We start from the raw sequence: 55,212 nt of genomic DNA on the forward strand, positions 1-55,212 counted from the left end.
TTTGCGGGCCACGGCGACGACGTCGCGGCGGAACTCCTCGGGATACGGCTTCGGCATGTCGATCATCCTTCCACCGTGAGGGCAGATCCCTCACAGGTCAGGTGTCAACCAGAGCCGGGGCAGTCCCGACTATGCGGTTGGCCATCGCGACCATTCCCTCGGAAACGCAGCCACCCACCAAGGAACCAATCGTAGGGGCCGGATCGGTCATCTGATGCAGTGGCGCTCAGCCCGCTTCGCCTCCTCGGCCGGGCTGAGTGGGGCGGGCTCGTCTACGCGGGCTCGAGGTCGCGCTCGAACTCGATTTCATCCCGAAGCGGGATCTTGTAGTAGCCCATGTCGGGGATGTCCGGCTTCAGGGTCCGTCTCGCCTCGTCCATTGCGCCGCATCGAACGGCCGACAGGCGGAAGCCGCGCCGCTGGTAGAACTGCATCGAGTCGAGGTTGTCGTTCGTCGTGACCAGCCACAGTCGCGAACAGCCTTGTGCACGGGCGACTTCGGCGATGCGTTCGATGAGTGCCGTGCCGACGCCGCCCCATTGGCCGGATGCGCGCATGTTCACGATTTCGCAGTTCGTGCCGTCGATGTCGTAGATCAGCACCCCGACCGTCTCGTCGTCGGTCGAGGCGATCAGGGCCGGGCGGTCGCGTGCGTCGACCAACTCGCCGCGCCGGGCGATCTGGGTGGTGTGTTGCGCCTGGAGGAATGACGTCAGGCGTGGCTCTCCTGCGGGTACCTCATAGATGTCGACCATCGTCCCTATTTTCCTCTCCTCACCGAGGCTGGACCAGGGTGGATTTGTCGGGTTGGGTCAGGATCACATGTTCATGCCGTCGTTGACGCTCTACACCTGTCCGGTGATGTAGAGGAGTCGTCGGCCGCCAGGAAGTGCCCGACCCGTGCGGCCTCCTCGGGTCGTCCCGCCCGGCCGGCGGGGATCTGTGCGGGGTTCCGGCGAGGACACCTTCTCGGGGATCGCCGCGGTCATCTCGGTGGTGATCAGGCCCGGCGTCACCGCGCTGACGGTGGTGCCGATGCCGTCATCGGTGCGCTTGCCCAACCGGGCGAGCTCGGCCGCCGCTTCACGGGCGAGCGTCTGGGTCATCCCGAACAATCCGGATTCGATGATGTGGCCGGTCTCGCCGCGGCAACGGCTGCACCAACGAGATCATGCTCTTCGGGGTGCGGCCGCAGCGCGGCGCAGATGACCGAACTGGGCGTGCACTCGCTCGGCGTGCTGACACGTCCCACCTCCCGCTCCGAGGTCTTGGGGTAGCGGTGTAAACGACTATCAGTCGGCTATCTCGGTGAAGCCGTGACAAGGCCCTGGTTACGGGCGGTGCCTCAGGTCACTGAGGTCGAAAAATGTAGACCTCTTGGCGTGGCGTCCAGGTACGCATACCGGCATCAACGGCCGCCACGACCCGGTTGTTTCCGTCGCGCCACGTGTCCTTGATCAAGGCACCATGCTTGATGGGAGACGTACGGCTCCCCACCACTAGATCGCCTTGGCGGACTTCTCGCGCCTGGACCTTCACTGGCTTGTCCTGCATGTTGCGGAACCTACCCATCCCTGCGGACTCCGAAAGCGGTCGGGGCCTGAGACGGTTCCTGCCGGTGCCCTCTACCTCGGAACCGACCATCGGCTCTGTCAGCAGGCCGCCCGCCGGCTCGTCCCGCGGGAGAACATCCGCATCCTGTCCGGTTGCACGGGTTGCTGGCCCTCGACACCGTGATCGCCCCGTACGAGATGCGGTTGGGGGAAGCGGGTTCGGTCACCGCCGACACCGTCCACGAGCAGGCCGCCGCACTGGGATTGCTCGATGCCGAGGACGTGGTCGTCCTCGCCGGCCGCGACTACAGCCCCATCGTCACCGCCGTCTTCCGCACGCCCGGACGCCGCTCGCGGGACAAGGGCCGGGGGTGCTGATATCACCCCCGGCCCGAGTTGCATTGTCCCAAACCTCACACCACCGACGAACACAGGAAAGGATTCAGCCCAATGACAGAGTCATACAACGTCGTCGCCGAGCTGGACGCGACGATCGGTGAGGAGAACGTCGACGCACTGCTCGGCCCGATCGCCGAGTACAGCGGCGCGGCGGCGCGCTCGGAACTCGGCCGCGCTGAGGTTGTGTTCACCATCCCGGCGGCATCGGGGCGGCAGGCCGCCTTGACTCGGTATCGCCGCAGCGGACCCACTCGACGATGCGGAGGCGGAGGCCGTGTTTGTTGGTGACTCTGTGCCGCTCCTGCGTGCTGCCGTTGTCGATTGCGACAGTTGGCCGGTGACCGCCCGCCGGGCCGGAGGAGTGCCGATCGGCGGCGTTAGTTCGGTCGCGGCGTGATGGTGAGAATCGACTCGATTGGGCGTCGGGGTGTCTGTCTCGGGGGTTGCTTGTCGTTTGTTGATCCGATTCGAATGAGTGCTTGCGGTAGACCCGCGTCCGGCAACAGGGTTCCGATAAGATTTCGGCTGGGTGCGAACTCGGTCATGTGGGTGAGCGGGCAGGTTGCGTGCCCGGTGGCTGTGGCTTCGAGCAGTACATGAGACAGGGCTTGACCGGCGCGAAGCCACGAACCGCGGTCGTCGCCGTTGGTGCTGAGCAGCAGTATGGTCGCCTGGTCGGGGTGGAGGATGGAACCGCTGTCTGATCCGATGGGGAATCGGCGTCCGATATCGACCTGGGCCTGGTCGTTTGCGGTAGCCAGTGCCTCTAGCGGGATCCCATCATCGGGCTGGGAATGCCCTGCCCACCAGTAGAGTTCGGTTTGATAGGCGACGTCGAACTGGCGGGAGGCGCCGGTGAGTTCCGTGGCGGTCGCGAGCGTGGGTCGGGTGCTGCGCGGCAATACGGTCAGGCGAACACTGTATTGACGAAGCATGTCCTTCAGCGAGACCGGTAGTGGTGAGTTCGGGTCGACCGGATCGAACGGGCGCCGATCCGAGTAGCGGCGGCGAATCGCGGTGAGCAGATCGAGATCGTGTGGCTTCGGGGCGCGGGTTCGGTGGTGGAACCGGATCTGGGCAAGGTGATTTGGGCTTGCCCGATCGGGAAGGCGTCGAATGTCGGTCGACCAACCCAGGGCAGTCGTCGCGGTGCTCAGGTGGTGCAGGGCCGCGCCGCAACTGATCACCAGTTGCCGTCCCGGAAAGTCTGTCGCGGCCAGTCGACGGCCGGGGTCGGCACACAGGTCGAGGACGCCGCCGTCATAGCGCCACCGCCACGGTTGGGTGTTGTGCACCGATGGCGCTCGGCAGGCGAGGTCGACGGCGGTCCGTATGAGATCGTCGTCGGGGACAGTAGGCTGCATTGCTGCCTCCTTCGGCGCCTGCCCGAGTTGCTCTGACGCCGCTGGGGCAGATTCCGTTTCAGTGTTCCCGCTCGGGGTGCTCACGGTTAGGGTCGATGGTCCTCGGGTGGTGACAGAGTTCGACCGGCCGTTGTATACGAGCTGTCGTCGAACATCGGCGACTGGTTGTGACACGACATGGCTGACGACCTCACTGTGTGATTAACGGCCCCTGTCGGAGTCCCGCCGCCGCTTTTGGCGTCGATGTCACCGTGCCCGGTGGTGGGCGGCGAAACCGGGGAGGATGGCATGGTCATTGATTGCGGCGCCCCCCGGGGCACCGACCTCGGGGATGCCGATACCGACGAGTCTGTGGCAGCGTTGACCGGTCGTCGACCCGCACCGGTGCGGGTCATCGACGAGGGCGGCGTCGATGCCGTTGTCGAGGAGGTGTTCGAGCTGCCGGACGCTGACTTGTCGGGAAGTGAGCTGCGGGTTCGGGTTCTGCCGCGACAGGCGGACGGGTTCTGCCGCGACAGGCGGACGGGTTCGTGTGTTCGGGCTGTTTCCTGGCCCATCACCGTTCCCGTCTGGCGGTGTCGACGGGCGGGATGAAGTTCTGCGGGACTGCGCTACCTGAGCCGGCGCGCTGTCGAATCGTTGCCGGTGCGCCGCGCAACGTCTGCACGGTCCGCGGAGCCAGCGGTCGGGGGCTGAGAAGGTGCCCGGCCGCATCACCGGGAGGGCGTTTCGATGTGGACGAGACGGTCGATGTGAACCGACCGCAGCAGGGCAACGCGCTCGGCGGTGGTGAGGGCGCCGTCCGAGCCCGCGGGGCGGGGTGGCGGCGGTGGGTTGTCAATGGCCAGATCCACTCTCATGACACGGACATGGCTCCATGGCGTCCTGCCTCACAGAGCAAGTACGTACTTCTCCAGAGAACGCGCGGCCGGATGCCATCCCAACTCTCCGGCGCGTCACGCAGAAGTGCCTGGCGTGTCGGCGGACATGAAAAGCTGCCCATAGGCGGTCACGAAAGTGCCCGGCAGCGGCCACGAAACTGCCCACCGCGGCCACGAAACTGCCCGGTCGAGCGTCTCAGCTGTACGACACGTTTGATCTTTGCCCCGATCGCCTCCGCGGATAGGGGCCCCTCCTTGGGTTCGCTCGACGGTGCTTCCCCGGGCCAATGATGAAGGGGTCGGTCGAAGCCACCGTATCGGCAGGTCCTCCGGTCTCGGCCGTAGTGACCGTCGTCGAGGGATTCATGAGCGGGTAATGCCTCGCAGCCCCTGGCGCGCATCAGCCGATCGACGGTTGCACCTGGCCACCCGGAATGCCGTCGACTCAGCTCCGCGTACGCCTCGCGGGCAACAAACGCCGTAGTTTCCACATACACCCCGTGGATTCGTTCGACGCCCGTACTCCGACTCGTGTGCGTCGGCGGCCAGCGCGCGACCTTGTGCATGACGAAGAGCAACTGACGGGCTTGTGGCGGCGTTCGTGCGCGCGGCCGTTGCTAGGTGGCTCAGACTGTTCGCCAGGAGGTTTCCCGATGACAACTCCCCGTATCAGTCCGGTACCGCACGACTTCGCGCCGACGACCTCTGGGGGATCGGTGCCGCAAACTCCGAACCGTGTGAGCTCGACCGTGAGGTACGCCCAGGTCGCCGACGCCTTCGGGAGCCCGTGCTCGGGTCGCTGGTGCTGAGCCGGTGGAAGTCGCCCTGCTCTTAGCGATCGCGACGGCGTTCGCGTTCGACCTCACCAACGGTTTCCACGATTCGGCGAACTCGATCGCTGCGCTCGTCGCCACCGGGGCTGCCCGGCCCGGACACGCGCTGATACTTGCAGCGGCCGGGAACTTCGCGGGGCCATTACTTGTCGGCACGGCCGTCGCCGACACCGTCGGCGGGGTCGTGGAGCTGCCCGCGGCGGCGACAGTGCCGGCGGTCGGTGCTGCACTGACCGCGGCGATTGCGTGGAATCTGCTGACGTGGTGGTGGGGGCTGCCGTCGAGTTCGTCGCACGCCCTGGTCGGCGGGTTGGTCGGTGCATGCCTCGTCGCTGCGGGCACCGGCGGGGTGCGCTGGGGTGGGTTCACCGACGGCCGCCCCACAGGTGTGGTGGGAATCCTCACCGGGCTGGCGCTCTCCCCGGTGATGGGGGCACTTGCGTGTGCGCTGCTCGGGGCGCTCGCCTGGCGTCTGATGCGGCGGGCCCGGCGGCGTGCCCTTGCCCCGGTGCGGGGTGCCGAATGGGGCACGGCCGCCATGCTCGCGTTCAGCCATGGAGGTAACGATGCGCAGAAGACGATGGGCGTGATCACCCTGCTGCTGGTCGCGAGTGGGCACCTCTCGGAGTTCACGGTGCCGCTGTGGGTCAAGCTCGCGGCGGCGACGAGCCTGACTGTCGGTACCGCGTTCGGGGGGTGGCGGATCGTGCGGACCGTGGGACACGGCGTGTTCCGGATGACGCCGCTCGACGGTCTGGTGAGTCAATCCGGTGCCGCCGGAGTGATCCTCGGCGCCTCCCTCGTGGGCGCGCCGGTGAGCACGACCCACGTGGTCGCCGCCGGCGTGGTAGGTGTGGGGGCACAGCACCGCACGCGGCGTGTGCACTGGAGGGTGGTCGAGGAGATGGGTTTGGCGTGGGTGGTCACGTTGCCGGTGACCGCTCTGCTCGGGGCGGCGTTGTTCCCGGTGTGGGAGGGGATGTGATGCGCTGGCCGCGCCTGCCTACTTCCTGGTTTCTGCCGCGTACGTTCGACGTGCTCGGCATGCTGCGTGCGCAGCTGGTGCTGGTGGAGCAGGGAATGGGTGTGTTGAACGGGTGGGCGCACGGCGAGGTCGCGATCGACGACGCGGTCGCGGAACTGCGGGGCGTCGCCGAGGCCGAACACGTCGCGCGTCGCGAACTCCATCACGCGGTGCGCGACAGTTTCAGCACGCCGATCGAGGCGGAAGACCTGTTCGAGCTGGGGGAACGCCTCGGCGAGATCACCGAGGCCGGCTATGCGCTGATCCGGGAGTCGGAGCTGTCGCGTTCGGGGGAGACAGGTCTTGCCCCGGATCCATTCCTGGTGGAGTTGCTTGACGCACTCGCCGCTGCGGTTGTTCCCCTCTCCGAGGCACTGCGTGCGCTGCCGGGGGCTGCCGCCGCGACGTACGCGGACCGCGCGATCGAGGCACTGTCGGCGGCCGAGCACGCCTACCGTGCCGCGGTCGCCGACCTCGAGAACGAGCCCGACGTGCGCCGGGAGCTGCGCCGCCGGGAGCTGTATCGCCGAGCAGAGCATCTGCACGCCGCGATTTTGCGGGTCGCGCGGCGCACCGGGTATTCGGTGTACAAGTCGCGCTGACGTCCCGCCGTCAGCGCGGCGGAAGCCTCCGGCCCGGAACCGGGGCTTGCCACCGTTGACGACAGCACCGCTCGGGTTGATCAGGGGCAGCCTACGCCTGAGGGTGGTTCATCGAGCCCGGTTGCGTCCGCGTGCGTGCCGCACCAGTTTCAGCGAAATCGATACTCGCGCAGAGGTCCTCACCGGGCTCGAGGGCGGTGGGTGTCGATCTACTCCGAGAAGGCTTGCTCGACGACCTTTGAGCCGGCCGCTCAGCCTCAGCACCGGCACTGTTGGTTGGCTGCCTATACAGCGGACCGCTGGTGTGCTGATACGGACTCGAGCGAGTTCATACAACGGGTTCCGATCGATGACAGCAAGGAACCGCGGGCCACCGCACTGAAGGCCACGAAATCACATCGAGGGAATTGCGGGTGCAGTACTTTCGTCGCCTCAGGTCCTGCAGGGCGGTCACCGCGACGACAGTCGTACCGTCGGTCCATTGGTTGCGGGATGGGCTCCATCCGATTCGGGTGATCAGATCGATGTCCCCCGCTTCGAAGGCGAGGAACTCCGTCGAAGCGTTCGAACGACTCGTCGTCGGTGGGATGGCGACCTCGCCCCCTAAGGCGGCGAAGGTCACCGGACGCAGCGCCGGCACCGCGTTCTCGGTGAAGACCATTCGGCCGACCGGAACCGACCGCAGCAAGCGAATGCACTCGGTCGCGGAGAGCGCCGAATCCGGGACTGTCGTGGTCATGACGGTCTCCTCAGCTCGAAGTGCCCGACCACCGCAACAATCAACTCACACCGAGGTGGTGAAACAGAGGACAAGGTCACTCCGGCAAGCCAGTTCCCGAACTCACGATGACCACACCCCCATGTGCGGACACCGCCGGGGCCGGTCGGGCCCTATGTCGGGCGTGGCCGGGGATATCTTCAGGCTTGATGGGCCGATCGCCGATCGCGAGGAGGAGTCGCGGCCCTTGACTCGTTTAGGCGCAAAGGATTTCCGCTGATACACCCGACACGGGTTGTTGCACCGCCTCGTTGCGCCGCTTGACGGCCGCTCTCCCGGGGCAGATCGTCGCGACCCGGCGCCCGTGCCGGCGGTCGATCCTGATGCGGTCACACCCACAGCTCGGTTCCGGTGTGTGTTTAGCTGTCCGGATAGCGGCGGTGCCGGTGGCCGGCTCGGCGAACCGCTTTTCGTAAACAGGGCTGGTGTTCACGGCGTTCCGCGGGAGATCCGGCTGGTCGTGGGTGTCGGTTGCTGTTTGTGGGTACACGACCTTCAGCACCATGGGGGATCGAGACCGTGCGCTGATCGAACACAGGAGGTACCCCCCGCCGGTGAGGCGAGCGCGCCGGGCGCCGCGGCGGTGACCATCGGCGCCAGGAGCGGCTGGGCTCCCAAGGCCGCCGGTGGTGAGGAGGAGTAGATGATCAAGAAGAAGCCCCCTGACCGGGAAGGCGTGCGGGACTGGCGGAAACCGGTGCGCGTGGACGGACCCGCGGGCGCGACCGAGCCGGTGTGCCATCTGGTTCGACCGGTATCCCGCCAGCCATCGGGCGCTGTCCTTCGCCATGAGCCTTGCGGTCCCGCTCCACGCGTATCTGCATGTCACCCACGTCGTCGACCTCGACGATTTTCCTATCGAACCGGACCGGGACGATTGGGAAAGGCGCATCGTCGACACGGTCGAGCGGGAACGGACGGAGGCGTGCACCATGCTCGCATCGCTGCCCGGGAACTGGAGCTACTACTGCCATGAGGGCAACCCGGCGCACCTGTTGGCGACGATCGCCGACGTGAATGACGCCCTGATGATCATCATCGGCAGTTCGCGGGGAGGGTTGGTGTCCGTCCTCGAGCGGGTGGTGGGGGAGTCGGTGTCTTCGCACCTGGTCCACCACGGCCTCGGTCCGGTTGTCCTGGTCCCCGAACACGCGTCGGCGCCGCGGGACCGGCGGCCGGGCGCTGAGTGAGCTGCCACAGCGAGTTTCGGTCACCCGCACCGATCACCGACGCCGCGAGTCCGTGATTCACCGGCGGTCGGTGATCGATATCGGAGCTCGCTGTGGGCCGGGATGGCGGGGTTAGCCGCGGGCGAGGCGGCGTACGGCGCCGCGGAGGGTGTGTTCGATCTGGGGCAGGTCGACGTCCTCGGGGGCGGTGGCGGTGTTCTGGGTGGGGTTCCAGCTGATTCGGCGGTCGATCCCGGTGGCCGCGGCGGCGAGTTCGGTGCTCCACTCGCTCAGGGTCGGTTCGGGGTTGTCGACGTCTTCCCACTCGAGGATCCAGAGAGCGAGTGTGTGCCACTGCAGGTCGGTGGCGTGGATGGTGCGGGTTGTCATCGGGTCCTGGCTTCTGTGGGGTTGGTGGCTGGTTTCTGCGGTCGGCGATGTCGGCAGAAATGGGTGGGTTCCGACGTCGACGCGCAGGGAGGACGGGGGTCCTGGCACGGGAATGCGCGGAAGCCATCGGCTCGAGGGCATGTGTGCGGACTTATTCGCGTTCCGGCGCTCCCGCTGTTCGGCGGCTCAACCGTTGCGTGATCTGGTCCGGTTCCACCAGTTCGAAGTAGCGCGGGTCGGGATTGGTTCGGGCCGCGACGATGTCGCCGTAGTTGATCATCCGGGTCGCGGCGCCGAGATGGATTCTTTCGTGGGTGCCGACGTATCGGAAATGTGGCATGACGATCCTTCCTCGCGGGCGTGGCCGGTGATCGGGCACATTGCCGGACGGATGGGGTGCCACCACCGCATGCGCGCCGGCCCAGCCTGGGTGGTTTCGCCGAGCCCCGGTTCCCCTTTGCTCGATCCGGGAGGCGCATGACCCCATCCCAGTTCACCGCCACTTCCATTTTTTCTACTTACGAATATTAGCAATTAATTGGCTGGTAGTGAACGGGGTGCACCCCGGGTTCGGGGCTGCACCGGGGTGTTGCGGGATCAGGGGGCGGATCGGTAGCGGGATTCGTAGGAGGCCTGCTCCTGGTCGAGTCGGCGTTGTTTGGTGGCGTTGAGGAGGCGGGGGTCGATGCCGTGGCTGACCAGGCGGTGGCGGAGGTAGATGTTCTTCAGGGCGAGGAGGAAGTACACGAACGGCAGGAACAGCAGCAGCACCATGCCGGTGCGGATGATCCAGGGGCCGGGGATGAGCAGGAGCCCGGCGAGGATCGGGATCAGCGGGATGAGGCAGCGGGTGGCGTAGCGGCGGGTGGCGCCGGGGCCGGTGGTGTCCGCGATGACCCAGGGGTGCAGCTGGGTGGGCAGGGTTCTGCCCAGGACGTAGCCGACGCGTTGCCGCGCAGTGGGTTCGGGTGTTGTGGCGGTGGGTGTGCGGGTGGTGTTGTCTGCGGTGTTCTCGGTCATGGTCGGTCCTCGTTCGTGGTGGAGGTGTAGTGGTGTTCGGGTAGGACGAGCACGCGGGCGTAGGCGATGGCGCGCGGGGTGGTGTCGAAGAGGTGCCGCTGTTCGCTGTCGGTGGTGGTGAACACCCCAAGGGCCTCGAGCGGCCGGAGATGTTCGGGTTTGGCTCCGGAGATCAGGACGGTGATGTGCCGGTGCTCGAGTTTGGTGATGACGTCCTTGAGGACGATCGCCCCGGTGGCGTCGATCGTGGTGATCCGCGACATCCGCAGGATCACCACCTTCACGTCGGAGACGTCGGCGAGTTCGAGCAGGAACCGGTGCGCGGCGGCGAAGAACAGGGCGCCGTCGATCCGGTATGCGACGATGTGCTCGCGGAGCAGGTCGTGTTCCTCGGCGAGGTGGTCGTCGGTGTCGAGCGGGACCTGTTCGATGCGGGCGGACTTGGCGACCGCGCGGAGCGCGAGGACCGCGGCGAACCCGACCCCGACGGCGACCGCGGTGACCAGGTCGAAGACGACGGTCACCAGGAAGGTGGCGACCATGACGATCGTGTCGGCGCGGGTGGCGCGGGTGATGGCCAGGATCGAGGCGGTCTCGACCATCCGCACCGTGGTCGCCAGCAGCACCCCCGCCAGGGCGGCGAGCGGAATCTGCGCGACGAGCCCCGCCGCCAGATACACGATCGCCGCCAGGATCACCGCGTGAGTGAGGGCGGCGAGCCGGGTGCGGGCACCGGAGCGCACGTTGACCGCGGTGCGGGCGATCGCCCCGGTGGCCGGCACCCCACCGAACAGGGGGGCGGCGATGTTCGCCAGCCCCTGCCCGAACAGTTCCCGGTCCGGGTTGTGGCGGGCTCCCACCGCCATCGAGTCGGCGGCGGTCGCCGACAGCAGCGACTCGAGTGCCGCCAGCGCGGCGACCGCGAGTGCCGGGGCGATCAGCGAGGTCAGCTCACCGACGTGCAGAAAACTCAGGGTCGGCGCGGCGAACCCGGCCGGAATGGCGCCGATCCGGGCGATGTCGAGGTGAAAGAGTTGCGCGATCAGGGTGGCGGCGGCGACCGCGATCAGGGAGAACGGGATCCTCGGGAGGTAGCGGCCGCCGACGAGAATGACCACGGCCACCGCCAGTGCGGTCGCCGGAGTCAGTAGCGAGGGCTTCTGGGCGAACTGGTGGACGGCGTCGGCGGCGCTCTGCCACACCTTCTCCCCGGCGGCGTCGGCGATTCCCAACGCGGCGGGAAACTGTTGCAGGGCGATCACCACGGCGATCCCGGCGGTGAACCCCTCGATCACCGGCGCCGGCATGTAGCGCACGGCCCGGCCCACCCCGGCGAACGCGAGAACGACCAGCACCAGGCCGGCGATCAGCCCGACCGCGAGCACGCCGGTCGGCCCGTACTGGCCGACGATTGGCACCAACACCACGGTCATCGCACCAGTCGGGCCCGACACCTGGAACCGGGACCCGCCGAAGACGGCCGCCACCGCCCCGGCAATGACCGCCGTCGTCAGGCCGGCGGCGGCGCCGAGACCCGAACTGATCCCGAACCCCAACGCCAGCGGCAGCGCCACCAGCGCGACGATCAGCCCGGCGAGCAGGTCCGCGCCCGGGGCACCGGCCGCGGGTGTCCACTCACCCCAGCGCGGCAGCAGCGCGGCCACCGACCGCGCCGCCCGCACGAGGGCGCTCTCGGCCCCGTCGGCCGGGCCGGTGGGGGTTGGTTCGGTCATCGACGTTCCTCGGTAGTGACGGCCAGCGGGCCATCAATTCTATAATTGCTAATGTTAGCAAGTAACCATCATGGAAAGTTGAGTGATGCGGGTAACCCCGATCACCGCCCTGCGGGGGCGGATTCTGCACTGCACCGACCGCGGACGGTGGTGCCGGGTGTCGGCGCTGCGGACCGGCACCGACTGCTGCCCCAGGTGTGGGCACCGGGCGCTGGTCGTGGGCGGGACCGGACGGCCTCACCGCTCGGAACCCGGCACGGTCTCGAACTGATCCGTGCTGCCCGGCCTGCATGGGAGACCAGGCGCCCAGGGGCGTTGCGCGTCCCGGGTCAGAACTGCGGTTGTGACCAGCGCGAATCCTTCTCGGGGGAGGTAGGGTGAGCGCCCCGGCGGTGGAGGACGTCGCCGAGTTCGAGATCGGCCAGGCGGAGCTTGAGGGCCCCGAGCTCTTCGCGCAGGACGTCGGGCAGCTTGTTGCCGCCGATCCTCGCGTACCACTCGTCGATCAACCGGGTCTCGGCCACCCATTCGGTCGTGTCGACCTTCAAGGCGGCGGCGATCTTGGTGTGATCGAACTTCAAGCCCGTCAGGTCGAGGGCGCCCGGGGTGGGCACCAGGCAGATCGGGGTCTCGTCGGCTTCGGCGGTGCCCTCGATCCGCCGCAGCGCCCACTCGAGGATCCGGGAATTCTCCCCGAAGCCCGGCCAGAGAAATTCGTCGTCATCGCCGCGGCGGAACCAGTTGACGTAGAAGATCTTCGGCAACAACCCGGCGTTCGTCCGGGTGCCGATGTCGAGCCAGTGCTGGAAGTAGTCCCCGACGTGGTAGCCGAGGAACGGCAGCATCGCCATCGGGTCGCGGCGCACGACGCCGACCTGCCCGGCCGCGGCGGCCGTGGTTTCCGACGACAGGGTCGAGGCCAGGAACACCCCGTGCTGCCAGCTGCGCGATTCGGTGACCAGTGGGATGGTGGTGGCGCGGCGGCCGCCGAAGAAGATCGCCGAGATCGGCACCCCGCCAGGATCGTTCCATTCGGGGGCGACGGTCGGGCACTGGGCGATCGGGGTGCAGTACCGGGAGTTCGGGTGCGCGGCAGGCTCTCCGGAGGTCGGGGTCCAGTCCCGTCGTTTCCAGTCCGTCAGGTGCGGCGGCGGCGTGTCGGTCATCCCTTCCCACCAGATATCGCCGTCGTCGGTGCGGGCGACGTTGGTGAAGATCGAGTTGCCCCGCTCGATAGTGGCCATGGCGTGCGGGTTGGTGTGGACGCCGGAGCCGGGGGCGACGCCGAAGAACCCGGCCTCCGGGTTGACCGCATAGAGCCGGCCGTCGTCACCGAACCGCAGCCAGGCGATGTCGTCGCCGATCGTTTCGGCCGTCCATCCGTCGAGGGTGGGGTCGAGCATCGCGAGGTTGGTCTTGCCGCAGGCCGACGGGAACGCCGCGGCGACGTAGTGCACTCGCTGCTCGGGTGAGGTGAGTTTGAGGATCAGCATGTGCTCGGCAAGCCAGCCCTCGTCCTTCGCCATCTTCGACGCGATCCGCAGTGAGTAGCACTTCTTGCCGAGCAGGGCGTTGCCGCCGTAGCCGGAGCCGTAGCTCCAGATGGTGCGCTCCTCGGGGAAGTGGGAAATATATTTGGTGTGGTCGCACGGCCACGGCACGTCGGCCTGCCCCGGGTACAGCGGGGCGCCGACCGAGTGCAGGCATCGGACGAACTCGGTGCCCGCGATGAGCCTGTCCCAGACCGGGGTGCCGGAGCGGGTCATGATCTGCATCGATACCGCCACGTATTCCGAGTCGGTGATCTGGACCCCGAACTTCGGCTCGGCCGCATCGAGGGGGCCCATACAGAACGCGATGACGTACATCGTCCGCCCGGCCATCGCCCCGCGGAAGTGCTCGGTCATCACCGTCTTCATATCGACCGGGTCCATCCAGTTGTTCGTCGGACCCGCGTCGGCCTGGAACCGGGAACAGATGAAGGTGCGGTCCTCGACCCGGGCGACGTCGTCGGGGTCGGAGGCGCACCAGAAGGAGTTCGGTTTGCGCTCCAGTCGCACGAAGGTGCCCTTGTCCACCAATTGTGTGGTCAGCCGGTCCCACTCGCCGGCGCTGCCGTCGCACCACACCACATCATCCGGTGCGGTGAGGTCGGCGACGTCTTCGACCCAGGACACGACGGCGGGATGTGCAGTGGGGGCGGCGGCGGTGGGGGTGCTCACGGGTGTTCTCCTCAAAAGAACTCGATATAATGTGCTGCTTGCTGGCGCGGTGCGTTCGATCACCGATGGTGATCGCGATACGGGACGGGATGGCCCAGGGCCCGGCTCACGTGGCGGGCGACGGCGGACACCAGCAGCCGATCATCGGCGAACGGCAGCATCTGGTCGGCGGGGGTGATCAGCGCCAGCGCCCGCACACATGCGGCCACCACCTCGACAGTCAAGGTCCGCACGCCGTGTCCACACAGTGCGGCGAGCAGCCCGGGTAGCACCAGCGCACCATAGGCGAAGCCGTAGGCGGGGACCGTCACCGTGCGCCCGGGCGCCGCACCGTCGGGGGCGCAGCCGGAGAGATCGACCAGGACATCGTTGTGTTCCATCAATCGGCGCAGCGGGAACGCCTCGGCATCACGCTCGTGCCAGCTGCTCAGATCCCCGACCCCGGAGGCGATCAACACCGGCGCCAGCAACGGCGCCCACGACGCGCCGGTGACGACGACTCTGCCGGCGCGTGGGGGGACGCTGCGGCGGCGCAGGGTGGTGATCGTCGCGGCCGCCACCGCCACCGCCGCCGTCAGCACGTCCAGTTCGGTGAGGATCACGGGCCCGCGCTCGGTCAGTATTTGCGGTTCACTCGTGGTCACCGGAAGGCACAGCGCGCGCATCGGAGTCCGCTCCCGGATGAGTGCCGCATAGTCCTCCATCGCGACCCACGGCGGCCGGGTCCGCGCCGACCCGGCCGTGCCCGAGCGGGTGGTGGACACCGCGACGACGGCAACGCTGATTCCCGTCAAGGCCGGACCGGCGCCGTCGGGCGAACCGCTGGCACCACCGTCGTGATTGTTCGTCACCGCCCACTTCTCTTTTCTCGTTTTCCGATCGAGAGTGAAATCTCCGCGCCATCATCCACACGATGTACGCACTTAAGAGAATTCGCAATCAGCATGTGCAATGGAGGGATTCCTGCCTCGGTGAGCCCCCGTCAGCCCCCGGTTTCACCCACCAAGGCAGGAGGTTCGGACACGTCCTCGAGTACTTCGGCCTGCCCGGCGACCACCCCGGTCAAGATCCCCCGCGCAACCCGCAGGAGCTCGGCGATGCGGGGGGAAGTCAGCGCGTAGGACACCGACAGGCCCTCGCGGCGGGCGGTGACCAGGCCGGCCCGTCGGAGGATCGACAGCTGCTGGGACAGGTTCGCCGGCTCGATGCCCACCTCGGGCAACATCTCGGACACGGCGTGTTCGCGTTCGCTGAGCAGCTCGAGGACCCGGATGCGCGCCGGGTGCCCCAAGGTCTTGAAGAAGTCCGCCTTCATCTGATAAAGCGGTTGGCGCGAGTTCGCGGTCATGGCTCCTCCTGTCGTCGGGGTCGAGCCAGCGGCGGCGAGGTGCGTGTCGCGGTGGCCGGGTTTGCTGCCTCGCCTGCAACCTGCAATCCCGGCAGGTTACGTTACTTGCGAATCTTAGCAATTTGCTAGAATTCGTGCTGCAGAGCCCCTTCCGGCCCCGCATCCCGAAACCCGGGCGCCCGTAAACGGTCGCGGCAGGCGCCTCGCCACCGAGGGGAGAGGACCGGACCGACCGCGCTGGTCAACGATCCCTACCCTGTCCGATGCCGGCAACTGGCCGGTGGTGAGCGAGCCGATGAGCACAGCCGATGCAGAGATGACAGCGCGACCTGGGTCACGGCGACCGGTGGCGACGATCGTCGCGATGCACCTCGGTTTCGTGGACGCCTTCGGGTTCGTCCTCCTCGGCCGGTTCTTCGTCTCCTCGATCGATGCCACCACCACCCGGACCGGCGTCGCCCTCGGCAGCAGTTCGTGGTTCGTCGTGGTTCGTCGTGGGCCTGGCCGGGGCGATCCTGGCCGGGTTCGTCGTCGGTGTCGTCCTGGCCGCGGTGGTCGGCCGGATGTGGCCACGCGAGCGGGTGCCGCGGGTTCTGCTGCTCACGGCGGTTCTCCTCGCGGCGGCCGGCGCTCTCCGTGCGGTCACCACCACTGCACCCCTGATCGGATTCGCCCTCGCCCTGGCCGGTCGGGCGCCGGGTCATATTCCTCGGTACCGGCGAACAGCTGAACCCGTAGGAACCAGTAGGCGGGCACACCGGGGAGACGCGGCCTCGAGGGACACCTGAGTTGTCCACCCGCGCGGTCGCCACACCCTCGTCGACAGCACGTGTGACCAGCCGGTACGCGGTATTGCGGTGCCCGCTGGGCGCGCGTAAATTGGGTTTTGCAGATCGAGAGAGTAATCGGTAACGGTGAAAAATCGAGAAGTAGAGATCCGGCCGAGAATGTGAAAACATTCCCGGCCGAACCCCTGTCTGGGGTCTTCAGTTTTCGGTGTCGGTGCCCCCTGGATGCGCGGGCCCTTCCGCACGATGACCGGCCCGCACACGCAACTTCGGTCGACGCGGTCTGAGTGTCAAAGAGACGCCAGTCATCGATCAGGTGGCAGCCAGAGGCGTCGCCTGGCGACGCTCTTCATCCGTTCGACCAACTCGGGACGCAAAGGAGGCGACGAGGACTGTTCGAGTCATTTCGCAAGCCCACGAATCACCTGTCGACGGCACACCGAGGGTTGCCAGCATCGGTGCCACAGGCCGGTCGGAAGCGGGCCGCATATGTCCCTTGACACTCAACCACCGGTTTCGTCGGCGTATCCGTCGTTGCGCCGCCCCGGGGTGGCCGCCGAGCCGCAGGACCACAGCCATCGACGGTAGGCATTCAGACTCTCCATGACGATCCGATGCGGCGAGCACCCGTCGGCGACGGAGTCTGGCGCTGCGGAATCAGCCTCGCTGTCGGTTCGCGGGCGTCGGGGTCGGGGAACTTTTCGGTTGTCTCGAGGAACACCGCTCCCATGTCGGTGCGTATCTTCGAACAGTGGCCGCGCCGGGCGTCCCTGTTGTCAGGTCGAAGGGGTCGTCGGGGGCAGATTCCACTCGTGGGCGTGGACGAGAGGAACCGAGCCGGTCTCCCGCAGACACGCGATGGCGGTGATCATGTCGTCGTCGCGGAGCGAATGGTCGTTACTGACCGACCAGGAAGGCACCGGGACGGTGCGGGCGCTGCCGTTCACCGCCAACCATCACAGCTGCCCGCCGTGTGCGTATGTGCGGTGGGCGCAGGTCGTCGCCGCATTCGATATCGCCGGCCGACCCGGGGTGATCCGGTTGCTGCGCACAGCAGCAGCGTTCGAGGGCCATGTGTCCCGGGCGGCGTTGCCGCGCATGCGAGCTCGGGCGCCGTTGTTCCGGGCGATCGCCAAGAATGGCAACCTCTCCGACACTGCGTTGTCGGGGGTGTCGGTGCATGCGGCGATCCGCCGCCGCGCCCGGGCCGCTGGCTACGACGAAAATGTGGTCGCGCAGCTCGGTGGGCACTCGCTCCGGGCCGGTTTCGTCACCCAGGCGTTCCGCAACGGCGCCGACGCGCACGCGATCATGCGGCAAACCGGGCACACCACCCCCGCGACCGTGGAGCTCTACGCCCGCGAACACGCCCCCCTCGTCGGCAACGCCGTCACCGACATAGGACTCTGAGCATGTACGTCGACATGACCGCACCGACCGGGTTGGGTAACAGCCCACGCCTGGTGGTGCCGCGCCGGGACCGGCACGACTGGGTACTGTTCGCCGACTGGTGCGAAGCCTGCGGCCACCGGGCACTACCCGCGCATCCGTCGGTGCTGGCGGAGTTCTTCGCCGACCATCCGGCGGCCGAGGGGACGCAGCGTCGCCGGGCTACCGCGATCAACGCCGTTCACACCAGAGCCGGGTTGACGGCGCCGGGCCGCGCGGAGACGATCCGGCAGCTGCTGGGCACCGCGCGCGCCGACCGACTGGCCCGGGTCGGGGAGCGGGTGGCGCAGCTGGTGCCACAACTTCCGGTCACCGGGTGGCCGGGCGGGTTGTTCGGACGCCGCGACGCTCTCCTGCTTACCCTGGCCGCAGCGGGGTTGGGTTTCGAGGAGATCGCCCGCCTGCGGCGCACCGACGTCACCGCCGAGCGCGACGCGCTCGTCTCAGGGCAGGGGAGGAGCACTGGGTGCGTGTCACCGCCGAATCCAGTGTCGAACCCACCGCCGTGTATCGGAATTGGGTAGAGGTGCTCGGTTTTCTGGACCGCTATCCGAGCACCCAACTTCTCGGCGGCCGCCCCATCGACCGGTGGGGCCACACCCCCTTCGATCCGACTCCGCTGACCGGACAATCCGTCGCCGCCCTGGTCCGGGCGCACCTGGCCGGCCAAGCACCGGTACACAAGCGGCCTCCGTCCAAGCCGCCCGCGACGCCCACACTCGAGAACACACCGCTCCCAGTCGTGGTCGATGTCGAACTCGACCAGGGCTACTACGACCGCGGCATCGCCGTCCGACGCAACGCCCACACCCACCTCGACGACGTCACCGACATCCTCGACGGCATCGAAGACGAAGCCGATAAACTCCTCGCTGACCTGCTCGCCATCCTCGACTGCACCGAAATCGACTGACGGAGTGCTCGATACACCCGACGATCGCCAACCGTAGTTCCTCACGGCTGCTCCAGCGGCGACGATCGAGGACATTGCGTCCGGTCGGGCACGCACCACGCGCTGGTCGAGGGCACCACACACGCCGTTTGTCCGACAGTGGATTGGGGCGGATACGTCGCGTAGAGCCGAGACAGCGACGATGATTCGTGGAGGTGGATCGGTGCGCGGAACGGGAACGAGCACCGGACCTGATGCCACGACAGGAGGCAAAGACAATGGGAAGCAATGAGCCAAGTCTCAGGGAACTCGCTGTCAACGAATGCTGGGCGCTGCTTCGTACCGAGAGTATTGGCCGTCTCGCTGTGTGGGTGGACGACCACCCGGATATCTTTCCCCTCAATTATGCGGTCGATCATGGAACCCTCGTGTTTCGATCCGGGAGAGGCACCAAGGTGTCCGCTGCGCTGTCAGATGCGCCGGTTGCGCTGGAAGTCGACGGCTACGAGGCTCCGTCGCGCGAAGCGTGGAGCGTGGTGATCAAGGGCCGTGCGGAGGGGATCCGTGAAATCGACGAGTTGATGGACACCGTGGATTTGCCACTCTTTCCGTGGCAGGCCGGGGCGAAGAACCTTTTCATCCGACTCGTTCCCACCCATGTGTCCGGCCGCCGGTTTCCGGTTGTCGACCCGGCCATGTGGCAAACTCCCTTCTCGAACGTGCGACGTTCGCCTTCGGAGTAGCCGGTGTGGACAGCACACCTACCCCGCCGGCCTTGAGGTGAACGTGGTGATAGACAACGGTTCCACGAACAAGACGCCGGTGGTCGAGCGGTTGGATGAGGTTGCCGCTGAAGTGTGGATACCGGCGACGTCGCTGACGCGTTGTCATGTTCCGACGGTCCCGCGCGAACGGAGCGCACCCAACTCCCGGTACACGTCGGCGGACTCCTTCGATGTGTACGGGGTCCCGTTGACGCCCTTCGGTGTGTCAAGCGGCCGGTGCGATTGCCGGGTGACTCGATCGCAGTCTTTGAGGAGGTAGAGGATCTCGCGGGCGATGAAGCGTTTGAGGCATCGCAGGATTTCGGGATTGGAGTGCCCGAAAGCACGTTTGCGAGCGACGTAAGCCTGGGTCTTTGGATCCATGCGCCATCGGCTGACGGCGATCATGTGCAGCGCCGAGTTCGCAGCTCTGTCATCGCCGCGGTTGTGGCGATGACGGGTGGTCATCCCGGAGGACGCCGGGAGCGGGGCGGCACCGCACAGCATGGCGAAAGACGCCTCCGAGGTCAGCCCCTCAGGGTTGGCGCCGGCAGTGATGAGTAACTGGGCAGCGGACTGGTAACCGACTCCGACGCGCTCGAGAAGGGTGGGCTCCAGTTCGTCGACGAGGGCGTGAATGGGGCGGTCGAGGTCGGCGATCTCATCGTGCAGTTCCAGGTATCGGCGGGCGAGGTGCTTGAGTGCGATCTTGGTGGCAGTGGTCGGGTCGCGGAAGCCGGTCAGGTCGGGCCGCCAGGCGGCGAGGGTGCGGATCAGCTGCATGCGGGACAGGTTGCGGATCTGCTTCACCGCGACCGCGCCGAACCGCAAGTGGGTGGCCGATCTGACGCGGATTGCCGCGACCGAATTCTTCTCCACCACCCGCGCTGGCTATCGGGCCGTGCTGCGCTGGATGCGCAGCCACGGCGACCTCGCCCGGATCGGCGTCGAGTGCACCGGCTCCTACGGTGCCGGACGGCTCCGATTTGTCGACAATGCCGGGCTCGAGGTCCGCGAGGTCACCGCACCCGACAGGTCTGATCGACGACGCCGCGGCAAGGATGACACCATCGACGCCGAGAACGCCGCACACGCCGCGTTCGCCCAGATCAGAACCGTCACACCGAAACCCCGCGACGGAATGGTCGAGTCGCTGCGGGTCCTACAGGTCACCCGCAAGACCGCCATTTCGGCCCGTAGGGTTGCACTCCAGATGATCAAGTCGCAAGTCATCTCAGCGCCCGAGGAACTGCGCGATCTCCCGGTCCAGCAGGTCCGGTGCGGCGGTATGCCGCGGGTTCTGTTTCGTCGACCCGCCCTTCCAGTCTTTGCGTAGGTAGGCGCCGCGGCGATGGTCGTGGTCTTTGGGTCGGGGGTGCCTCGCGGCATCAGTACTGTCGGTGACGGTGGGCAGCACGGGGCAGCGGCGAGCCGATCGGGCGCTGGTCGCCGCTTATCACGAGGCCCGGCTGGGTGAGCTGATCGAGTGTGCCGCAGCCGAGCTCGAGCGCGCCCGCCGGCGACGTGGACGCGTTCACCGTCGATGAGGCACTGCACCACTATCACCTCGTGGCGAAGGAACTGTGGAAGTTCTGCTGCTCGAGTTCACCGCGCGTGTGTTGGAAAGACTCGTGGCTGACGGCGAGATGATCGACTGGTGGGAGCGCGCCACGCCTCGCCGCCGGGAGTAGTACGTGTCCGCGGCGCTCCGCGCGTCGACGTGAGGGTCGGTGCGAGCCGGGGACGGTGAAGGCCTGCCGCCGTAGTGTGGTCAGCGCCGCTCGCTCCCGTTCTCGGGCGGCCTCGACCTCCGTCGGCCGGTGCCGTATCTGATCGACGCCGCGCATCGCACGGTGGCGGTCACCACGATCTGCCACCGCGCGGATGCTTATCGATCCTCTTCCTGGCTGCAGGGATCGACCGGATCCCGGCGAAAGTCGGCCGGAGCGCGAGTCACGATCCCGCGGCGGCGTGTGCCGCTCCGGCTTTTCGGTGGCACTACTGCAGGTCGCTGGTGACCAGGCAATTCCTTACAACACCCATCACTGGATCTGCGGTTCACACGCCTGCCCGGTCGAGGCGTTCGATGAGGCGTGGTTTGCGCGCGTGCGTGTGACGTAGTGCCAGGCAGCGCTGGGTGAAGGCGTCACGTCGGCCGTCGCGTTCGGCGAGCGTCTGCAGTTCGGTGAGCAGTGCGGCGGCGGCGTCATACTCGCGGGGTTTGCGGGTGGCGATCATCGCGTCGATCTGCGACCACGTGGCCTCCTCGTCGCGGGCCAGCTCGTCGATTCGTTTCTCGCGGGCGAGGGAACGGTCCTGCTGCCGTCGGGCTTGCTGCTCGGCACGCCGGGCGGCCATCCGGCGCTCGCGGTCGCCCCGGCGACGGCGTGCGGCGTCGAGAAGATCGGCCACGGTTCGGCGAGGTGGGGATGCGATGGGTGTGCTGTGTTCGTTGTGGAACCTGCGCAGCATTTCCGCCCGTACGGTCACGGCGTGGTCTTCGGCGACCCGCAGCAGGAGCCGGTTCTTCTCGGCAACGGGCAGGTCCTGCACCCAGGCGGCGAGGTGGCCGGGGACGTCGGTGGTCTCGGCGAGTGGTGCGCTGGTCTGGGCCGCGATGGCGAGCAGGTCGTCGTCGACGCGGAGGAAGTCGGCCAGGGCGCGCTGCGCCGCGGTGAGCGCGGCCAATCCGGGCGGCACGGGTGGCTCCAGATCCTGATCGGCGTATTCGTCTGTTTCCGCGGTGCCGTGGCCGGCCAGCCAGGCGAGGTGGAGCGGCCGGAGATCGCCCGCGGCGAGTTCGGCGCGGACTCCGACGATGGCGGACAACGGTGGGCAGGCGTCAGGATCGAAGTCGCCGGCCTCGTCCTCGCTGGTCAGGTCGAGCACGAGGTATTCGCCTGTGGTCCAGGCCGTTACCTGGTCGCCGACGCAATAGTCCCGGGCGACGTCGATGTCGAGCAGGCCGCGCGGTAGGCGGAGCATGATCCGCTGTGTCCCCCAGTTCGCCAGATAGAGGTGTGCGTCGTAGTAGCGCTCCATCATCCGGTTCGGGTCGCCCCGAAAGTTGCCCCAGTGGTACTCGTTGACGAAGCTGGTGGCCGTGATCCGCGCGCGGGTGGACAGTGAACGGACTTCGGCCCGTTGGCGATCGTCCAGCGGCCGGTCGATGGCGAGGAATTCGTAGTACTGGTACTCACTCATCGCCCATCCAATTGATCGGCGCGGTCAAACGGTTTCGCCCGGAAGCCGGAGTCGTCTCCCCGATGGATGAATAGGTGTCCCTCGAGCGTTGCGTCGCCCACCAGAACGGCCCAGCCGCGCCCGCTGACCTGGTCGCCTTCGTCGTCGCCGTCCCAGCTGAACTCCACGGTGGTGCGGCCGTCGTGTTCGGTGGTCCGGCAATCCATCCAGCCGCGGACGGCGATGAAGCCGAACTGGCCGGTCCCGTTGCCGGCGAACTCGATGAAGCCAGGTTCGACGAGGTCGATGGCGTCGCGGTCCCACATGTCCATCTGCACGATCCGCCATCGACCGGTCAGGCGCCGCATGGTCCTCCCATCATCTGTCGGCATACACGGTGTCAGGGTAGCCACCGCAGGGGTCGGTGTGCTGCGTCGGGGCTGCGCCGACCGGTGGCGCACTACTTGCCAGCCCGCTCGGCGCAGGGCAAGCGTCACGCCGTTGGTGTGCACCGAAAGCCACGGACCAACGCGCCCCGCCGACGATGCTGCTGTGATCGCAGCCCGCACGCACCGGTCCTTCCGAGGTGCGTGACCGGGATGTCCTGTTTCCGTGTGCTTTCGGTGGTGGTCCTGGGAGTTGCTGGGGGTGGGGTGTGCGGCTACGACGGCGCGGCGGGACCGGTGTCGGGTGCGTATCGCCCTGACGCCCACCACGGCGGTGTGGGCAGGGCGCGGCCAGGTAGCGGCGGAGCGACTCCGGGTCGTCGCGGAGGGCGGCCCCATTCTTGGTGAGCAACAGCTGCCCGCGGTATCTGCGCAGCAGTCTCAGCTGCGCAGCGGTTTCGCGGAGGTCGAAAACCGGTGCGGTGGTGTCCTCCCGGGTGCAGGTGCCGATCCATCGCCGCGGTCCCCACCGTCGGCGGGAGAAACCCGGCGGCGGTCAGCCGGATGCCTGGCGCGCCTACCCGGTTGGGCAGCCACCCCACCGCCGTTGCCGCGGGCTGGAAGTGCCGGTCACCGCCCTCGGGATTCGGCACCGGGAGTGCCGCGAGATCACGCAGGCCGGCGTTGGTCTCCTCAACAGAGAAGTAGGTGGGGTCGAAATCGTCGGGCACCGCCTCGTGGGCGATCGTCGGGTCCTGCAGGAGGTTGAGGTATCCCCAGATACCGCCGCAGTCCTCCGGTGGGCAGGCGCGGGCACCGCCGACGCAGAGCGCGGGCGGGTCGTCGCCGATCTGGGACAGCGCCTTCTCCACGACGAGGGTGTGTTCCCATCCGTCACCGAAGTCGGACCGGTAGAACAGCCGGTCCGTCGGTTTCGCGAGAAGTTCATCGAGGCGCACCCGGTTCTCCAGGACCCCGTCGGCGCCGTCGTCGAGCATGAACTTCATGTGGAACTGCTCGGCGAATCGGTCCATCTTGTTCTCCCCGACCAGGAATTGGTGCAGATGGCTGTCGGTCCATCCCATGGCCTGCTGCGGTACGGCGTGCAGCTCGTCGAGCATCAACTCCGAGGACAGCAGCAGTCGCCGCCAGATCGGTGGCTTCGCGTCTTCCAGATCGACCCTGACCTGGTAGGTGACCGGCTGGGACTGCCGAGCGCGTGCACGAGTGGATCTGGCCAGGCCGGTCAAGGCTAGTACGGCACCGTCGCAGGGGACGGGCGATGCGGCCGTGCACAGCATCGACGAGGTCGTCGCCGGTGGCCGGATCATCGACCGCGTCCGCCGAATCCGGAAAGGTCGCCAACCGGGTCCACGCAGACGTGGCTGTGGCCCTTCTCTCGGCATCTCCGACGGAATCCTCAACGCCATGACGTTGGCCACCTCGACCGAGCCGCACGGATTCGCGGTGACCCCCTATTCTGGCGCTGCGCACGGGAATACGACGGAAATCACCGCCATATACACCGGTTACCGAACCCGCGCAGTGGCGGGGCACGTTGGCGTGTGCCGTGTCCACGGGCCGCGGGCTGGCGTGGGCGGCTGCGACGTCGTCACCGTGGCAGTCCGAGTGATCGCGGGATTCGGAAGCCGGTCGTGTGCCAATTCGCTGCACTCACCTGACCTCGGCCGCGTCGCTTGGGGATGCTCTCGTTCCCGGCCGGCCGTGTTCTGGGTGGGCGGGGTGGCGCCGCCACTGAGCCTGCAGCCTCCCGCTGCGAAGCCTCCGCGGCGGGTAGTGGCGCTTCACCTTCGGGATCTCACGCTCGCGGATGCGCCGACGCAGTGGTCGGTTACCCTCGTCAGTCAGCTAACAGTAAGGTAGTCTGTTAGTTACTGTTAGGAGGTGTTGGTGGTGGGCACGATCGATGACCGTTACCTCGCCGGTGACGTCGACTTCGAGGCCGCGGTGGGGGAGGCGCTCGGCACCCCGGTCTCGCGGGAAACCATGCTGCCGCTGCTGCATGCGCTGGCCCGCGGGGCGCACCCGAACGCCCAGCTCAGCGACCACGACGCCGCCTTGTATGACGCTGCCGGGTTCACCGAGGACCCACTCGCCCCGGCCGCTGCGGCCGCCGAGCGGGAACAACGCATGCGCGGGCTCACCGCGACCGCCAAGACGGTCGAGGAGGCGGCCGGTCTGCTCGGGGTGTCGACCTCCCGGATCCGCCAGCGCGCAGCGGCGGGCAGTGTGTGGTCGATCAAGGTCGGCAACAAACTGCTGCTACCCGCGGTGCAGTTCAACGGTGAGGAGATGGTGCCGAACCTCGACCGCATCCTGACGATGCTCCCGGACGGGTTGCATCCCCTTGCGCTCGAGCGAGCCCTGACCGACCCTCGTGCCGATCTGATGCTGGACGCAAGCCCGGTGTCGGTCATCGACTGGCTCACCAGCGGCGGCGACGTCAAAACCGCACTAGAAGTGATCACCCAAATCAAATGGGAGGCAGCGTAAGTGGCGCGGATGCTCCCGCACCCTCCGACCGTCGACGGCCTTTCCCACCACGGCATCCGCGACAACGAATACGCCATCGTCCCCACCACCGACATCCTCTGGCGGGTGCACCGCACCACCAGCAGCCACGCGCTCGCCTGGAACGAGCTCCGCACGTATGGCCCGGTGCTGCGCTTCGACCCGCACCCACTCCCGCGCGGTGACCACCCGGGGCACGGGGTCTGGTACGGGGCCACCGATGTGCACGGTGCGCTCGCGGAAGCATTCCAGGCCACCCGCACGATCGACCGGGTGCAGGAGACGCCGTATCTGACCGGGCTTCATCCGGCGCGGGAACTGCGGCTCCTCGACGTCGGCGGGTTCGGGGCCGGCCGCTGGCCGACCCCGGTCGGTGGCACCTTCGCCCTCGATTCCGCGGCGCACGGCATCACCCAGCGATGGGCCCGCACCATTGCGGCCGCGCACCCCGGGCTCGATGGACTGCTGTACCGGGGTCGATTTTCCGGGGGCCCGTGCGCAGCGCTGTTCCCCCCGGCCGCCGACGCCTTCCCCGTGCGGCCGGCGACGTCGAACCCGCTCGCGCATCCCGGCCTGCAACGCCGTCTCGCCGCGGCCGCGGAGGCGCTCGGCTACACCCTCGTCTGAGGTGCGCCGTGGGGTGATCCTGGAAAGTGGGTGGCGTCGTTGACGACGCCAGGCCTCCGTTGCGGTTGTTTCGTTTGTTGCGTATATCTCGTTTGGGAGGTGCGCGATGTCCGCAGCACATGATCAGCCGACCGTGGTCGAGCAGGAGCAGGCCCGGCAGGCTCTGCAGTTGCTTCGTGATGTCGGGCCGGCGGGGGACACCCTCGATGTGACCGTGGCAGGTACCGCGGAGTCGGTGCATCTTCCTCGGGCGGTGCTCGATCTGATCCGCGAGGTGTTGGCGAATATGGCCGCGGGGCAGGGGGTCACCGTCGTCCCGGCGCACGCGGAGCTGACGACCCAGCAGGCCGCGCAGATGCTCAATGTCTCGCGCCCGCATGTGATCAAGCTCCTCGACGAGGGGCATGTCGAGTACCGAATGGTCGGCCGGCATCGCCGGATCCTCGGATCCTCTCTGCTCGCCTATCAGCGGACGCAGCTGGGGCCTCGCGTGACGCCGCGGAGGAGCTGGCGGCCCTAACGGAAGACCTCGGGCTGTACTGAGGTGACCTTCACCGAGCTTCTGCTACGCGAACTTGTTGTACCCGAAAATTTTACGAGATTTCCTTATTCGGATCTCAGACCGCGTTGTGCATGCCCCGGTGGACGGAACGCGTCCGCGGGCGAGGTGTTTGAGAACGTGGTGGATTGCCCGGACCTGCGGGCGGGGATGTTGGAGAAGCTGCGGGAGTTGATGAATGCCGGCGGTGCCGGATTCTCCTGGCCACCGGAGGCGTGCCGCCGGGTGTTGCGGCACGTCGGACGGAGGTCGGGTGGGGGAGAGGATGGCGCTGTGGTCGGCAATGATGCGGGCGACGAGGTCGCGGCCGGGGCCGTGGTCGAGCGGCAGGGGCGTGGTGGTGGGGTCGATTGCCAGGTCGACGTGGGGTGTGATCGCGGGGTCGGTGGTGAGGATCCAGGCGAGGGTGTCTTCGTTGTGCCGGGGCCGGTAGGCGAGTCCGTCGATGTCGTTGTCGGCGGCGCGGATGGTGTGGGCCCACCGTCTTGTCGTGACGTAGTGCCGGGCTTCACATTTGGTGAGCCAGAGGTCTTGTCCGACCGACGCCAGGTGCGGCCCGTGGAGTGCGGCCGTGGTGAGGGTGCGGGGGACGGTGAGGGCGGTCAGGGTGCGGCCGGTCACGGTGGAGGCGGGCACGATCCGGGCGATCGAAGGGTCGAGTGGCAGGTCCCGGCAAATGGTTTCGGCGATCGCACCGTCGGGGCTGTCGGCGAGGTAGAGGTAGGCGTGGCTGCCGTCGAGGGAGTCGAATCGGCCGCCGGCGAGTTCGTCGGGTTGGGCGGTCGGGTTCAGGGCGTGTGGGGCGCGGTGGCCAAGCGGTGCGCGCCGCGCAATCAGGGCGGCTTCGCCGGTTGTTTTCGCCCCTGCTGCTCGGAGCCTTCGCGTAGTCGCGGTGGGAGTCGACCAGACGGCCCTTTCCCGGGGGCGGCCAGTATGGCGTACTGAATATCAACGACGACGGGATCAACGTCACGGTGACGATGACGGGAAAGCGCTGGGACGGTGAGCAGATCATCCGTTACGAATACACAGTGCCGGGCTGACAGTGCACACCTCCGTTGCCGACGTCGGCACGACGCGCCTCACCCAGGGCCTCCCGAAGGGCATCCTCCGACGTCGCCGAGCCCGTCCGACCGCAGTGCCTGCACAAATCGAACGCGGATTCTGCGTTCACGCTCCCGCTGCGCACCTCGTGCCCGCCGCGAATTGGACGTGCGTCGATTCGCTGGTGAGCACCGATTCGTCGAACACGTCCAGCGGCAGGGTGATCACGCACCCGCTAACACGTGCAAGCCGCTACGCCGCCGCAAACAGAGCGTCGGCAGGTACCTCGACCACAAGCAGCCCGAGAGGGATGTCCGAACGGCCATTGCCACACGCCTCAATGCCGCCCCGGCAAGTCGACTTCGCTGGCCGCCTTGTCGTCACGGAGGCCTTTCCAGCTCGGGTGACGCAGCCCCCCGCTGGTGTGTTCGCGGTACTCGACATCGCCGACCAACCGTGGTTCGACCCAGCGCGCACCCTTCGTGTGTCCCGCGCAGGTGGCGGTGAATCGAGGGGAGTCGTGGGTCGTTCTATCGCCGCGAGCTGCCCTCGTAGTGATTTCCGTGTCGCGGTGGTGAATCCGGTGCCGACATGTCCGATGTAGACCAGTCGGTGGTTGTCGTCGTATGCGGCGAGGAGGAGTGATCCGATGCCGTCGCGGGCGGCTCCGGTGCCATCGACCCAGCCGACGATGATCCCTTCGGTGTTGGCGCGTAGTGGTTGTTTGATCCAGGCGGGGGAGCGGCGACCGGGTTGATACGTCGAGTGGACGCGTTGTGCGACTGCTCCCTCGAGGTGATGTCTACGGGCGAGATCGAGCATCTGCTCGCCGTCGACGTCGGTCCGGTACGGCGGCACCTGCAGGCGGGGCCCGGACAGCGCGAGGTCGTCGAGTTCGGTCCGTCGCCGCAGGTAGGGCAGCCCGGTCGTGGACTTGCCATCGAGGGCCAGGACGTCGAATACGTAGCACGTGACGGGCGCCTCGTTGCGGAGCTGTGTGGTGGGGGACAGCACGGAAAGGTGGCAGTGATGTCATTTCCGTTGCGGCTGAACATCCGGGCTACACCGTTGTCGACGGTGGTGATGGCGCGTTGACCATCCCACTTCATCTCGAACGCCCACCCCGCACCGCGGGGAAGTTGGCCGAGTGTGGCCGGCATCGGAGACGGGACCGTCGACGAGGAAGGCATCCACCGAGTGTGCGCGAAATGCTCGGGCCGTGGGCGGGAACGTAGCGGCTGACGATGCTGGGCCCAGATCAACGAAGGCAGCGGACTCACCGAGCCGTGTCCGCGCACTGCGACCGCGAGGAGCGAACTCAGCGGGCAGGACGGCGAAGGTGACGGAGGTAGTCCGCGTGCGCGAACGCGCTGTCAGCGGGTCGGACGAGAGTATCGCGCTGGTGCCGGAGAACATCACCGTCACCATCGTCCCACGCTCGATTGGGGGCCTGGTAGACAGGCGACGCAGCCGCACGAGACCCCTAGACTGGGTATATGGCTGCGCTGAGCCCCGCGGACGAAGTCGTCGATCAAGCGAAGATCGACCATCGAGCCCCGTCGGTTGCCCGCCTTTTCCTCGATCGTGTCGGCACCACCCCGCAGGCGGAGGCCTTCCGGTTCCTGTCCGGTGGCGGCTGGACGAGTGTCACCTGGGGGCAGGTGGGTGAGCGGGTCCGTTTACTCGCCGCCGGGTTGATCGCGCTTGGTGTCGAATCGGAAGACCCGGTCGCGGTGGCGGTGTCGACGCGATACGAATGGGTGCTCGTCGACTTCGCCGTGATGTGCGCCGGGGCTGCGACGACCACGGTCTACCCCACCACGAAGGCCCCCGACGTCGCTTTCATCGTGTCGAACTCGGGCAGCCGCGTCGTGTTCGCCGAGGACCAGACCCAGGTCGACAAGCTCCGACAGCATCGCGCCGAGTTGCCCGGCGTCCGCACGGTGGTGATCATCGACGGCGAGGGCGACGGCGACTGGGTGCTGACGCTTGCCGACGTCGAGGAGCGCGGCCGGCGGCTTGTCGCACAATCCCCCGACGTCGTGACCGAGCGCGCGTATGCGATCCGTCCCGAACACGTGGCGAGCATCATCTACACGTCCGGCACCACGGGTAAGCCGAAAGGTGTGATCCTGCCCCATTCGGCATGGACGTATACCGCGGCCGCCGTCGATGCTCTTCACATCCTCGGTCCGGACGACCTGAATTATCTGTGGCTGCCCCTGGCCCACGCCTTCGGCAAGGTGATGCTGGCACTGCCGCTGCAGATCGGCTTCCCCACCGCCATCGACGGCAGGGTCGACAAGATCGTCGAGAACATCGCCGTGGTGCATCCCACCTTCATGGGTGCGGCTCCGCGCATCTTCGAGAAAGCCCGCGCGCGGATCGAGGGCATGGTGTCCGAGGAGGGCGGGCTGAAGAAGAGGGTCTTCGACTGGGCGATGGATGTCGGGCTGAGGGTATCGAAGGCGAAACAAGCAGGCGAGGAACCGTCGCGGCTGGATTCGCTGCGCTACAAGGTCGCCGACCGGCTGGTGTTCTCCACCATCCGGGAGCGGTTCGGCGGTCGGCTGCGCTTCTTCGTCTCGGCGGCGGCAGCGCTGGATCGGGAGGTCGCGCAGTGGTTCGATGCCGTCGGCATCATCGTGCTCGAGGGTTACGGTCTCACCGAAACCGCGGCAGCGTCCAGTATCAACCGTCCGGAGGCCTATCGATTCGGAACCGTCGGCTGGCCTTTCCCCGGCACCGAGGTCAAGATCGCGGACGACGGCGAGATCCTGCTGAAAGGCCCCGGCGTGATGACCGGCTACCACGACCGCCCCGACGCCACCGCGGAGGCGCTCGAGCCGGACGGCTGGTTCCACACCGGCGACATCGGCGAGATCGACGCCGACGGCTATCTGCGCATCACCGACCGCAAGAAGGACATGTTCAAGACGTCGCAGGGCAAGTACGTCGCGCCGTCCGCGATCGCGGCGACGTTCAAGGGCATCTGCCCGTACGTCGGGGAGATCATCGTGCACGGCGAGAGCCGGCCCTACTGCGTCGCGCTGATCAGCCTCGATGCCGAGGCCGTCACCGAATGGGCAGGCAAGAACGGGCTGGGCGGCAAGTCGTTCACCGAGATCGCACGGCACGACAAAACGCACGAACTGATCGGCGGCTACATCGACGAACTCAACCGGCGACTGAACCGCTGGGAGCAGATCAAGAGATTCGGCGTCATCGACCGAGAGCTGTCCATCGACGCCGGCGACTTGACACCGAGCATGAAGCTGCGCCGCACGATTGTCGTCGACAGCTTCGCCGACAGCATCGACACGCTCTACGTCTGACCGATCCCGTCGTGCCGCGCGTTTCGCGACGATAGCGTGATTCTAGGGACCGACGACTCTGGCCTGGAACAGCCGTGAACGCACACAGTGAGTACATGCTCAGCGCTGTGCTCGATGTCTTCCGGCTCCGGCAGTACTTCAATGTCATCACCCGCACGCGCGAGTTGCTGGAGGGGGTACGCGAAGATGCCGGGTTCCTCGCCGATGCCGGTCGGGCGGTGCTCCCACTGCCCGACGCGACACGCGGACAGCACTTCCGGCCCTTTCCGCCGTTCTCGCCGTACCCCACCACGGTGGCGAAGGGTCAACGGGTGGCGCTGGTCGCGACAGGAGGAAGTGGTGCGCTCGCGTCCGTGGTGGGGGTGGCGCGGGCCTTCGAGGAGGGCGGCGTCCGTCCCGCCGTCATCTCGCTGTGCTCTGGGTCGGCGATGTTCGGTTTCCCGGTCGCCGCCGGATTCTCCGCCGAGGAAGTCGCCGCGTTCGTCCTCGGACTGCGGCCCGACGACTATCTCGATGTCGGCTGGCGCGAGCTGCTCAGCGTGGCACCGACAGCCGGCAGGGGATTCGCCGGCATCCTGCGGGGTGAGGCGATCGAGAACGTCTATCGGAGTCTCCTCGGTGACATGACGCTCGGCGAGATGCCCATTCCGGCGTATGCGCCGATCTGGAACGTCGAGCAGAATCGTCTCGTGTATCTCGGGTCTGGTACCTATCCCGATCTACCGGTGGCGCGCGCCGTGCGCATGGCCGTCGCGTTGCCGCTGTTCATTCAGCCGGTCGAGTTCGGGGGCTTCCACTGGTGCGACGGTGGGATCGTCGATATCTTCCCGGTCCATCCCGTTCTCGACATCGAGGAACCCTGCGACCTCACCCTGGCAGTCAACGGCTTCTACCCGCCCGGGTTCGAGGGCGAAGACGCCACCGGGTGGGAGGATCGGCGGGCGAGCATCCTGTACGTCGCGAGCCAGGTGCGCACATGCCAGCAGATCGAGCTGGCACGGGAAAACCTGTCCCGGCTTCGGTCGGCCTCTACGGTGACGATGATCGAGCCCGTTCCCTACGAGACCGTGCGTGGCGTCGGCTTCTACCGACAGTTTCTGAGCACCCGGAACTGGGCCCAGTTCATGCTGGCGGGCTACCGTGATGGCCGGCAGGCACTGGCAACGCCCCGGAACACTGTCGGCGCGGAGACGTAAACACAGGGGATCTTCGCCGGCAATGAGCGGACGAACGACTCTAGTGGAGTCCAGTCGTGAATCACTAGCGTCGGGGTTGAAGCACTATCACGCACAGGCGCAAGGGCGGATCTTCATGGCGGGCAATCGCGAATCGCATATGACCCAGCCGGATTTCTTTTCCTGGAACATGGAACGGGACCCGATCCTGCGGTCCACGATAGTGGCCGTCGTCGTCTTCGACACCACACCGGACTGGGACCGTTTCGTCGACATGATCGACCGAGCCACCCGGGTGGTCCCGAATTTCCGGCACAAGCTCGTTCCGGCTTGGTTGGGGTTGGCACCACCGCACTGGGTGGTGGATCCGGACTTCGATTTGTCGTGGCATCTGCGCCGCTTGGTGCTTCCCGACCCCGCCGACATCAGGACGGTCCTCGATGTCGCGCGGCGATCGGGAATGGAGTCGTTCGACCGCGACCGTCCGTTGTGGCAGTTCACGCTGCTGAGCGGCCTCGACGACGGCCGGGCCGCGCTGGTTCTGAAGGTTCATCATTCGTTGACCGACGGCCTCGGCGGTATCCAGATCGCAGACCAGATAGTTGATTTCGCCCGCGGGGGGACGGATCGAGGCCCGCTGCCGGATGCTCCCGTGCCGACGGAGACAAGCGCTCTCGCGGACACGGTGGAATGGGAGGTGGCGACGGGTTTCGAGCTGGCGCGGAAGGCCGTCGGTGCCGCCTTGCCATCGGTGCGCCGCGCGCTCGTCAATCCCATCCGCGCGGTGCAATCCGCCGCCACGACGGCCGCCGCGGTCGTTCGCTTCGCGCGTCCCATCCCGGACACCCTTTCCCCCGTCATGACCGAACGCAGCCTCAGGCGGAGGTTCGCGGTGATCGACGTTCCGGTCGAACCGTTGCATCAGGCGTCGAAGCGCGCCGACGGTTCACTCAATGACGCGTTCATCGCTTCGATCCTGCTCGGGCTGCGGAAATATCACACCCTGCACGGTGCTGACGTCGAATACTTGAGGGCGACCGTGCCGGTCAGCCTGCGCACCGAAGCCGACCCGTTGGGCGGCAATCGCATCACGCTGGTCCGGCTCGCGCTGCCCGCGAACGTGGCCGACCCAGCCGAACTGATGCATCGGATCCACGAGATCGTCGGCGCATCGCGCCACGACCCCGCGGTCCCGCTGTCGGGCGCCATCGCCGGCGCACTCAACCTGCTTCCGTCCAGTTATCTGGCCTCGGTCTTCAAGCACGTCGACTTCCTCGCATCCGACGTGCCGGGTTCCCCGATCCCGATGTATGTCGCCGGCGCCGAGATCGAGCGGTACTACGCCTTCGGACCCACGCTCGGCACCGCCCTCAACGTCACCCTCATGTCCCACACCAACACCTGTTGCGTGGGAATCAACGCCGACACGGCATCGGTCCCGGACCTCAAGGTCATGACCGACTGCATCGTGGACGGTTTCCATGCGGTTCTCGGCGTGGGCGCAGCGCAACCGCCCGCCGCGACGGTCCTCACGCCGTCGTGGGTCAGTGTCTGAGATTGTTATCTCGGGCCGTCAGAGCATCGGTGGAGAAGGGTGGAGTACGACCTGCGGCGATGTAACCTCGCCAGCCCAGTCGCCGACGTTCGGGGCCCGGCCGGGCGTACCCGAGCCATCGCCGCCGCGATCCGGACCGGTCTCGCCCGCGGCGACGATCCCGACAACATCGAGGAGCTGATCCGGTGTGCCGAAGCAGCCGGCCTGCCCCTCACCCTCTGGTAACCGCCCGCAGTGGCAACGACTGCCCAGGCGCGGGCGAATCCCGGTCCGGCCGGGTTCAGCCCAGGTCGAGTTCGGTTGCGGCGGGCAGGTCTTGGACGACACCCCTGGTCCGTCCCTCGCGCACCCGGCAGACCGCGACTCAGCCGAGTCGATCGATATCTGCAAGCGCCCACGTCTTGTCAAACAGTAGGTTGTCGAGACACTCTGGGTGTGCCGCAAGACGTCGCCCGCTCTCTATCGGTCGTCTTGCTTTGGGCGTTCGCACGTGAAGCGCAAGGGCGATTGCTATGGCGTCGAGGCTGGGAGCGCGAGAGGAGGCGACCGGTGGAGCTTCTTGTACGACTCTTCCTCGGCGTGCTCCTCGTTGCGCACGGCCTGGTCCACCTGATGTGGTTCGCACCCAACGACGATCCGGCGTGGCCGTTCCGACTCGACCGGTCATGGCTGATCTCGGAAACGACCCGGAAACCGGTCGCGATTGCCCTCGTCTCGCTAACCGTCGCGGGGTTCGCGCTGCTCGCCCTCGCCGTATGGGGAGTACCGGGTTTGGCATCGATCTGGCCAGGGCTGGCGATCGGGTCCGCCGTCGCGTCACTCATCGCCCTGGTGCTCTTCTGGGATCGTCAGCTCCTGTGGGGCGTTGCGATTGACGTCGCCCTCATCGTCGTGGCGTTGTGGCGTCCCGGCTGGACGGATCGCCTCGGATAGGCACGTCCGCGAGGCGTCCGGGCCGCGAGGATGCGTAACTCCGCCACTCCGGCCGGTTCGCCGATGTCTGGGGGGCCACTCCGGCGCCGCGTCCGTCGGGGAAGCAGTCCGCCGACGCCGCGGTGCATCCGGCAGCGGTTGTCAGCGCGCCCAGGACTCGTCGGGCAGGGACAGGATGCGCAGGGCGAGGCCGGTCAACACGATGGCGAGCAAGGCTCCTCCCCGTGGACGATCCAGCCCTCCGATGGTTACCTCGTCCTCGACATCGAGCACGTTACCGGACGACGCTGACCCTGCCCCGGCTGGCAGGCGACCAACGATAAGACGACGCCCAAGTCATGGGCGTCGTCGGATAGCTGGCTGCAATGGTCCTCTCAGGTCGCCCGTTCCGGGATGAAGCTGCACTGCCGTTCGGCCCTAGCCATCGTCGGGGCTGGAGTGCTGTGGTGAGAAGGAGGGCCAACCCGATCAAGGAGCCAAATCATGGCTGTACCGTTCCGCGGAATCGTCAACGTCGACATTCGGGATTCGGTTCCGGATTGGGGTCCGTACGAGCAGCCGAAAGCTGCTCCGGGTTCGCCGAACGTGCTGTACATCGTGCTCGACGACGTGGGTTTCGGTGCGCTGGGGTGTTATGGCGGGCCGATCGAGACCCCGAACATCGACCGGATCGCCGCGAACGGGCTGCGGTACGGGCAGTGGCACACCACCGCCCTGTGCTCCCCGACGCGATCCTGCCTGCTGACGGGACGTAACCACACCACCAACGGGATGGCGTGCATCAGTGAGGCGGCGGTCGGGTTCCCGGGCGCGAACGGGCACATTCCCCCGGAATGCGCGACGCTCGCCGAGATCCTGGTCGAGCAGGGATTTTCCACCGCGATGGTCGGCAAGTGGCATCTGTGCGCCGAGGACGAGATGAACCTGGCCTCCACGAAGCGGAACTGGCCTATCGGCCGGGGTTTCGAGCGCTTCTACGGATTCCTCGGGGCCGAGACCAGCCAGTGGTATCCGGACCTGGTGCACGACAATCACCCGGTCGAGCAACCGGCCACCCCGGAGGAGGGTTACCACTTCGGTGTCGACATCACTGACCGGGCGCTCGAGTACTTCGGCGATGTCAAGGCAATCGCCCCGGACCGGCCGGTGTTCCTCTACTACGCCCCCGGATGTGCGCACGCTCCGCACCAGGCGCCGAAGGAGTGGACCGACCGGTATCGGGGCAGGTTCGACGCTGGGTACGAGGCGATGCGCGCGGAGATCCTGGCCCGCCAGAAGGAGATGGGTCTGATACCGCCCGGCACCGAATTGCCCGCGCTCAATCCGATCGGCGGCCCAGAAACACGCAGCGGCCCTGAAGGAAAGCCGTTCCCTCTGATGGACTACACCCGCCCGTGGGAGAGCCTGTCCGGCGATGAGAAGCGGTTGTTCGCCCGGATGGCGGAGGTGTACGCGGGGTTCGTCTCGCACTGCGACGATCAGATCGGCCGATTGCTCGCGTACCTCGAGGAGATCGAGCAACTCGACAACACCATCATCGTGCTGGTTTCCGACAACGGGGCCAGTGGCGAGGGCGGACCCAACGGTTCGGTGAATGAGAACAAGCTGTTCAACGGTGTCCCGGACGATCTCGCCGAAAACCTGTCCCTGCTCGACGATTTGGGCACCACCCGAACCTACAACCATTACCCGAACGGGTGGGCGATGGCGTTCAACGCCCCGTTCAAGATGTGGAAACGTTACTCGTTCAACGGAGGCACCTGCGACCCGTGCATCATCTCCTGGCCGGCCGGCATCACCGCGCGCGGCGAAATCCGCGATCAGTACCACCACGCCACCGATGTGGTGCCGACGCTGCTCGACTGCCTCGGGATCGAACTCCCCGACACAGTCAAGGGATATACGCAGCACCCGATCCAGGGTGTCAGCATGCGCTACAGCTTCGACGCCGCCGCCATTCCGACCGCGAAGCACACCCAGTTCTATTCGATGCTCGGCACCCGCGGGATCTGGCACGACGGCTGGAAAGCGGTCACCACACACCCGGCGATCAGTGGGTGGAGCCACTTCCCGGAAGACGCCTGGGAGCTCTACCACACCGAGACCGACCGATCCGAACTCCACGACCGCGCCGCCGAGGAACCCGGCAGACTCGCCGAACTGGTCGGACTGTGGTTCCACGAGGCCGGCGCGAACCAGGCGTTGCCGCTCGATGACCGCTTGCCCATCGAAATCCTGCTGACCCCTCGACCGCAGCTGACGCCGCCACGCAACCGCTACGTCTACCGGCCGGGCGGGGCAGAGGTGCCCGAATCCGTGGCGGTCAGCGTCCGCAACCGCTCGTACTCGATCGGAGCGCTCGTCGACATCCCCGGCCCGGGGGCGGCCGGAGTGTTGTTCTCGCACGGCGGACGTTTCGGTGGGCACGCTCTGTATGTCAAAGACAACCGGCTGCACTACGTGTACAACTTCCTCGGCAGCGAACAGCAGCTGATCCGAGCGGACGAGGAGTTGCCGACCGGTGAGAACCTGATCCTGGCGGCGTCCTTCGACAAGGACGGTGAGGACCCACCCGGCCACGCTCACGGGGTCCTGAGTCTCTACTACGGTGACCGCAAGGTGGCCGAGGGCCGGATCCACACCCAGGCAGGAAAATTCGGGATCGGCGGCGAGGGACTCAACGCCGGACACGACGCCGGCGAACCCGTCACCGACGACTATCCGGGTACCGCCCCGTGGGCGTTCACCGGCGGCACCTTGAACAGGGTCGCCGTCGACGTCAGCGGTGAGCCGTTCGTCGATCTCGAGCGCGAAGCAGCCGCCATGCTTTCCCGCGAGTAACTGCGGCGAACCGACGCGATGGGGTTTCGCGGCGAGCCGGAGAGAAACAGTCAACTGCCCCGGTCGACGGCCCATCGTGTCCGGCCACGGCATCGTCGACGAGGTTCGCCACTGGCGGAGTCACCAATCGACCGAATCCGTCTCCCACCGTGTGTCGTGCGCCCGCCATGCACGATGCCCGACGTCAAGGGGTCATTCAGCCCTATCGGTCACCGAGGTGATCCTGCTGAAGTAAAGAGCAGGCACCACACACGTCCGAGGGGTCGGGTGTGGCCAAGCACCCGCTCGCGGTCGTGCCGCACACGCGCGTGAAGCCATCGCCACGATGACTCTCGTGTTCTGGAGGTACCCGTCAGGCCTGGTCGTGATGGTCACCGTGGTGGCGCTGTTCCTGGTGGAACTGGTGGCCCGGCCTGCCCTGCTCACACATGGCACCCCACAAGAATCGACAACATGAGGAGGATGTGGCGAACATGACCGAAGAAATTGACGAGCTCGGTCCAGTCGACTGGATCGTGGTGGAGTTCCCCGGCGGCAAGTTCAACGGGGAAATCGCACCCGCACTCGGTGACCTCGTCGAACGCGGAATAGTCCGTGTCCTGGATCTTCTACTTCTGAGGAAGGACATGGACGGGTCACTCGAAGCGTATGAGCTCTCCGACCTCGACGACAGTGAGATCGGCGAGTTGCGGTCCTACGAGACCGAGTTGGCGATGCTCCTCAGCGAGGACGACGTCGACGCGGTCGCTGCGGCGATCGACCCCGGAAGTACAGCGGCCGTGCTGGTATGGGAGAACACGTGGGCCGCACCGTTCGCGTCGGCCACACGCCGCGCCGGTGGACAACTCGTGGCAAGTGGGCGCATCCCGGTGCAGGCCCTGCTGGCCGCAATCGAAACAGACGAGGAAGTTGGTGCCTGACATGCCTTTAGCAGCCAGACGTTTGCGCCGAGCAGCGGTGATCGGACCCGCCCCGGTCGCGCGTACCGCCACCACGGTCGCCACGGCGGCGGTGGTGGCACATGGAGTCCGACGCCGCACCGATCGGCGAGACGATCGGCGGGACGACCGCAGCGACCGGCGGCGCTGAAAACTCAGGGCACCGGATGTGCTCACAGCGAATGAGTTCAACTCCGAGAAGGTCAGGATCCCGGCGTCCGAGAAGGTCAGGATCCCGGCATCGCAGCCGCGGCGTGCAACATCGGTCACACGCAGTATGGCTTTGTCAGAAGCACCAATTGAGGCTGGCCGATCCCAGCGGTACACCGAAGCAGATCGTCACCGACCCGGCGGCGGGAGTCGCGGCGGGTACTGCCGGTGCGGCCGAAGCTGTGGGCGCGGTGAGGGCGCCGAGGGACAGGGTGATGGCAACCGCGGAGAGCGCGGCGGCAATTCGAGTAGACATTTTCAGGGTCCTTGGTGTGGTTGATGAATGAAACACAGTGCGCACCGGTCAGATCGGCACCCATCGAGAACAGGTGTTCACCGGTCCTGTGCGGGTACCCGCACCGCGCCCGATCAACGTGATCGGTCCTGCTGGTTCTCCGGCTCCTCCCGATCGGCGAACATCGCCTCGATACGGCTCTTGTTTTTCGGACGTGCTGAACGATTCCCGGATGGGTACCGAGGAAGTCGGTCCGCCGTGGAGATGATCTGACGTCTCTTGTATGCGTCAACTTTCGACCGAAATGGGATGACATCGGGTCGTGGAGCGAGCGCGACGCCGGTCCCGGTAGCTTCGAGCGTCTCATGTGCAGGAGCGACTGTTGTAGAGCAGAAGGTCATCAACAGCGCCAGTGGGTGCGAAACAACGCTAGCGGCATCCCGTTTCCGTCCCTGCCCATTCACAGTCCTGATCCCGGGCAAGCCCGACGATGAGAGCCCTCGGACAGCCTAGCGCCGACGCGGAGATACCCGGACCACGGTGCGTCACGAGGACGAGACACGATCGGCTGTGGGCGTTGGGGATCAGAGGATCAGGCCGAAGTTGTCCTTCTCTCTTAGCGAGGGAGTTCACCGCCGGACGAGCATCGAAGGCGCGTCTCGATAGCGTCCCCTCGACCGGGGCACCCTGACCAGAACGAACCCGGTAGCCCCCGGTGGCATTCCCGTTCCAGGGGCGCTAAATATCGCGCATTCGAGTGCGGGCGTTGGTTCTGGCAGAGCCGATTCGGCGGCGGACCGATCGACTCGCCTGGTACCGATCCTCCCGAACTCCACCCGCCCGGGCGCAGAGAGATCGGCGGCGTGTGGTGCACAGCGCCCGGTGGTGGGTGCGGGTGTTCGAGGTCGGACTGGCCGGTCTGTTCCTCGGGTCAGTGCGATGTGTTGCGGTCGAATTGGGGGGGCATGGGGTCGCTGGTGGGTGAGCAGCTGTGGCAGACGTTGTCGGATTCCGGGTTGGCGTCGGTGTGCGTCCGCGGGCCGCAGTGCCGATGGGCGGATCTGCTCTTGCTCGGGGATGGATCGGTGGGGGAGCTGACCTGGCTGGCACGGGACGCCGACGAGATCGCCGAGCAGTACCGTGACCGCCGATAGCGACACACCCGAGCCGCCACGGCGCTGGAGCTGACCGGGGGGAGCCCACCGAAGAAGCGGCACGGTGGTCTGTTTTTCGTGTGAGCGGGTATCGGCGGCTGTGCAGGTGGACGCGGGCTTTCCCGGTGAGGCGCACCGGTGCCCGGTGGTAGCTTCGCGCAGGCTGCGCCGGTGCGATCGAAAGTCACCGTGCTGCAGCGCGAAGGCATGGAAGGTGCGGTAGATGGTGCAACAGCAACGGGCGGCGGTGACCCGGGCGCAGATCGTCCGCGGGGCAGCGGAAATGTTCGACAAGTCCGGGTTCGAGGGCGCCAGTCTCGTCGAGATCCTGGAGGCGGCGGGCATGACGAAGGGGGCGTTGTATTTTCATTTCCGGTCCAAGGAGGATTTGGCCCGGCACATCATCGCCGAGCAGCACCGGATCTCGATCTCCGCGGTGCAGGCCATCGCCGCGCAGGAGGCGTCGGCGATCGAGCAGATCGTGATGCTCTGTCATGAGATGGCCCGGCAGATCGTGCAGGATCCGATCGTGCGGGCCGGGATCCGCATCACTCTCGAGCTCAGTGCCGACGATCGTGGCCCCGCGGGCCCGTACTTGGATTGGATCGCCGCCTGTCAAGCGTTGGCGGCGCGTGCGGTCGCCGAGGGCGATCTTGTCGACACTATCGACCCGCCGACGTTCGCGCGGTTCGTCATCGGCGCGTTCACCGGGGTCCAGACCGTGTCTCAGGTCCTGACCCATCGCGTGGATCTCGAGCAGCGGGTGGACGAGATGTGGGGGTTCCTGCTGCCGGGGGTCATGCCGACCTCCCGGCACTCCGGCCGGATGCGGATCCGGGCTGCCCGCACCGACGTTCCCGTCACCGGATCGTCGGGCCATCCGGGTTAGTCCGCTCAGCGCGCCGAAACGACTGCACATGGTCGCCGCAGACCGATAAGTGCGCCATCCGCACGCCTCCGGCGACCGCGATCGGCGCAGCAGCGGGGTGAGTCCGGCCGGTGACCGGACTGCTCCAGAGCACACCGGTGCGGGTGTGTGAGCCGCGGTCTCGTCGGGTCGGGTCGGGATGCCGGTGCCGGGCAGCCGGCCGGGCACCGGAATCGGGCCCGCCAGGGGGCGTTCTGTGCCGCGGTGATGGGGCGGAGATCGCCTCCTTTGCACCGCACTCGCTGATGTATTCCAAGCGTGCGGTGCAGGCGCTGACCGAACCCGACAGCTGGGACGACCGGCTCGATGCCGAGTTCGATCAGTGCTGGACCAGGCCGGACTTCGCTGAGAGGCAGCTCGCCCGAGCCGAGAACCGTGTGCCGAAATTCGTGGGAAAGTGAGGATGCACCCATGAAGGCTGCACCATTCCTACAGCCGTCCCTCCAGCATCGCCGAGGCCGTCAAGACTCTGGAGTCCGCGGGCGGCGACGGCAAGGTCCTGGCCGGGGGACAGAGTCTCGTCCAGGTCCTGGCGAATGCGCCTCGGGCGTGTGAACTTACCTGATGGATTCGATGAGATCGATGCCGAAGTGCTCGAAAACTCTCGTTTCTTCCCCTGTCCTGCGGACTGGGCTTCATAAGGCGCCGGGTCCGGACCTCTGCAGCAGCCGGATTGCATTCCGGATCGTCGCAGCTCGTCGAGATCACCATGCTGCTCGGTCAACGTGAGCGGCTCGAGACCACAGTCGTCGATTTCGATCGAGCGGTTCAATTGATCCGCGAGACTGTCGGCGCACTGTTGGACATCGTTTATCCGTAACCTGCCGGTTGTCATCCCGAGATGCGGGGCGTCTCTGCTTGTGCTGCAACGGTTTCGAGTGCGACGCGCGGCGGGGGAGCGGACGGACACGTCACGCGGTGTTCCATCCGATTCCCTCGTCGGGGCGATTTCGTCAGTTCGTGACCGCGGGGCGGGTGGGCCTGCGGTCGTCGGCGAACATGGCCTCGATCCTCGACTTGATCTCCGCGGTGCTCATCGTGCCGCTGTGCCGGGGCGTCTGCCGTCCGGTGGGAGTCGTCGGGGCAATCGAGGTTGTCGCCATGTGTCCTGCTTTCGTCGGTTACCGATATGTGTGCCTCACGGTCACGGTTGTGATCTGGTTCACATCGTGGCCGACTATGTTGTACACCACATGTTCGGTCCTGTGCCACTCGGCCTGGTCGCGTCGGTCTTGTCCGAGGATGGGACAAAGCGGGTGCTGGTCGGCGAATCGGCTCCGGCTGATTCCGATGGCCCCGAGCGTAGAATTGCGCGGGTTCGGTCGATCACGCTGGGCCCGGATTTCGGTGAGGCCTCGCCGAACTGCTCTGGCCTCGTCGCCGCTCTGCCCGGCTCGATCGTCGGCTCCGGTTCTGCGACGAGTTCGGGAGGGTGCTTCAGCGATGCGAACTGATGGAGACAGTTGGGACATCGTCAGTAGCGTGGGCCTGACCGCGTTGGGAGTGGCGACCTTCCGGGCGTTGGAGACAGTTCGCCCCGACGCGTTGATCCAGGACGACTTCGCGCGGTGGTTCGTCGAAGCGGCGGGTGAACCGCATTTCACCGGGCTGTTGGCCGACCCGTCGTCCCTCGGGGACATGCCGGTCTCGGGTTTCATGGGTAGTCGGACCAAATTCTTCGACGAGTTCTTCTCGACCGCTACGAGCGCGGGCGTGTCGCAGGCGGTGATCCTCGCGGCCGGGTTGGACGCACGGGCGTATCGCTTGGACTGGCCGACCGGCACGACGGTCTTCGAGGTCGACCAACCGCAGGTGCTGGAATTCAAAGAGGAGGTCCTCGCCGACCACGGGGCCAGAGCGAAGGCAGATCGTCGCCCGGTGGCCGTCGATCTGCGAGACGACTGGCCTGCCGCGCTCCACGCTGCAGGCTTCGACCCTGGTAAGCCGACCGCCTGGTCGGTGGAGGGACTGCTGGCGTACCTCCCGGGGGCGGCGCACGACGCGCTGTTCGAGCGGATCGACCAACTGTCCAGCCCCGGCAGCCACCTTGCCGTGGACAACTTCGCGGCGGGAACCGACCTGCAACGCTTCGATGCCATCAGAGCGAAGTATTTCGCCAATAATCCGTTCGGCGACATCGACATCTCCGAGCTGTTCTACGGTGACGAGCGGGCCGATCCGGTGCAGTGGTTGACCGGGCACGGCTGGTCGGTGCGGCGGTCCAATTCGCTCGAGCTGGCGGCTGCCTACGGACGGCCGGTTCGGGACCTCCCCGAAGAACTTGTCGATCTCTCGAAGCGATCGACGTACCTGACGGCGGTCAAGTAGCCCACTGCCCAGCTCGCAGCGATGAACCGCAGAGGCGAGGCATTGCGGTGGACCGCCATCCGCGCGTACATTGGTAGTTGCGGATCGAGAGAGTAATCGGCAACGGTGAAACACTCGAGAAGCAGAGATCCGGCCGAGAATGTGAGAGCATTCCCGGCCGAACCCCTGTCTGGGGCATGTTCCCCGCTCATCGACTTGCCAAACTGGTGCTTCATTGCTCTGCCGGCACGAGTCGCACGCCGGTCTCGGCCTCGATGCTGCGGGCATTGCTATTCTGGATCCTGCTCTGCTGCAATATCATCGACGATCCTCGCAGGTGCCGGTCGGGACGCGGTAGGCGAGGAATTTCGGCGAGTGCGCCACGGTGCCATCCGGTCGAGGAGCCTGTCGTTCAGGACCAGCACATGAAAGAGGACGGCGGACATGTGTGCGGTGAAGGTGAAGAACAGCAGGTAGGCGAATGCGGTGTGAGCTTGTCTCAACAACGCGTAGACGCTGGGATCGGGTGCAAGCAGCGGGGGCAAGTGCAGATGCTGGTAGAGGATGATCGGGTAGCCGCCCGCCGAGAGCATGGCCCACCCGGTGAGTGGCTGGATCACAAGCAGCGCATAGAGCAGGTACTCCGACGCGGTTGCGACCCGACGCTCGACCGGTCTCATGGTGGCGGGTGGTGCGGGCGTGCGGCACACCAGCCGATTGCCGATTCGGACGATCACCAGGGCGAGGATCGCGGCGCCCAACGGGACGTGCACCGAGCGCAGCAGATGGTAGTGGTCGAGGGTCGTCACCATGACGGCGCCGACGAGCAGTTGTGCGATCACCATGACCGCCATCGCCCAATGCAGCAACCGGACGGTCGGCGCGAACCGGAGCGGGCGGTCGGTCGGGTCAGCGGTCATCGCGCACCCCATCCACATCGACGAGGGCCGGTGTTGTGGGCTCCCCGGACCGGCGGGTGAACGATTCGGTGTAGACCGCGGACCGGGCGCTGAGCAGGAGATCGTCCGAGGGCGCAATGCCCGTTGGGAGGATGAGCGGGTCGAAGTTGAGGTCCCGCGCGGTGTGCGGCGCTTCTGTCTGGACCGCGTCGATGGTCACGGTGCCGACGTCGAGGACCTGCCGGGTCGGCGGCCACGGCCGGGTGGCGTCGTCGGTCCGATCGCCGGGTTGACCGATCGTGAGCAACATCCGCCACCGCAACGGCCCACGCGAGACTGCCGCGGTGAGTGTGTCGAAGAGGTAATCGCGCCCCGGCAGCGGCGGCAGGCCGGGGGAGCGGGCCGGTTGCTCAGGGACCAGTGTCCATCGCACCGGAACCGTGACCCCGGTGTCGTTGGTGCAATGGAAGGCGTTGAGACCATAGAAGGTGCTGTCGTCGAACCCGGAGGTCGGTGGATGCTGTCGGATGAGGTTCATCGCCGCCGCGGTCTCGGGATGGCGGGAGAGAAACGCCGCCATGCGATCCGGATCGGGCTTGCCGGTGGCCGGGTCCGTTTTCGATGCGAGCAACCGCTCGTAGAAGCCGTCTGGTGTCCGGTCGGGGAACACGGGGGTGTTGACCATCGCGGTGCGCCACTGCTCGCCATCGGGGAGGTCGAACGCCAACCCCAGCCCGCGGACCGTGGCGTCGGCGTCCGGAGTGGACGGATTCCCGCCCGAGAGTGAGAACCGGCCGGTCACCGGGATCCGGCCGACCCGGAAAACGCTGGCCGTGGAGACCGCGGACCCGGCGCCGGTGGCGGTGAAATATCCAGTCGCGCCGACTCCTTTGGCGTGATTGCGCCGGAACCCGTCGTGGTGCCCGGCGACCTCCTCGAACCGGTCGGTCAGCCGTGCCGGGGTCAAAGCGTCGGTGTCCAGAGTCCCCGCCGCACAGACGAACCCGCCGACGTCCACTGCCGCGATCGCGCCGACCGCGGCCAGACCGAGCAGCGCACTGCGCCGACTGACCGCCGGGCGTGGCGCCCCAACTGGGGGTGCGGTGGCGTCATCCATGGGCGGAGTCGACCGTCACCACGTGCCAGGTTCCCTTGATGCCGTCGCCGCGCGTCTGCCCGGGGGCGGTGTCTTTCGCGAACCGGTAGAGCGGGTGGCCGTCGTAGGTGATTTGGACGGTTCCGTCCGGCCGCGTCGTGGCACCCGTGCGGGCGGCGAGGGTGGCGTCGGGCCGGGGTGCTCCGAGCGAGGGCGGCCAGATCTCGGCGCAGGGGCCGGTGCACCGGATGGAGCCGGGGGTGTCCTCATCGAATCGGTAGAGCGCCAAACCGTCTCCGTCGGTGAGCACCGTGCCGACGGCGGTGTCCCGGGTGCCGAGCTCCACCTGCCCGGCGGCAGCCGGGGTCGCCGACGGCTGAGTCTGGGCGTCGTCAGTGGCGGTGCCGCACGCCGACATCAGCGCGATCGCGGTGCCGGCGCCGGCCGCCGCAAGGATCGATTTCTTCAGCATCTTCGGAGGTCTCCATTCGTTCGTTCCCGTGTGCCGGATCGTTCGGCGCTGGGGAATACGGATGGTCGGCGATCCGCGTTCACCTGCCGGAGCCGCCTCCGCGCACCGGAGTGGCAGGATTCGAGATGAACGCCGCGCCGCCCGCGCCCGTACTCCTCGGTGGGTGTCGGGTGAGCCGACGCCGTATCCGGTGTTTCGGGAGGTGAGTGGTGCGGCTTCGTATCGTGCGCACACGCGGGGACCAGTCCGAGGGTGGTTTGGATGACGAAACGGTGTTGCGGGCCGCCTACGACGAACACGGGAGGGAACTGTTCGCCCTCGCCTACCGCTCCCTCGGAGACCGGGGTCGCGCGGAGGAGGCGGTACAGGAGACGTTTCTTCGGGCGTGGCGGCGCGCGGACCGGTTCGACCCGCGACGCGCTACGCTCCGGACCTGGCTGTATGCGATCTGCCGCAACGTGGTGATCGACGCGATCCGGGCTCGTGCCGCCCGACCCGAGCTGGCCGACGCTGCACCACCCGAGCTGCCCGCACCCGAGCGTCCCCTCGAACAACTGCTGGTGGGGCTCGAGATGGAGGAGGCGCTGCGGCGGCTGTCCGATCAGCACCGCTGCGTCCTGGTCGAGATTCACCTGCGTGACCGGCCCGCCGCCGAGGTGGCCGCACAGCTCGGCATTCCCGTGGGCACCGTCCGCAGTCGTGTGTACTACGCGCTGAAAGCTCTCCGGCTCGTACTCGAAGAAATGGGGTGGCATGGTGACCACTGACCGCTGCCAGCAGATGCGCACCATGTTGGGGATGTACGCGCTCGGTCGCCTCGACGACCGCGAGACGATCACCCTTCGCGCCCACCTCGACGGCTGCCCGGACTGCCGCACCGAGTTGCGTCTGCTGACGCCGGTCGCGGCCGCCCTGTCTGCGGCGGACCCGGACCGGCTCACCGAACCTGCGCCCCGGCCGTCGTCGACGCTGCCCGACGCGATCTTCGGGGCCGTAGACCGCGAACGCGGACGGAAGCGGTACCACCGGATCGTAGTCGCCGCCGCGGCCGTCGTGATCGCCGTCGGCCTGGTGACCGGCGGGTTCTTCCTGCGCGGGGGCACCTCGACTGCCCCGCCCGGGCAGCCGGTGGCGTTCACGGTGCTCGCCGCAGGTGTGGACGCCTCCGCGCGGGTGGAGAACCGGGCGTGGGGAACCGGAATCAGCCTGGACGTCGCCGGACTCCCGCAGGGCCGCACCTACAACGTCTGGCTCCAACGCTCCGACGGAAGTCGCATGAATGCCGGCAGTTTCATCGCCGGTGGCGACAAGACGATGTCGATGCAGTTGGCCGTGGGGCTGCCGATGTCGGATGCGACGATGCTCGGGGTGAGCGCCCCGGGCGACGACCGGACCCTGCTGCAAGCGCCCCTGCGGTCCTGACCGACACCAATCCTCGTGGACGACTCAGAGGAGCCGGCCGTCGCGGGCGACGACCCGTCCGGCCCGCACCACCGTGTCCCGACGGGGGATGTCGACGACGATCTGCCGGCACGCATTCTCCGTCCCGCAACATGAAGTCGGCGGGTGAACCCGGTTGCAGGTCGACTCGCGGTAGCCCCATGACGGCAGCACCGCCGTCGGCGGCGAGCTCGAAACACGGCTCGAGATCCTCGTCGAGGCTTGCGTCGAGTGCCCAGCCGAGCAGCCATGCGCGGTGGAGCATGTCCGCGTTACCGAATGGGCTCCAGTTGTTGCGAACGCCATCCGACCCGAGCCCGACCCGGACACCTCGCTGCGCCAGGCGCCGGAAGGGCAAGACCGTTGTTGCCGACAGCGCGGCCGTCGTCAGTGCGATGTCCGCCTCCGCCAGCAGGTCCGCTGCCGAATCCACGGCTTGGCAGGACAACTCAGCTACGGCGAAGGCGTGGCTGGCCGTGACCCGGCCGTGTAAGCCAGGCGGCTCTGGTTCGCTCGGCGATGTCGGTGAGAGTCGCGGTACCCGTCTCGCCGGTGTCGTGGATGTCGATCGGCAATCCGTGTCTTTCGGCGATCCCGAAGACCGTGTCGAGTCGGCGGGGCCTCCTCCTGTTCCACCGGGGGTGTGGTCGAATCCGGCCGGGTCGATCCCTCCGATCACGTCGACCAAGCCGCCGTCGGCGGCCATGTCGAGCACGAGCAGCTGTACCAGGCGCTCCGAGCTCGCGACGCCGACGGAGCAGAAGGACTGGCCCGCCGACACGTCGTGGGTACCCGGGTTGAAGCTCTCCGACCCCTGGCCGCCGAGACCGAGACGACCTGAGGCGCCCCGCGTAGCACGCGGGCAACCGCGGCCTCTCCTACGACTGCGAGATTCGAACGCACCTGGCTACCCGATCAGGACCACGAAATCTACTCGCCGCGAATATAACCCGGCTGACGGATCCGGCAGGACGGTCGAGCCGAGCCGCTCGCGTGAGAATGCCCGGCGCGGGCGTTCGCTCACCGGCCCAGTCGTGCGAGCCGTTCGCCCGGTGTCGTCGCACCCCAGACGCCGTGCTGTTGGCCGGTGTTGAGGGCATACTCGAGGCATTCCTCGATCTCCGGGCAGCCGCGGCAGAACTCCTTGGCGAGATCTTCGCGCTCGGAGCGGGCGTTTCTTCGTTCGGCGTCCGCCGGGAAGAAGATCTCCGCGTCCGCTTCATGGCAACGCGCAGCCAATCGCCACTGCCACAACTCGGTGTCGTGAGGATGCAGTGTCATAACCGGTGTCGACATCTTTCGACTACCCCCTTCGCTCTCGGTCGCCCCGAATTACAGCGCATTCGGCAACACACGAGAACAATTCGGATCTCCAGGATTTCGGGGTGAACGCGCTGCGCCGTTCGTGGTGAGCCACTGAAGATCTGATCGGCGTGACGCGAATCCTGTTGTTCGACGACTGCTCTTGTGATGCTGACCGGGCGACACCCGGGCGGCCTCGAAAGGCAGACGCATGACCATCTTCGATCCCCCCACAGTCGACGCTGCGAGCCTCGGAGTCTACGACTCGATCGCCGACGCCATCGGCAACACACCCCTCGTCCGGTTGAACCGGGTAACCGGAAGTATCTCCGCGACGGTGTATGCCAAGCTCGAGTTCCTCAACCCCGGCGGAAGTGTGAAGGATCGCACCGCCCTGGCCATGATCCACGCGGCCGAGGAATCCGGGGAGCTCCTGCCCGGAGGCACCGTCGTGGAAGGCACATCGGGCAACACCGGAGTCGGGTTGACGTTGGTCGCCGCCGCTCGGGGATACCGTTCCGTAGTCGTGGTACCCGACAAAACGACGCCGGTCAGATGGTCGAGAGTAGCGACGGCGGAGGCCGGGTCCGGATCAACATCGTGTCCGGGAAAGGCAACCTCGGAGCTTACGGCGAACACGAGAGCGACCAGGCCCACCGTTACGCCCGCACCAAGGAGTTCCTCCAGCTCGTCCGCAAGCTGTGGACGGAGGAGAACGTCACCTACCGGGGTGAGCACTTCCAGGTCACCGATTCCACAGTGCTGCCCCGGATCTCACCACGGGGAGATCGGACCCACCCGAAACTCTACTTCGGTGGAGCGTCCGAGGCCGCCGAGCGTGTTGCGGCGACCGAGGCCGACGTTCAGCTCTTCTGGGGTGAGCCGCTCGCGGGGGTGCAGGAGCGGATCGAACGGTTGCGGTCATTGAGCGAGGAACTCGGCCGAGCGCATGCGCCGCTCGAGTTCGGCCTGCGGATCACCACCTTCGTCCGGGACACGACCGAGCAGGCCTGGGCCGAGGCAGAGGCGAAAGTAGCGGAGATGGCGAAGAATCAGCGTGCGCCTCCACAGAATCCGCATCGCCAGACCGCCGTGGGACAGCAGCGACTCCTCGACCTGGCGACCCGCGGCGACGTGCTCGACGACAACCTGTACACCGCACCCGGGAAGGTCGGTGGCGGCGGCGCGGGCACCACCTGGCTCGTCGGCTCCCCGGAGGACGTCGCGAAGTCGCTGCAAGTACCAGGACCTCGGCATCACCCACTTCGTGCTCTCCGACACCCCGTATGTGCCGGAGATCGAGCGTCAGGGCAACCAGCTGCTGCCGTTACTGCGCGAATGAGCCGGGGAGCGCTACTTGCGCTTCCCTCAACAGGTTTGCGCAAACGGTGACAGTCACCCGCCCGCGCTGTCGGCGCGAGCGGGTGACTGGTTGTCATCGGCTGGTGGCTCTGTCACACAACTAATCCCCGGCGGACGAAGCACACCGGAATCTTCACGTCGGTCAGAGCCTGAGTCCGGTTCCGTGCACGCCGTGTTCCTCGATGAGGGCGAGTTCTTCGTCGGTGAGCGGCGGGAAGTTCAGGGCCGCGATATCGTGGTCGAGCTGCTCGGTCGAACTGGCTCCGATCAGCGCCGAGGTGACCTCCTGCCGCCGCAGTACCCACTGCAACGCGAGCTGTGCAAGTGACTGGCCACGGGCCTCGGCACTATTGTTGAGCTCGGCGGTGCGCTGCCGGGTACGTTTCGTCGATCACATCAGCCGTCAGGAACGTGCTGTGCTGTGCTCGTGCGCGCTCGGGAATCGACTCCAGGTACTTGTCCGTCAGCAGACCCTGCGCCAGGGGTGAATACACGATCAGCCCGGTTGTTGCGGGGGTCGGTGGTGTATCTGGCCAGGCTGTCCGACCGGGGAATCGCCACGGTCCACCGAGTTGTAAAGAAGCCCGCCGCTCACTGCGTTTTGTGCATCGGTGACGGACTCGAATGAGTAAGTCGGTGACCGACGGATGTTTCGGTGTCGGCTCGGTACCGGGGCGACGGCGCGGCGACACGCGTGGTCGGATCGATGTGAACACTGTCACCGAACGGAGACGGAAAGGGAATCGTTCGGATCGTGCAGATTCTCTGGAAAGACTCCCCGCTGACGTCCTGCCGATCGTCGAGGACTTCGCGGCACTATCTTGGGGTGGTGGGCGACGATGACACCTGGGCCGGTTTGGCCGACCAGTTTGCCGACGAGGCGTATGCCTCGGTGAAGGGGCGCGTGCGAACCTATGTGCTGCACCAGCAGCTGCTGGAGCATTTGCCGGCCCCTCCAGCCCCTGTGCTCGATGTCGGCGGAGGCGCGGGCCATCAATCGTTCCCGCTGGCCCAAGCCGGTTACGACGTGACGTTGCTCGACCCGTCGTCGGCGATGCTGGACAAGGCTCGACAGCGGCTCCAGCGGCTGCCTGGAGAGGTCCAGCGACGGGTGACGCTCGTGGAGGCCGACGGCGAGAACGCCGATGAGGCGGTGAATGGTCAACGCTTTGCCGCCGTGTTGTGTCATGGCGTGCTCGGGTACCTGGAGCATCCGGAGCCGTTGGTCGACCAGCTGTGCAGGTGCGCTGCCGCGGGTGGCGTCGTCTCGATCATGACGGGCAACGCCAATGCGATGGCAGTGCGACCGGCCTTGGAACAACGGTGGGACGACGCTCTGGCATCGTTTGACGCGAGGGGCGAGATCGGGGTGCTGGGAGTGCCGACTCGTGCCCATACGGTGGAGGAACTCAGCGAAGTCGTGCAGAGCCGCGGCGTGGAGCCAGTGCGATGGTACGGGGTGTGGATGTTCGTCGACTGGCTCGATTTCAGTGGAGCGGGGTTGGACCCGAGCGATTCACAGCAGGTGGAGGCGGCGGCAGCAGTCGAACTCGAGGCCAGCCGACGAGACCCCTACCGCCAACTCAGCCGCGTCTTCCATCGCGTGGGACGCAAAAGTTTGAGCTGACGGGACAACGGCGCCATCGGTACGCCACCACAAAGTCATCGCCGATGCATGCAAATCCGGTGCGCGGTCTTCGTGTCGACATCGAGATGGCAGGATCAAGTCATCGAGATCGGAACCTCGATGTGAGGGTCCGGATCGAGATCGAGGGAGTATCGGCATGGCACAGGGCATTGTGAAGTGGTTCAACGGTGAGAAGGGCTTCGGTTTCATCGCACCCGACGACGGAACTCCGGACGTTTTCGTGCATTACTCGGAAATCTCGGGCAGCGGTTTCAAGTCGCTCGATGAGAACCAGCGCGTGGAGTTCGAGGTCGGCCAGGGGCAGAAGGGCCCGCAGGCCACGAACGTGCGCTCTGTCTGACCAGTGCTACGTGGGGACCGCATCCGATGGATGCGGTCCCCGCTTCTGTCGCCGGATGGGCATCCGGTCAAGGCCCCGATATCGAACTGCACGCCGAGGGCGCTGAATTCCGGAGTCGATGGTTCAGCTGACGCGGATGAGTTTCTTGTTCACGAATTCGTCGATTCCGTATTTGCCGAGTTCACGACCGAAACCGGAGCGCTTCACGCCGCCGAACGGCAGCTCAACTCCCTCGGCGCCAACGGCATTGACGAACACCATGCCGGCCTCCAGTGAGTCGGCGACGCGGTAGGCCTGATCAGGGTCGGTGGTGAAGACATACGAGCCGAGACCGAACGGGGTGTCGTTCGCCAGCTCGACGGCCTCGTCCTCGGAACGCACCTTGTAGACAGTCGCTACCGGCCCGAACAGTTCCTCCCGGTAGGTGCGTGAATCCCGTGACACATTCGTCAGCACGGCCGGTGGGAAGAAGGCGCCCTTCCGTTCGCCCTCCGACACCAGCGTGGCGCCCTCGGCGATCGCCTGCTGCACCTGCTCGGACAGTCGGTCGGCGGCGGCGACCGACGACAGCGGCGCGAGTTCGTCTGCGGTGGCGAGCACCTCCGCGGTGAATCTGCCGACGAAGTCGTCGTAGAGGTCCTCGGCGATGATGAATCGCTTCGCGGCGTTGCACGCCTGCCCGGTGTTCTCGAAACGACCTTCTACTGCCGCTTTTACGGTGGCGTCGAGGTCATCGGAACTGAGCACGATGAACGGATCGGAACCGCCGAGTTCCAGTACCACCTTCTTGAGGTTGCGGCCGGCGATCTCGGCGACCGCTGCGCCCGCACGCTCGGACCCGGTCAATGACACGCCCTGGACCCGCGGGTCGGCGATCGCGTCGGCGATCTGCTCGTTGGTGGCGTAGACGTTGACGTAGGCGCCCTCCGGATATCCGGCGTCGGTGAAGATCTGGTGAAGTGCCGCCGCCGATTCCGGACACTGCGGTGCGTGTTTGAGCACGATAGTGTTGCCCAGTGCCAGATTCGGACCCGCGAACCGGGCGACCTGGTAGTAGGGGTAGTTCCACGGCATGATACCGATCAGCACACCGATCGAGTTGCGGCGAATCAACGCGGTACCCGCACCCTCGACCAGGTCGATCGGCTCGTCGGCCAGGAACTTCTCGGCGTTGTCGGCGTAGTACTGGTAGATCGCGGCGCTGAAGTCGACTTCCCCCAACGACTGGTCCAGCGGCTTGCCCATCTCCCGCTGGATGATCTTGGCCAGCTCGTCGCGGCGTTCGGTGTGTAACTCGGCGACCTTGCTGAGCAGTCCGGCGCGCTCAACCACCGTCGAGCCGCGCGACCACTCACGGTGCGCCTTCTCCGCCGCGGACAACGCCGCCTGCATCTGCTCGTCGGTCGCGGTCGGATATTCGCGCACCGTTTTTCCGGTGGCGGGGTCCACAACTGCGTACAGGCTCATGTTCACGTCTCCTCGAAGGGTCGGGCATTCCAGTATCGCTTGCGATGGGTGCCCGGGGGTGGACCTCGAGTCGCGAGGTGGGGGGTGGCGCCGCCTCAGCACAGGTCGCTTGTTCGCGTCTGCCGCGCAGTGAGATCGTTCACTGTTCAGCGGTCGGATGGTATCGGGGTATAGGCTTGGTACACCGGAATGGTTGCCGCGTCGAGCGAGTCGGCTCAGGCCATCCCGATTCGAAAGAATGCCGGCCGGTTCGCGGCCGATGCAAGGAGCGTCCATGGATGCCAATGGCTACAGGCACGCCGAGGCGCCGCGCAGATCCGCACCGCGCGACCATCTCCCGGGGCGGGCGCGCCGTCTCGGATTCGATGCTGACACCACGCCTGATGGCGAGCCGAAAGAGCCGCCTACGACATCATGCGGACCTCGCCACATATCGACAATGATCTACCCGGTCGCCATCACCCCAACCGGCCGCGCCCACATACACCTGAATCAAGGAACAGAATGACCATCGATCATGACAAAACCGAACTCCCGCTCTTCTCTGCGCAGCGAACACTGACCCACAGGACCCACGAGCCCGTCACCGACGCGCCGCGCACCGACGATTCACCCACGCAAACATCCGCCGAGATCCATCGTTCACTCTTCAGCGACGAGTGAACGGCGTGCTCGGCCGCGAAGGCTGTGACCGCTCCGGTCGAGTGGGGTAACGACTTCGTCGATGCGCCGTAGTGGTGGCAGGAACGCAACGGTGCCCGCCACCAGGGCTAGGGGATCGGGCTGGTCGTGACTGGCGATCAGTGTTCAGGCCCATGACGCCGCCTCGAGGAACCGGTCCCGGTCGACGATCGCCCGGTCGATCTCGCCCGACGCGACAACCTTCCCCGAGCTGTCGGTCGCCCGCACGGTGAAGGTGAGACGGTGGCCGACTGCGGCGGCTGGTGGCTCGACGGCGATCTCGATGCTGGCACCGACCGGTGTCGGGCCGCGGTGCTCGATTCGGACAGCGGTCCCGACGGTCGTCTGACCCGCACCGATGAACGATGCAGCGCAGGCGACGGTGGCCGCCTCCATCCAGGCAATCAGCCGTGGGGTCGCGAGCACGGGAACGTCACCGCTGCCCAACGCGGTCGCGGTATCGGACTCGACTACCTCGTAGCGCACGCCAATACCGTACGCCGGGCGCGGCTTGGCGGGAGTGATGCGCGTTGCTGCACGATGACGTTGCGCCGCAAAGGCGTGTGCACCCGGACATTTCGTGCCGACATCTTGCGATTCCGGGTTGCCGATCGTCGCGATGGTGCGTCTGAGACACTGGCTGCTGAGCGATAGCGTGCGCCGCCACTATCGTCACGACACGGGACTTACGAGGGGGATCGCGACGTATGCCGGGGATCGATGGGCACTTGGACTCGAGGCGGCGCGCGGGCGCGAGGTCCTCATGGCGCACTCGATGTGTCGCCCTCGTCGTCGGCCTCACCGCCACGGTCGCCCTGGGGACGGTACCGCCCGCCGCCGCGCAGCCGGCACCGGGTGCCGATCTTCGCTGGGGGCCCTGCCCGGCCGAATACGAGCTGGATCCGGCGTCCGATCAGTGCGCGTCGGTCACTGTTCCCCGCAACTACGCGGACCCCGCCGCCGGCACGATCGACGTTCTCGTCACCCGACACCGCGCCGAGGATCCCGGCTCGCGCCGCGGCGTGCTGTTCACCAATCCCGGCGGGCCCGGCGGAGACGCGATCGGCTCGAACAGCATGTTCGTCGAGATCCTGCCCGATGCGGTCCGCGCACAGTGGGACGTGATCGGTGTCCAACCGCGCGGGCTTCCGTACGCAGGCGCCGTCGAGTGCGTGCTGGCCCCTGAACAAACGATGGCGATGAGCCTCGGCTTCGGCGGTGCCGCGACGCGTACGGCATGCGAGTCCGCTGCGCCGGGCACCACGGCGCACCTGACGACCGAGTACACCGCGAAGGACTGGGAGCAGGTCAGGCTCGCACTCGGCGAGGACGTGATCGACATCTACGGCCTCTC

The 55,212-nt window shown here is 66.9% G+C and carries 54 protein-coding genes and 11 pseudogenes (1 of these 65 only partly in view); 37 read left to right on the forward strand and 28 right to left on the reverse strand.

The features are described from left to right. Positions 1 to 272: 272 nt before the first annotated feature. Together HGB39_RS24300 and HGB39_RS24305 are read right to left on the reverse strand one after the other, a co-directional pair. Positions 273 to 662 carry a GNAT family N-acetyltransferase gene (locus HGB39_RS24300; protein ID WP_240483025.1) on the reverse strand — a complete coding sequence of 130 codons (390 nt, stop codon included), beginning with the start codon at positions 660 to 662 and terminating at the stop codon, positions 273 to 275. Positions 663 to 845: 183 nt separating this feature from the next. Then, positions 846 to 1,106 (reverse strand): hypothetical protein, encoded by a 261-nt coding sequence (locus HGB39_RS24305; protein WP_005568769.1) that lies wholly within the window; start codon positions 1,104 to 1,106, stop codon positions 846 to 848. 600 nt (positions 1,107 to 1,706) lie between these two features. Between HGB39_RS24305 and HGB39_RS38950 the strand changes: the two genes are divergently transcribed. Together HGB39_RS38950 and HGB39_RS24315 are read left to right on the forward strand one after the other, a co-directional pair. Then, positions 1,707 to 1,931, forward strand: a complete 225-nt coding sequence (locus HGB39_RS38950) for a DUF6884 domain-containing protein (RefSeq protein WP_005568771.1) — start codon at positions 1,707 to 1,709, stop codon at positions 1,929 to 1,931. A 72-nt stretch (positions 1,932 to 2,003) separates the two neighbouring features. Next, positions 2,004 to 2,240: a hypothetical protein gene (locus tag HGB39_RS24315; RefSeq protein ID WP_005568773.1), complete on the forward strand. Its 237-nt coding sequence runs from the start codon at positions 2,004 to 2,006 to the stop codon at positions 2,238 to 2,240. An 89-nt stretch (positions 2,241 to 2,329) separates the two neighbouring features. On the opposite strand, the gene HGB39_RS24320 is transcribed toward HGB39_RS24315, so the two are convergent. Continuing rightward, positions 2,330 to 3,316, reverse strand: coding sequence for an Acg family FMN-binding oxidoreductase (locus HGB39_RS24320; RefSeq protein ID WP_005568775.1), 987 nt, complete (start codon positions 3,314 to 3,316; stop codon positions 2,330 to 2,332). Between the two features lie 288 nt (positions 3,317 to 3,604). Here HGB39_RS24320 and HGB39_RS40265 point away from each other — a divergent pair. Then, positions 3,605 to 3,733 (forward strand): annotated as a pseudogene (locus tag HGB39_RS40265) (hypothetical protein); the annotation flags it as partial. A gap of 296 nt (positions 3,734 to 4,029) precedes the next feature. Here HGB39_RS40265 and HGB39_RS38960 read toward each other — a convergent pair. Further along, positions 4,030 to 4,176 (reverse strand): hypothetical protein, encoded by a 147-nt coding sequence (locus tag HGB39_RS38960; protein WP_240483026.1) that lies wholly within the window; start codon positions 4,174 to 4,176, stop codon positions 4,030 to 4,032. 834 nt (positions 4,177 to 5,010) lie between these two features. Between HGB39_RS38960 and HGB39_RS24330 the strand changes: the two genes are divergently transcribed. Both HGB39_RS24330 and HGB39_RS24335 read left to right on the forward strand, forming a co-directional pair. Continuing rightward, complete coding sequence (locus HGB39_RS24330; protein ID WP_005568777.1) at positions 5,011 to 6,015, forward strand: inorganic phosphate transporter; 1,005 nt, start codon at positions 5,011 to 5,013, stop codon at positions 6,013 to 6,015. After that, a complete protein-coding gene (locus tag HGB39_RS24335) occupies positions 6,015 to 6,656 on the forward strand; it encodes a hypothetical protein (protein ID WP_054248300.1) in 642 nt (213 codons plus the stop codon). The genes HGB39_RS24330 and HGB39_RS24335 overlap by 1 nt, the downstream gene beginning before the upstream one ends. 328 nt (positions 6,657 to 6,984) lie before the next feature. Here HGB39_RS24335 and HGB39_RS24340 read toward each other — a convergent pair whose 3' ends face one another. Further along, entirely contained in the window at positions 6,985 to 7,395 is a 411-nt protein-coding gene (locus HGB39_RS24340) for a pyridoxamine 5'-phosphate oxidase family protein (protein ID WP_005568779.1), read from the reverse strand. 827 nt (positions 7,396 to 8,222) lie between these two features. Here HGB39_RS24340 and HGB39_RS24345 point away from each other — a divergent pair. Continuing rightward, the gene (locus HGB39_RS24345) at positions 8,223 to 8,624 is read left to right on the forward strand and encodes a universal stress protein (protein ID WP_005568783.1); all 402 of its coding nucleotides are present in this window, start codon (positions 8,223 to 8,225) and stop codon (positions 8,622 to 8,624) included. Between the two features lie 111 nt (positions 8,625 to 8,735). Here HGB39_RS24345 and HGB39_RS24350 read toward each other — a convergent pair whose 3' ends face one another. From HGB39_RS24350 to HGB39_RS24380, 7 genes are all read right to left on the reverse strand, one after another. Continuing rightward, positions 8,736 to 8,993 (reverse strand): hypothetical protein, encoded by a 258-nt coding sequence (locus tag HGB39_RS24350; RefSeq protein WP_005568784.1) that lies wholly within the window; start codon positions 8,991 to 8,993, stop codon positions 8,736 to 8,738. Between the two features lie 151 nt (positions 8,994 to 9,144). Beyond that, positions 9,145 to 9,333: a hypothetical protein gene (locus tag HGB39_RS24355; protein ID WP_054248299.1), complete on the reverse strand. Its 189-nt coding sequence runs from the start codon at positions 9,331 to 9,333 to the stop codon at positions 9,145 to 9,147. Between the two features lie 257 nt (positions 9,334 to 9,590). Continuing rightward, positions 9,591 to 10,013, reverse strand: coding sequence for a DUF5313 family protein (locus HGB39_RS24360; RefSeq protein ID WP_054248298.1), 423 nt, complete (start codon positions 10,011 to 10,013; stop codon positions 9,591 to 9,593). After that, a complete protein-coding gene (locus HGB39_RS24365; protein WP_168442948.1) occupies positions 10,010 to 11,746 on the reverse strand; it encodes a SulP family inorganic anion transporter in 1,737 nt (578 codons plus the stop codon). The genes HGB39_RS24360 and HGB39_RS24365 overlap by 4 nt, the downstream gene beginning before the upstream one ends. 329 nt (positions 11,747 to 12,075) lie before the next feature. Continuing rightward, entirely contained in the window at positions 12,076 to 13,968 is a 1,893-nt protein-coding gene (locus tag HGB39_RS24370) for a phosphoenolpyruvate carboxykinase (GTP) (protein ID WP_168442949.1), read from the reverse strand. 59 nt (positions 13,969 to 14,027) lie between these two features. Beyond that, positions 14,028 to 14,819 (reverse strand): hypothetical protein, encoded by a 792-nt coding sequence (locus HGB39_RS24375; RefSeq protein ID WP_168442950.1) that lies wholly within the window; start codon positions 14,817 to 14,819, stop codon positions 14,028 to 14,030. Positions 14,820 to 14,950: 131 nt separating this feature from the next. Beyond that, entirely contained in the window at positions 14,951 to 15,316 is a 366-nt protein-coding gene (locus tag HGB39_RS24380; protein ID WP_005263702.1) for an ArsR/SmtB family transcription factor, read from the reverse strand. Positions 15,317 to 15,747: 431 nt separating this feature from the next. On the opposite strand from HGB39_RS24380, the gene HGB39_RS24385 reads away from it, so the two are divergent. From HGB39_RS24385 to HGB39_RS24400, 5 genes and pseudogenes are all read left to right on the forward strand, one after another. Next, a complete protein-coding gene (locus HGB39_RS24385; protein WP_205627356.1) occupies positions 15,748 to 16,104 on the forward strand; it encodes a hypothetical protein in 357 nt (118 codons plus the stop codon). Positions 16,105 to 17,007: 903 nt separating this feature from the next. Beyond that, positions 17,008 to 17,514 (forward strand): annotated as a pseudogene (locus HGB39_RS24390) (tyrosine-type recombinase/integrase); the annotation flags it as partial. Between the two features lie 2 nt (positions 17,515 to 17,516). After that, the gene (locus tag HGB39_RS39935; RefSeq protein ID WP_312029808.1) at positions 17,517 to 18,077 is read left to right on the forward strand and encodes a hypothetical protein; all 561 of its coding nucleotides are present in this window, start codon (positions 17,517 to 17,519) and stop codon (positions 18,075 to 18,077) included. 2 nt (positions 18,078 to 18,079) lie between these two features. Continuing rightward, on the forward strand, positions 18,080 to 18,466 hold the full coding sequence (locus HGB39_RS39940) for a hypothetical protein (RefSeq protein WP_312029809.1): 387 nt from the start codon (positions 18,080 to 18,082) through the stop codon (positions 18,464 to 18,466). Positions 18,467 to 18,723: 257 nt separating this feature from the next. Then, the gene (locus tag HGB39_RS24400) at positions 18,724 to 19,188 is read left to right on the forward strand and encodes a pyridoxamine 5'-phosphate oxidase family protein (protein ID WP_037206748.1); all 465 of its coding nucleotides are present in this window, start codon (positions 18,724 to 18,726) and stop codon (positions 19,186 to 19,188) included. Positions 19,189 to 19,449: 261 nt separating this feature from the next. Here HGB39_RS24400 and HGB39_RS24405 read toward each other — a convergent pair. After that, a pseudogene (locus HGB39_RS24405) lies at positions 19,450 to 20,010 on the reverse strand (transposase); the annotation flags it as partial. A 61-nt stretch (positions 20,011 to 20,071) separates the two neighbouring features. Here HGB39_RS24405 and HGB39_RS24410 point away from each other — a divergent pair. Beyond that, positions 20,072 to 20,467: pseudogene (locus HGB39_RS24410) on the forward strand (IS110 family transposase); the annotation flags it as partial. A gap of 800 nt (positions 20,468 to 21,267) precedes the next feature. Here HGB39_RS24410 and HGB39_RS24415 read toward each other — a convergent pair. The 3 genes from HGB39_RS24415 to HGB39_RS24425 all read right to left on the reverse strand — a co-directional run bounded on the left by HGB39_RS24415 (position 21,268) and on the right by HGB39_RS24425 (position 24,109). Continuing rightward, a complete protein-coding gene (locus HGB39_RS24415; RefSeq protein ID WP_005568801.1) occupies positions 21,268 to 22,413 on the reverse strand; it encodes a hypothetical protein in 1,146 nt (381 codons plus the stop codon). Beyond that, positions 22,410 to 22,889, reverse strand: a complete 480-nt coding sequence (locus HGB39_RS24420; protein WP_247607486.1) for a hypothetical protein — start codon at positions 22,887 to 22,889, stop codon at positions 22,410 to 22,412. The genes HGB39_RS24415 and HGB39_RS24420 overlap by 4 nt, the downstream gene beginning before the upstream one ends. A gap of 164 nt (positions 22,890 to 23,053) precedes the next feature. Further along, complete coding sequence (locus HGB39_RS24425; RefSeq protein ID WP_005568805.1) at positions 23,054 to 24,109, reverse strand: plasmid pRiA4b ORF-3 family protein; 1,056 nt, start codon at positions 24,107 to 24,109, stop codon at positions 23,054 to 23,056. Between the two features lie 583 nt (positions 24,110 to 24,692). Between HGB39_RS24425 and HGB39_RS24430 the strand changes: the two genes are divergently transcribed. From HGB39_RS24430 to HGB39_RS24440, 3 genes are all read left to right on the forward strand, one after another. Then, entirely contained in the window at positions 24,693 to 25,292 is a 600-nt protein-coding gene (locus tag HGB39_RS24430; protein WP_005568807.1) for a MerR family transcriptional regulator, read from the forward strand. Between the two features lie 9 nt (positions 25,293 to 25,301). Next, the gene (locus HGB39_RS24435) at positions 25,302 to 25,937 is read left to right on the forward strand and encodes an RES family NAD+ phosphorylase (RefSeq protein ID WP_043790747.1); all 636 of its coding nucleotides are present in this window, start codon (positions 25,302 to 25,304) and stop codon (positions 25,935 to 25,937) included. A 106-nt stretch (positions 25,938 to 26,043) separates the two neighbouring features. Then, positions 26,044 to 26,457 (forward strand): helix-turn-helix domain-containing protein, encoded by a 414-nt coding sequence (locus HGB39_RS24440; protein ID WP_242322939.1) that lies wholly within the window; start codon positions 26,044 to 26,046, stop codon positions 26,455 to 26,457. Between the two features lie 45 nt (positions 26,458 to 26,502). Here HGB39_RS24440 and HGB39_RS38965 read toward each other — a convergent pair whose 3' ends face one another. Then, entirely contained in the window at positions 26,503 to 27,333 is an 831-nt protein-coding gene (locus HGB39_RS38965) for an RES family NAD+ phosphorylase (protein WP_312029810.1), read from the reverse strand. A 544-nt stretch (positions 27,334 to 27,877) separates the two neighbouring features. Continuing rightward, positions 27,878 to 28,730 (reverse strand): annotated as a pseudogene (locus HGB39_RS24450) (ATP-dependent DNA ligase). A 306-nt stretch (positions 28,731 to 29,036) separates the two neighbouring features. Between HGB39_RS24450 and HGB39_RS24455 the strand changes: the two are divergent. The 8 genes from HGB39_RS24455 to HGB39_RS24485 all read left to right on the forward strand — a co-directional run bounded on the left by HGB39_RS24455 (position 29,037) and on the right by HGB39_RS24485 (position 38,299). Beyond that, positions 29,037 to 30,875 (forward strand): AMP-dependent synthetase/ligase, encoded by a 1,839-nt coding sequence (locus HGB39_RS24455; RefSeq protein WP_005568814.1) that lies wholly within the window; start codon positions 29,037 to 29,039, stop codon positions 30,873 to 30,875. Positions 30,876 to 30,970: 95 nt separating this feature from the next. Beyond that, positions 30,971 to 32,071 carry a patatin-like phospholipase family protein gene (locus tag HGB39_RS24460; RefSeq protein ID WP_043790750.1) on the forward strand — a complete coding sequence of 367 codons (1,101 nt, stop codon included), beginning with the start codon at positions 30,971 to 30,973 and terminating at the stop codon, positions 32,069 to 32,071. A 139-nt stretch (positions 32,072 to 32,210) separates the two neighbouring features. Continuing rightward, positions 32,211 to 33,605 (forward strand): wax ester/triacylglycerol synthase domain-containing protein, encoded by a 1,395-nt coding sequence (locus HGB39_RS24465; protein ID WP_005568816.1) that lies wholly within the window; start codon positions 32,211 to 32,213, stop codon positions 33,603 to 33,605. Between the two features lie 39 nt (positions 33,606 to 33,644). Next, the gene (locus HGB39_RS24470; RefSeq protein ID WP_005568817.1) at positions 33,645 to 33,830 is read left to right on the forward strand and encodes a hypothetical protein; all 186 of its coding nucleotides are present in this window, start codon (positions 33,645 to 33,647) and stop codon (positions 33,828 to 33,830) included. 324 nt (positions 33,831 to 34,154) lie between these two features. Further along, positions 34,155 to 34,538 (forward strand): hypothetical protein, encoded by a 384-nt coding sequence (locus tag HGB39_RS24475; protein WP_005568818.1) that lies wholly within the window; start codon positions 34,155 to 34,157, stop codon positions 34,536 to 34,538. Positions 34,539 to 35,021: 483 nt separating this feature from the next. Beyond that, complete coding sequence (locus tag HGB39_RS24480) at positions 35,022 to 37,379, forward strand: arylsulfatase (RefSeq protein WP_054246519.1); 2,358 nt, start codon at positions 35,022 to 35,024, stop codon at positions 37,377 to 37,379. Positions 37,380 to 37,713: 334 nt separating this feature from the next. Further along, positions 37,714 to 37,836, forward strand: coding sequence for a hypothetical protein (locus HGB39_RS39635; protein WP_257237486.1), 123 nt, complete (start codon positions 37,714 to 37,716; stop codon positions 37,834 to 37,836). Between the two features lie 16 nt (positions 37,837 to 37,852). Beyond that, positions 37,853 to 38,299 (forward strand): DUF6325 family protein, encoded by a 447-nt coding sequence (locus tag HGB39_RS24485; protein ID WP_043790755.1) that lies wholly within the window; start codon positions 37,853 to 37,855, stop codon positions 38,297 to 38,299. A gap of 304 nt (positions 38,300 to 38,603) precedes the next feature. Here HGB39_RS24485 and HGB39_RS24490 read toward each other — a convergent pair whose 3' ends face one another. Continuing rightward, positions 38,604 to 38,783, reverse strand: a complete 180-nt coding sequence (locus tag HGB39_RS24490; RefSeq protein ID WP_155756154.1) for a hypothetical protein — start codon at positions 38,781 to 38,783, stop codon at positions 38,604 to 38,606. A gap of 944 nt (positions 38,784 to 39,727) precedes the next feature. On the opposite strand from HGB39_RS24490, the gene HGB39_RS24495 reads away from it, so the two are divergent. The 4 genes and pseudogenes from HGB39_RS24495 to HGB39_RS38970 all read left to right on the forward strand — a co-directional run. Then, positions 39,728 to 39,916, forward strand: a complete 189-nt coding sequence (locus tag HGB39_RS24495; RefSeq protein ID WP_005568821.1) for a hypothetical protein — start codon at positions 39,728 to 39,730, stop codon at positions 39,914 to 39,916. Positions 39,917 to 40,139: 223 nt separating this feature from the next. Beyond that, positions 40,140 to 40,805 carry a ScbR family autoregulator-binding transcription factor gene (locus tag HGB39_RS24500; RefSeq protein ID WP_005568822.1) on the forward strand — a complete coding sequence of 222 codons (666 nt, stop codon included), beginning with the start codon at positions 40,140 to 40,142 and terminating at the stop codon, positions 40,803 to 40,805. A gap of 284 nt (positions 40,806 to 41,089) precedes the next feature. After that, a complete protein-coding gene (locus tag HGB39_RS24505; RefSeq protein WP_005568823.1) occupies positions 41,090 to 41,245 on the forward strand; it encodes a Clp protease/crotonase-like domain-containing protein in 156 nt (51 codons plus the stop codon). Between the two features lie 10 nt (positions 41,246 to 41,255). Next, a pseudogene (locus tag HGB39_RS38970) lies at positions 41,256 to 41,379 on the forward strand (FAD binding domain-containing protein); the annotation flags it as partial. Between the two features lie 418 nt (positions 41,380 to 41,797). Here HGB39_RS38970 and HGB39_RS24510 read toward each other — a convergent pair. Next, entirely contained in the window at positions 41,798 to 41,947 is a 150-nt protein-coding gene (locus HGB39_RS24510) for a hypothetical protein (RefSeq protein ID WP_164709532.1), read from the reverse strand. 340 nt (positions 41,948 to 42,287) lie between these two features. On the opposite strand from HGB39_RS24510, the gene HGB39_RS24515 reads away from it, so the two are divergent. Then, positions 42,288 to 43,172 carry a class I SAM-dependent methyltransferase gene (locus tag HGB39_RS24515; RefSeq protein WP_043790726.1) on the forward strand — a complete coding sequence of 295 codons (885 nt, stop codon included), beginning with the start codon at positions 42,288 to 42,290 and terminating at the stop codon, positions 43,170 to 43,172. Positions 43,173 to 43,441: 269 nt separating this feature from the next. On the opposite strand, the gene HGB39_RS24520 is transcribed toward HGB39_RS24515, so the two are convergent. From HGB39_RS24520 to HGB39_RS24530, 3 genes are read right to left on the reverse strand one after another with little or no spacing between them, the layout of a single operon-like run. Further along, complete coding sequence (locus HGB39_RS24520; RefSeq protein WP_043790731.1) at positions 43,442 to 44,071, reverse strand: cytochrome b; 630 nt, start codon at positions 44,069 to 44,071, stop codon at positions 43,442 to 43,444. Continuing rightward, positions 44,061 to 45,167 carry a catalase family peroxidase gene (locus HGB39_RS24525; RefSeq protein WP_005568829.1) on the reverse strand — a complete coding sequence of 369 codons (1,107 nt, stop codon included), beginning with the start codon at positions 45,165 to 45,167 and terminating at the stop codon, positions 44,061 to 44,063. The genes HGB39_RS24520 and HGB39_RS24525 overlap by 11 nt, the downstream gene beginning before the upstream one ends. Next, positions 45,160 to 45,618: a COG4315 family predicted lipoprotein gene (locus HGB39_RS24530; protein ID WP_064080247.1), complete on the reverse strand. Its 459-nt coding sequence runs from the start codon at positions 45,616 to 45,618 to the stop codon at positions 45,160 to 45,162. Before HGB39_RS24530 ends, HGB39_RS24525 begins: the two co-directional genes overlap by 8 nt. A 209-nt stretch (positions 45,619 to 45,827) precedes the next feature. Between HGB39_RS24530 and HGB39_RS24535 the strand changes: the two genes are divergently transcribed. Together HGB39_RS24535 and HGB39_RS24540 are read left to right on the forward strand one after the other, a co-directional pair. After that, positions 45,828 to 46,385: a sigma-70 family RNA polymerase sigma factor gene (locus HGB39_RS24535; RefSeq protein WP_169695577.1), complete on the forward strand. Its 558-nt coding sequence runs from the start codon at positions 45,828 to 45,830 to the stop codon at positions 46,383 to 46,385. Next, positions 46,372 to 47,040: a zf-HC2 domain-containing protein gene (locus HGB39_RS24540; RefSeq protein ID WP_005575345.1), complete on the forward strand. Its 669-nt coding sequence runs from the start codon at positions 46,372 to 46,374 to the stop codon at positions 47,038 to 47,040. The genes HGB39_RS24535 and HGB39_RS24540 overlap by 14 nt, the downstream gene beginning before the upstream one ends. Before the next feature lie 175 nt (positions 47,041 to 47,215). Here HGB39_RS24540 and HGB39_RS24545 read toward each other — a convergent pair. After that, positions 47,216 to 47,764, reverse strand: a pseudogene (locus tag HGB39_RS24545) (amidohydrolase family protein); the annotation flags it as partial. On the opposite strand from HGB39_RS24545, the gene HGB39_RS39945 reads away from it, so the two are divergent. Then, the gene (locus tag HGB39_RS39945; protein ID WP_005575342.1) at positions 47,702 to 47,899 is read left to right on the forward strand and encodes an FCD domain-containing protein; all 198 of its coding nucleotides are present in this window, start codon (positions 47,702 to 47,704) and stop codon (positions 47,897 to 47,899) included. The pseudogene HGB39_RS24545 and the gene HGB39_RS39945 sit on opposite strands and share 63 nt — an antisense overlap. 179 nt (positions 47,900 to 48,078) lie before the next feature. Here HGB39_RS39945 and HGB39_RS24555 read toward each other — a convergent pair whose 3' ends face one another. Continuing rightward, the gene (locus HGB39_RS24555; protein ID WP_005575341.1) at positions 48,079 to 48,339 is read right to left on the reverse strand and encodes a WhiB family transcriptional regulator; all 261 of its coding nucleotides are present in this window, start codon (positions 48,337 to 48,339) and stop codon (positions 48,079 to 48,081) included. Positions 48,340 to 48,571: 232 nt separating this feature from the next. Between HGB39_RS24555 and HGB39_RS24560 the strand changes: the two are divergent. After that, positions 48,572 to 48,907: pseudogene (locus HGB39_RS24560) on the forward strand (pyridoxal-phosphate dependent enzyme); the annotation flags it as partial. A gap of 29 nt (positions 48,908 to 48,936) precedes the next feature. Continuing rightward, positions 48,937 to 49,702: pseudogene (locus HGB39_RS24565) on the forward strand (LLM class flavin-dependent oxidoreductase); the annotation flags it as partial. Between the two features lie 162 nt (positions 49,703 to 49,864). Here the strand turns inward: HGB39_RS24565 and HGB39_RS24570 are convergent. Then, positions 49,865 to 50,225: pseudogene (locus tag HGB39_RS24570) on the reverse strand (aldo/keto reductase); the annotation flags it as partial. Positions 50,226 to 50,686: 461 nt separating this feature from the next. Here HGB39_RS24570 and HGB39_RS40270 point away from each other — a divergent pair. Together HGB39_RS40270 and HGB39_RS24580 are read left to right on the forward strand one after the other, a co-directional pair. Beyond that, positions 50,687 to 50,974, forward strand: a pseudogene (locus tag HGB39_RS40270) (class I SAM-dependent methyltransferase); the annotation flags it as partial. Positions 50,975 to 51,506: 532 nt separating this feature from the next. After that, on the forward strand, positions 51,507 to 51,710 hold the full coding sequence (locus HGB39_RS24580) for a cold-shock protein (RefSeq protein ID WP_005242781.1): 204 nt from the start codon (positions 51,507 to 51,509) through the stop codon (positions 51,708 to 51,710). 123 nt (positions 51,711 to 51,833) lie between these two features. Here HGB39_RS24580 and HGB39_RS24585 read toward each other — a convergent pair whose 3' ends face one another. Continuing rightward, entirely contained in the window at positions 51,834 to 53,177 is a 1,344-nt protein-coding gene (locus HGB39_RS24585) for an NAD-dependent succinate-semialdehyde dehydrogenase (protein WP_005575329.1), read from the reverse strand. A 504-nt stretch (positions 53,178 to 53,681) separates the two neighbouring features. Here HGB39_RS24585 and HGB39_RS24590 point away from each other — a divergent pair. Then, positions 53,682 to 53,840: a hypothetical protein gene (locus HGB39_RS24590; protein WP_005575327.1), complete on the forward strand. Its 159-nt coding sequence runs from the start codon at positions 53,682 to 53,684 to the stop codon at positions 53,838 to 53,840. Between the two features lie 144 nt (positions 53,841 to 53,984). Here HGB39_RS24590 and HGB39_RS24595 read toward each other — a convergent pair whose 3' ends face one another. Next, the gene (locus HGB39_RS24595) at positions 53,985 to 54,344 is read right to left on the reverse strand and encodes a thioesterase family protein (protein ID WP_005575325.1); all 360 of its coding nucleotides are present in this window, start codon (positions 54,342 to 54,344) and stop codon (positions 53,985 to 53,987) included. Between the two features lie 221 nt (positions 54,345 to 54,565). Here HGB39_RS24595 and HGB39_RS24600 point away from each other — a divergent pair, with 221 nt between their 5' ends. Next, positions 54,566 to 55,212, forward strand: the 5' portion of a protein-coding gene (locus tag HGB39_RS24600; protein WP_005575324.1) for an alpha/beta fold hydrolase. Its footprint extends 1,000 nt past the window's final position; only the first 647 of its 1,647 coding nucleotides appear in the window; its start codon is at positions 54,566 to 54,568; its stop codon lies off the right edge, out of view.

Source organism: Rhodococcus opacus (assembly GCF_012396235.1).
In the GTDB taxonomy this organism is placed as follows: domain Bacteria; phylum Actinomycetota; class Actinomycetes; order Mycobacteriales; family Mycobacteriaceae; genus Rhodococcus_F; species Rhodococcus_F opacus.

Coding starts and splice junctions, on each gene's coding strand:
- HGB39_RS24305 (WP_005568769.1), bottom strand. CDS start 1,106: ATGACCCAGACGCTCGCCCGTGAAGCGGCGGCCGAGCTCGCCCGGTTG.
- HGB39_RS24315 (WP_005568773.1), top strand. CDS start 2,004: ATGACAGAGTCATACAACGTCGTCGCCGAGCTGGACGCGACGATCGGT.
- HGB39_RS24320 (WP_005568775.1), bottom strand. CDS start 3,316: ATGCAGCCTACTGTCCCCGACGACGATCTCATACGGACCGCCGTCGAC.
- HGB39_RS38960 (WP_240483026.1), bottom strand. CDS start 4,176: ATGAGAGTGGATCTGGCCATTGACAACCCACCGCCGCCACCCCGCCCC.
- HGB39_RS24335 (WP_054248300.1), top strand. CDS start 6,015: ATGCGCTGGCCGCGCCTGCCTACTTCCTGGTTTCTGCCGCGTACGTTC.
- HGB39_RS24340 (WP_005568779.1), bottom strand. CDS start 7,395: ATGACCACGACAGTCCCGGATTCGGCGCTCTCCGCGACCGAGTGCATT.
- HGB39_RS24345 (WP_005568783.1), top strand. CDS start 8,223: ATGAGCCTTGCGGTCCCGCTCCACGCGTATCTGCATGTCACCCACGTC.
- HGB39_RS24350 (WP_005568784.1), bottom strand. CDS start 8,993: ATGACAACCCGCACCATCCACGCCACCGACCTGCAGTGGCACACACTC.
- HGB39_RS24355 (WP_054248299.1), bottom strand. CDS start 9,333: ATGCCACATTTCCGATACGTCGGCACCCACGAAAGAATCCATCTCGGC.
- HGB39_RS24360 (WP_054248298.1), bottom strand. CDS start 10,013: ATGACCGAGAACACCGCAGACAACACCACCCGCACACCCACCGCCACA.
- HGB39_RS24365 (WP_168442948.1), bottom strand. CDS start 11,746: ATGACCGAACCAACCCCCACCGGCCCGGCCGACGGGGCCGAGAGCGCC.
- HGB39_RS24380 (WP_005263702.1), bottom strand. CDS start 15,316: ATGACCGCGAACTCGCGCCAACCGCTTTATCAGATGAAGGCGGACTTC.
- HGB39_RS24385 (WP_205627356.1), top strand. CDS start 15,748: ATGCCACCACCACCCGGACCGGCGTCGCCCTCGGCAGCAGTTCGTGGT.
- HGB39_RS39935 (WP_312029808.1), top strand. CDS start 17,517: ATGTACGTCGACATGACCGCACCGACCGGGTTGGGTAACAGCCCACGC.
- HGB39_RS24400 (WP_037206748.1), top strand. CDS start 18,724: ATGGGAAGCAATGAGCCAAGTCTCAGGGAACTCGCTGTCAACGAATGC.
- HGB39_RS24415 (WP_005568801.1), bottom strand. CDS start 22,413: ATGAGTGAGTACCAGTACTACGAATTCCTCGCCATCGACCGGCCGCTG.
- HGB39_RS24425 (WP_005568805.1), bottom strand. CDS start 24,109: ATGATCCGGCCACCGGCGACGACCTCGTCGATGCTGTGCACGGCCGCA.
- HGB39_RS24435 (WP_043790747.1), top strand. CDS start 25,302: ATGCTCCCGCACCCTCCGACCGTCGACGGCCTTTCCCACCACGGCATC.
- HGB39_RS24440 (WP_242322939.1), top strand. CDS start 26,044: ATGTCCGCAGCACATGATCAGCCGACCGTGGTCGAGCAGGAGCAGGCC.
- HGB39_RS24455 (WP_005568814.1), top strand. CDS start 29,037: ATGGCTGCGCTGAGCCCCGCGGACGAAGTCGTCGATCAAGCGAAGATC.
- HGB39_RS24460 (WP_043790750.1), top strand. CDS start 30,971: ATGCTCAGCGCTGTGCTCGATGTCTTCCGGCTCCGGCAGTACTTCAAT.
- HGB39_RS24465 (WP_005568816.1), top strand. CDS start 32,211: ATGACCCAGCCGGATTTCTTTTCCTGGAACATGGAACGGGACCCGATC.
- HGB39_RS24480 (WP_054246519.1), top strand. CDS start 35,022: ATGGCTGTACCGTTCCGCGGAATCGTCAACGTCGACATTCGGGATTCG.
- HGB39_RS24485 (WP_043790755.1), top strand. CDS start 37,853: ATGACCGAAGAAATTGACGAGCTCGGTCCAGTCGACTGGATCGTGGTG.
- HGB39_RS24490 (WP_155756154.1), bottom strand. CDS start 38,783: ATGTCTACTCGAATTGCCGCCGCGCTCTCCGCGGTTGCCATCACCCTG.
- HGB39_RS24495 (WP_005568821.1), top strand. CDS start 39,728: ATGGGGTCGCTGGTGGGTGAGCAGCTGTGGCAGACGTTGTCGGATTCC.
- HGB39_RS24500 (WP_005568822.1), top strand. CDS start 40,140: ATGGTGCAACAGCAACGGGCGGCGGTGACCCGGGCGCAGATCGTCCGC.
- HGB39_RS24505 (WP_005568823.1), top strand. CDS start 41,090: ATGTATTCCAAGCGTGCGGTGCAGGCGCTGACCGAACCCGACAGCTGG.
- HGB39_RS24510 (WP_164709532.1), bottom strand. CDS start 41,947: ATGGCGACAACCTCGATTGCCCCGACGACTCCCACCGGACGGCAGACG.
- HGB39_RS24515 (WP_043790726.1), top strand. CDS start 42,288: ATGCGAACTGATGGAGACAGTTGGGACATCGTCAGTAGCGTGGGCCTG.
- HGB39_RS24520 (WP_043790731.1), bottom strand. CDS start 44,071: ATGACCGCTGACCCGACCGACCGCCCGCTCCGGTTCGCGCCGACCGTC.
- HGB39_RS24525 (WP_005568829.1), bottom strand. CDS start 45,167: ATGGATGACGCCACCGCACCCCCAGTTGGGGCGCCACGCCCGGCGGTC.
- HGB39_RS24530 (WP_064080247.1), bottom strand. CDS start 45,618: ATGCTGAAGAAATCGATCCTTGCGGCGGCCGGCGCCGGCACCGCGATC.
- HGB39_RS24540 (WP_005575345.1), top strand. CDS start 46,372: ATGGTGACCACTGACCGCTGCCAGCAGATGCGCACCATGTTGGGGATG.
- HGB39_RS24555 (WP_005575341.1), bottom strand. CDS start 48,339: ATGACACTGCATCCTCACGACACCGAGTTGTGGCAGTGGCGATTGGCT.
- HGB39_RS24580 (WP_005242781.1), top strand. CDS start 51,507: ATGGCACAGGGCATTGTGAAGTGGTTCAACGGTGAGAAGGGCTTCGGT.
- HGB39_RS24585 (WP_005575329.1), bottom strand. CDS start 53,177: ATGAGCCTGTACGCAGTTGTGGACCCCGCCACCGGAAAAACGGTGCGC.
- HGB39_RS24590 (WP_005575327.1), top strand. CDS start 53,682: ATGACCATCGATCATGACAAAACCGAACTCCCGCTCTTCTCTGCGCAG.